54 protein-coding genes (2 of these 54 cut by a window edge) are annotated in these 55,925 nt (G+C 62.4%); 39 read left to right on the forward strand and 15 right to left on the reverse strand.

Translation table 11 applies throughout. From position 1 onward, the window contains the following. Positions 1–739, forward strand: the 3' portion of a protein-coding gene (gene tcdA, locus MnOB_RS27240; RefSeq protein ID WP_077527663.1) for a tRNA cyclic N6-threonylcarbamoyladenosine(37) synthase TcdA. Its footprint begins 65 nt before the window's first position; 739 of the gene's 804 nt are visible here — the last part of the coding sequence; the start codon falls outside the window, past its left edge; it ends in the stop codon at positions 737–739. A gap of 154 nt (positions 740–893) precedes the next feature. Here the strand turns inward: tcdA and MnOB_RS27245 are convergent, their stop codons facing one another. The 7 genes from MnOB_RS27245 to map form a co-directional block, all read right to left on the reverse strand. Beyond that, positions 894–1,310 carry a SufE family protein gene (locus tag MnOB_RS27245; protein ID WP_077527664.1) on the reverse strand — a complete coding sequence of 139 codons (417 nt, stop codon included), beginning with the start codon at positions 1,308–1,310 and terminating at the stop codon, positions 894–896. Further along, positions 1,307–2,512: an aminotransferase class V-fold PLP-dependent enzyme gene (locus tag MnOB_RS27250; protein ID WP_077527763.1), complete on the reverse strand. Its 1,206-nt coding sequence runs from the start codon at positions 2,510–2,512 to the stop codon at positions 1,307–1,309. The genes MnOB_RS27245 and MnOB_RS27250 overlap by 4 nt, the downstream gene beginning before the upstream one ends. A 144-nt stretch (positions 2,513–2,656) precedes the next feature. Beyond that, entirely contained in the window at positions 2,657–3,691 is a 1,035-nt protein-coding gene (gene dapD, locus MnOB_RS27255; protein WP_077527665.1) for a 2,3,4,5-tetrahydropyridine-2,6-dicarboxylate N-succinyltransferase, read from the reverse strand. Positions 3,692–3,769: 78 nt separating this feature from the next. Further along, positions 3,770–4,117 (reverse strand): ArsC family reductase, encoded by a 348-nt coding sequence (locus MnOB_RS27260; protein ID WP_077527666.1) that lies wholly within the window; start codon positions 4,115–4,117, stop codon positions 3,770–3,772. 19 nt (positions 4,118–4,136) lie between these two features. Beyond that, positions 4,137–5,333, reverse strand: coding sequence for a succinyldiaminopimelate transaminase (dapC, locus tag MnOB_RS27265; protein ID WP_077527667.1), 1,197 nt, complete (start codon positions 5,331–5,333; stop codon positions 4,137–4,139). Positions 5,334–5,409: 76 nt separating this feature from the next. Continuing rightward, positions 5,410–8,112, reverse strand: coding sequence for a [protein-PII] uridylyltransferase (locus MnOB_RS27270; protein WP_077527668.1), 2,703 nt, complete (start codon positions 8,110–8,112; stop codon positions 5,410–5,412). Between the two features lie 29 nt (positions 8,113–8,141). Then, a complete protein-coding gene (gene map, locus MnOB_RS27275) occupies positions 8,142–8,924 on the reverse strand; it encodes a type I methionyl aminopeptidase (RefSeq protein WP_077527669.1) in 783 nt (260 codons plus the stop codon). Between the two features lie 264 nt (positions 8,925–9,188). On the opposite strand from map, the gene rpsB reads away from it, so the two are divergent. The 23 genes from rpsB (at position 9,189) to ispD (ending at position 34,971) form a co-directional block, all read left to right on the forward strand. Beyond that, on the forward strand, positions 9,189–9,929 hold the full coding sequence (rpsB, locus tag MnOB_RS27280) for a 30S ribosomal protein S2 (RefSeq protein ID WP_077527670.1): 741 nt from the start codon (positions 9,189–9,191) through the stop codon (positions 9,927–9,929). A 126-nt stretch (positions 9,930–10,055) separates the two neighbouring features. Then, positions 10,056–10,925, forward strand: a complete 870-nt coding sequence (gene tsf / locus MnOB_RS27285; protein WP_077527671.1) for a translation elongation factor Ts — start codon at positions 10,056–10,058, stop codon at positions 10,923–10,925. A gap of 198 nt (positions 10,926–11,123) precedes the next feature. Continuing rightward, complete coding sequence (gene pyrH / locus MnOB_RS27290; RefSeq protein ID WP_077527672.1) at positions 11,124–11,867, forward strand: UMP kinase; 744 nt, start codon at positions 11,124–11,126, stop codon at positions 11,865–11,867. After that, positions 11,864–12,421, forward strand: a complete 558-nt coding sequence (gene frr, locus MnOB_RS27295) for a ribosome recycling factor (protein ID WP_077527673.1) — start codon at positions 11,864–11,866, stop codon at positions 12,419–12,421. Before pyrH ends, frr begins: the two co-directional genes overlap by 4 nt. Positions 12,422–12,427: 6 nt before the next feature. After that, entirely contained in the window at positions 12,428–13,189 is a 762-nt protein-coding gene (gene uppS, locus MnOB_RS27300) for a polyprenyl diphosphate synthase (protein ID WP_077527674.1), read from the forward strand. Then, entirely contained in the window at positions 13,183–13,998 is an 816-nt protein-coding gene (locus MnOB_RS27305; RefSeq protein ID WP_077527675.1) for a phosphatidate cytidylyltransferase, read from the forward strand. The genes uppS and MnOB_RS27305 overlap by 7 nt, the downstream gene beginning before the upstream one ends. Next, positions 13,995–15,185, forward strand: a complete 1,191-nt coding sequence (gene ispC, locus MnOB_RS27310; RefSeq protein WP_077527676.1) for a 1-deoxy-D-xylulose-5-phosphate reductoisomerase — start codon at positions 13,995–13,997, stop codon at positions 15,183–15,185. The genes MnOB_RS27305 and ispC overlap by 4 nt, the downstream gene beginning before the upstream one ends. Before the next feature lie 40 nt (positions 15,186–15,225). Then, positions 15,226–16,578, forward strand: a complete 1,353-nt coding sequence (rseP, locus tag MnOB_RS27315; protein WP_077527677.1) for a sigma E protease regulator RseP — start codon at positions 15,226–15,228, stop codon at positions 16,576–16,578. Positions 16,579–16,653: 75 nt separating this feature from the next. Next, on the forward strand, positions 16,654–19,005 hold the full coding sequence (gene bamA, locus MnOB_RS27320; RefSeq protein WP_077527678.1) for an outer membrane protein assembly factor BamA: 2,352 nt from the start codon (positions 16,654–16,656) through the stop codon (positions 19,003–19,005). A gap of 42 nt (positions 19,006–19,047) precedes the next feature. Beyond that, positions 19,048–19,551: an OmpH/Skp family outer membrane protein gene (locus tag MnOB_RS27325; protein WP_077527679.1), complete on the forward strand. Its 504-nt coding sequence runs from the start codon at positions 19,048–19,050 to the stop codon at positions 19,549–19,551. Continuing rightward, entirely contained in the window at positions 19,551–20,612 is a 1,062-nt protein-coding gene (lpxD, locus tag MnOB_RS27330; protein WP_107504141.1) for a UDP-3-O-(3-hydroxymyristoyl)glucosamine N-acyltransferase, read from the forward strand. Before MnOB_RS27325 ends, lpxD begins: the two co-directional genes overlap by 1 nt. A 48-nt stretch (positions 20,613–20,660) precedes the next feature. Next, positions 20,661–21,101, forward strand: coding sequence for a 3-hydroxyacyl-ACP dehydratase FabZ (gene fabZ / locus MnOB_RS27335; protein WP_077527680.1), 441 nt, complete (start codon positions 20,661–20,663; stop codon positions 21,099–21,101). After that, positions 21,098–21,874, forward strand: a complete 777-nt coding sequence (gene lpxA, locus MnOB_RS27340) for an acyl-ACP--UDP-N-acetylglucosamine O-acyltransferase (protein WP_077527681.1) — start codon at positions 21,098–21,100, stop codon at positions 21,872–21,874. Before fabZ ends, lpxA begins: the two co-directional genes overlap by 4 nt. 4 nt (positions 21,875–21,878) lie before the next feature. Next, positions 21,879–23,012: a lipid-A-disaccharide synthase gene (lpxB, locus tag MnOB_RS27345; protein ID WP_077527682.1), complete on the forward strand. Its 1,134-nt coding sequence runs from the start codon at positions 21,879–21,881 to the stop codon at positions 23,010–23,012. Continuing rightward, positions 23,012–23,614, forward strand: a complete 603-nt coding sequence (gene rnhB / locus MnOB_RS27350) for a ribonuclease HII (RefSeq protein WP_077527683.1) — start codon at positions 23,012–23,014, stop codon at positions 23,612–23,614. Before lpxB ends, rnhB begins: the two co-directional genes overlap by 1 nt. 106 nt (positions 23,615–23,720) lie before the next feature. Then, complete coding sequence (gene dnaE, locus MnOB_RS27355) at positions 23,721–27,245, forward strand: DNA polymerase III subunit alpha (RefSeq protein ID WP_077527684.1); 3,525 nt, start codon at positions 23,721–23,723, stop codon at positions 27,243–27,245. A gap of 127 nt (positions 27,246–27,372) precedes the next feature. Next, the gene (gene accA, locus MnOB_RS27360) at positions 27,373–28,323 is read left to right on the forward strand and encodes an acetyl-CoA carboxylase carboxyl transferase subunit alpha (RefSeq protein ID WP_077527685.1); all 951 of its coding nucleotides are present in this window, start codon (positions 27,373–27,375) and stop codon (positions 28,321–28,323) included. A gap of 69 nt (positions 28,324–28,392) precedes the next feature. Next, positions 28,393–29,709 (forward strand): tRNA lysidine(34) synthetase TilS, encoded by a 1,317-nt coding sequence (gene tilS / locus MnOB_RS27365; protein WP_077527686.1) that lies wholly within the window; start codon positions 28,393–28,395, stop codon positions 29,707–29,709. Positions 29,710–29,881: 172 nt separating this feature from the next. Further along, on the forward strand, positions 29,882–31,513 hold the full coding sequence (locus tag MnOB_RS27370; RefSeq protein ID WP_077527687.1) for a CTP synthase: 1,632 nt from the start codon (positions 29,882–29,884) through the stop codon (positions 31,511–31,513). 3 nt (positions 31,514–31,516) lie between these two features. Beyond that, positions 31,517–32,362 (forward strand): 3-deoxy-8-phosphooctulonate synthase, encoded by an 846-nt coding sequence (gene kdsA / locus MnOB_RS27375; RefSeq protein WP_077527688.1) that lies wholly within the window; start codon positions 31,517–31,519, stop codon positions 32,360–32,362. Positions 32,363–32,506: 144 nt separating this feature from the next. Then, positions 32,507–33,796 carry a phosphopyruvate hydratase gene (gene eno / locus MnOB_RS27380; protein ID WP_077527689.1) on the forward strand — a complete coding sequence of 430 codons (1,290 nt, stop codon included), beginning with the start codon at positions 32,507–32,509 and terminating at the stop codon, positions 33,794–33,796. Positions 33,797–33,979: 183 nt separating this feature from the next. Continuing rightward, positions 33,980–34,264 (forward strand): cell division protein FtsB, encoded by a 285-nt coding sequence (gene ftsB / locus MnOB_RS27385; RefSeq protein WP_077527690.1) that lies wholly within the window; start codon positions 33,980–33,982, stop codon positions 34,262–34,264. Then, the gene (ispD, locus tag MnOB_RS27390; protein WP_077527691.1) at positions 34,261–34,971 is read left to right on the forward strand and encodes a 2-C-methyl-D-erythritol 4-phosphate cytidylyltransferase; all 711 of its coding nucleotides are present in this window, start codon (positions 34,261–34,263) and stop codon (positions 34,969–34,971) included. Before ftsB ends, ispD begins: the two co-directional genes overlap by 4 nt. On the opposite strand, the gene MnOB_RS27395 is transcribed toward ispD, so the two are convergent. Continuing rightward, positions 34,947–35,861, reverse strand: coding sequence for a LysR substrate-binding domain-containing protein (locus MnOB_RS27395; RefSeq protein ID WP_077527692.1), 915 nt, complete (start codon positions 35,859–35,861; stop codon positions 34,947–34,949). The two genes, ispD and MnOB_RS27395, sit on opposite strands and share 25 nt — an antisense overlap. Positions 35,862–35,964: 103 nt before the next feature. Here MnOB_RS27395 and MnOB_RS27400 point away from each other — a divergent pair, with 103 nt between their 5' ends. From MnOB_RS27400 to rpoS, 8 genes are all read left to right on the forward strand, one after another. Then, positions 35,965–37,077 (forward strand): S-(hydroxymethyl)glutathione dehydrogenase/class III alcohol dehydrogenase, encoded by a 1,113-nt coding sequence (locus MnOB_RS27400; protein WP_077527693.1) that lies wholly within the window; start codon positions 35,965–35,967, stop codon positions 37,075–37,077. A 66-nt stretch (positions 37,078–37,143) separates the two neighbouring features. Further along, on the forward strand, positions 37,144–37,989 hold the full coding sequence (fghA, locus tag MnOB_RS27405) for an S-formylglutathione hydrolase (protein WP_077527694.1): 846 nt from the start codon (positions 37,144–37,146) through the stop codon (positions 37,987–37,989). Positions 37,990–38,042: 53 nt separating this feature from the next. Further along, positions 38,043–38,516: a 2-C-methyl-D-erythritol 2,4-cyclodiphosphate synthase gene (gene ispF / locus MnOB_RS27410; protein ID WP_077527695.1), complete on the forward strand. Its 474-nt coding sequence runs from the start codon at positions 38,043–38,045 to the stop codon at positions 38,514–38,516. After that, a complete protein-coding gene (truD, locus tag MnOB_RS27415) occupies positions 38,513–39,571 on the forward strand; it encodes a tRNA pseudouridine(13) synthase TruD (RefSeq protein ID WP_077527696.1) in 1,059 nt (352 codons plus the stop codon). Before ispF ends, truD begins: the two co-directional genes overlap by 4 nt. Further along, complete coding sequence (surE, locus tag MnOB_RS27420) at positions 39,559–40,308, forward strand: 5'/3'-nucleotidase SurE (RefSeq protein ID WP_077527697.1); 750 nt, start codon at positions 39,559–39,561, stop codon at positions 40,306–40,308. Before truD ends, surE begins: the two co-directional genes overlap by 13 nt. Beyond that, positions 40,308–40,985 carry a protein-L-isoaspartate(D-aspartate) O-methyltransferase gene (locus MnOB_RS27425; protein WP_077527698.1) on the forward strand — a complete coding sequence of 226 codons (678 nt, stop codon included), beginning with the start codon at positions 40,308–40,310 and terminating at the stop codon, positions 40,983–40,985. Before surE ends, MnOB_RS27425 begins: the two co-directional genes overlap by 1 nt. A gap of 160 nt (positions 40,986–41,145) precedes the next feature. Continuing rightward, the gene (locus MnOB_RS27430) at positions 41,146–42,018 is read left to right on the forward strand and encodes a peptidoglycan DD-metalloendopeptidase family protein (RefSeq protein WP_077527699.1); all 873 of its coding nucleotides are present in this window, start codon (positions 41,146–41,148) and stop codon (positions 42,016–42,018) included. A gap of 107 nt (positions 42,019–42,125) precedes the next feature. Beyond that, on the forward strand, positions 42,126–43,130 hold the full coding sequence (rpoS, locus tag MnOB_RS27435) for an RNA polymerase sigma factor RpoS (protein WP_077527700.1): 1,005 nt from the start codon (positions 42,126–42,128) through the stop codon (positions 43,128–43,130). Positions 43,131–43,659: 529 nt separating this feature from the next. On the opposite strand, the gene fdxA is transcribed toward rpoS, so the two are convergent. Next, positions 43,660–43,983, reverse strand: a complete 324-nt coding sequence (fdxA, locus tag MnOB_RS27440; protein WP_077527701.1) for a ferredoxin FdxA — start codon at positions 43,981–43,983, stop codon at positions 43,660–43,662. A gap of 140 nt (positions 43,984–44,123) precedes the next feature. Next, positions 44,124–46,697, reverse strand: a complete 2,574-nt coding sequence (mutS, locus tag MnOB_RS27445; RefSeq protein ID WP_199824609.1) for a DNA mismatch repair protein MutS — start codon at positions 46,695–46,697, stop codon at positions 44,124–44,126. Positions 46,698–46,767: 70 nt separating this feature from the next. Between mutS and MnOB_RS27450 the strand changes: the two genes are divergently transcribed. From MnOB_RS27450 to recX, 3 genes are all read left to right on the forward strand, one after another. Further along, positions 46,768–47,280, forward strand: a complete 513-nt coding sequence (locus tag MnOB_RS27450) for a CinA family protein (protein ID WP_077527703.1) — start codon at positions 46,768–46,770, stop codon at positions 47,278–47,280. 87 nt (positions 47,281–47,367) lie between these two features. Then, positions 47,368–48,414 carry a recombinase RecA gene (recA, locus tag MnOB_RS27455; RefSeq protein WP_077527704.1) on the forward strand — a complete coding sequence of 349 codons (1,047 nt, stop codon included), beginning with the start codon at positions 47,368–47,370 and terminating at the stop codon, positions 48,412–48,414. Between the two features lie 7 nt (positions 48,415–48,421). Next, entirely contained in the window at positions 48,422–48,883 is a 462-nt protein-coding gene (gene recX / locus MnOB_RS27460) for a recombination regulator RecX (RefSeq protein ID WP_077527705.1), read from the forward strand. 77 nt (positions 48,884–48,960) lie between these two features. Here recX and MnOB_RS27465 read toward each other — a convergent pair whose 3' ends face one another. After that, positions 48,961–50,040, reverse strand: coding sequence for an LOG family protein (locus tag MnOB_RS27465; RefSeq protein WP_077527706.1), 1,080 nt, complete (start codon positions 50,038–50,040; stop codon positions 48,961–48,963). A 231-nt stretch (positions 50,041–50,271) separates the two neighbouring features. Continuing rightward, positions 50,272–50,685 (reverse strand): quorum-sensing-regulated virulence factor family protein, encoded by a 414-nt coding sequence (locus MnOB_RS27470; protein WP_077527707.1) that lies wholly within the window; start codon positions 50,683–50,685, stop codon positions 50,272–50,274. A 209-nt stretch (positions 50,686–50,894) separates the two neighbouring features. Between MnOB_RS27470 and MnOB_RS27475 the strand changes: the two genes are divergently transcribed. Next, positions 50,895–51,605: a tRNA-uridine aminocarboxypropyltransferase gene (locus tag MnOB_RS27475; RefSeq protein ID WP_077527708.1), complete on the forward strand. Its 711-nt coding sequence runs from the start codon at positions 50,895–50,897 to the stop codon at positions 51,603–51,605. Here the strand turns inward: MnOB_RS27475 and MnOB_RS27480 are convergent, their stop codons facing one another. Beyond that, positions 51,606–52,586 carry a DMT family transporter gene (locus tag MnOB_RS27480; RefSeq protein WP_371580492.1) on the reverse strand — a complete coding sequence of 327 codons (981 nt, stop codon included), beginning with the start codon at positions 52,584–52,586 and terminating at the stop codon, positions 51,606–51,608. A 127-nt stretch (positions 52,587–52,713) separates the two neighbouring features. Between MnOB_RS27480 and erdR the strand changes: the two genes are divergently transcribed. Together erdR and MnOB_RS27490 are read left to right on the forward strand one after the other, a co-directional pair. Next, a complete protein-coding gene (erdR, locus tag MnOB_RS27485) occupies positions 52,714–53,364 on the forward strand; it encodes a response regulator transcription factor ErdR (RefSeq protein WP_077527710.1) in 651 nt (216 codons plus the stop codon). A 71-nt stretch (positions 53,365–53,435) separates the two neighbouring features. Then, positions 53,436–53,801, forward strand: a complete 366-nt coding sequence (locus tag MnOB_RS27490; protein ID WP_077527711.1) for a diacylglycerol kinase — start codon at positions 53,436–53,438, stop codon at positions 53,799–53,801. A gap of 3 nt (positions 53,802–53,804) precedes the next feature. Here the strand turns inward: MnOB_RS27490 and MnOB_RS27495 are convergent, their stop codons facing one another. Then, positions 53,805–54,731: a LysR family transcriptional regulator gene (locus MnOB_RS27495; RefSeq protein WP_077527712.1), complete on the reverse strand. Its 927-nt coding sequence runs from the start codon at positions 54,729–54,731 to the stop codon at positions 53,805–53,807. A 132-nt stretch (positions 54,732–54,863) separates the two neighbouring features. On the opposite strand from MnOB_RS27495, the gene fpr reads away from it, so the two are divergent. Further along, positions 54,864–55,643 (forward strand): ferredoxin-NADP reductase, encoded by a 780-nt coding sequence (gene fpr / locus MnOB_RS27500; protein WP_077527713.1) that lies wholly within the window; start codon positions 54,864–54,866, stop codon positions 55,641–55,643. A 58-nt stretch (positions 55,644–55,701) separates the two neighbouring features. Here the strand turns inward: fpr and MnOB_RS27505 are convergent, their stop codons facing one another. Then, positions 55,702–55,925, reverse strand: partial view of a VOC family protein gene (locus MnOB_RS27505; RefSeq protein WP_077527714.1) — the 3' portion only. The gene runs 190 nt beyond the window's last position; the window shows 224 of its 414 coding nt (coding positions 191–414); its start codon lies off the right edge, out of view — the gene reads right to left on this strand; the stop codon is at positions 55,702–55,704.

The following is a 55,925-nucleotide window of genomic DNA, read 5'->3' on the forward strand; positions in this document are numbered from 1 at the left end:
GCAGGCCGCCCATGTGGCGGTGGTCGGCATTGGCGGCGTGGGTTCCTGGGCAGCCGAGGCCCTGGCGCGTTCCGGGGTGGGGGAGATTTCCCTGTTCGACCTGGACGACGTCTGCATTACCAACACCAATCGCCAGGTGCATGCCATCGAGGGTGCTGTGGGCAAGGCCAAGGTGGATGTGATGGCCGAGCGCATTCGAGCCATCAACCCGGCCTGCGTGGTCCATGCCGTGGCCGACTTCGTTACCCGCGAGACCATGGCCGAGTACGTCACGCCCGAGCTGGATGCGGTCATCGACTGCATCGACAGCGTCGCGGCCAAGGCCGCGCTGATCGCCTGGTGCAAGCGACGCAAGATCCAGATCGTCACCACCGGCGGCGCTGGCGGCCAGGTGGACCCGGCGCAGATCCAGGTCGCCGACCTGAACAAGACCTTCAATGACCCGCTGGCGGCCAAGGTGCGCTCCACGCTGCGCCGCGACTACAACTTCTCCCGGACGCCGGGACGCACTTACAGCGTGCCCTGCGTGTTCTCCACCGAACAGCTGCGCTATCCGAAACCCGATGGCTCGGTGTGCCAGCAGAAAAGCTTCGTTGGCGAAGGCGTGAAGCTGGACTGCGCCGGCGGCTTTGGCGCGGTGATGATGGTCACCGCCACCTTCGGCATGGTGGCGGCGGCGCGGATTGTGGATAAGTTGGTGGCCGGGGCGCGCAGGCCGTCGGAGCGCCAGGCGGGTTAGGGACGGCTGCGCCGTCCTTTCGCGAATGAATTCGCTCCCACAAGGTGGTGGGATAGCTCCCTCTCCCTCTGGGAGAGGGTTGGGGTGAGGGAGTTCGTCGCATTGCGGAGTTCGATGTCGCCGATCTTCTACCGCTTGGCGAATGAATTCGCCCCTACAGTGATTTTGCCTGTGCCATCTCGCGCATTTTCTTGAGGACGGCATTCAGTCCATTGCTGCGCGATGGCGACAGTTGCCGGCCCAATCCCAGCTGATTGAACCAGTCCGCCAGGTCGACGGTGGCCAGTTCATCGCCTCGCAGGCCGTTGACCCTCACCAGCAGCACCGCCAGTAACCCACGAATCAGCCGCGCATCGCTGGCGGCGCGGAAGTGCCAGTCACCGTTCGCGTGCTCGCCCACCAGCCACACCTGGCTTTCACAGCCATGCACGCGGCTGGCGTCGCTGCGCTCGGTGTCCGTCAGGGGTTCCAACCGCTCGCCCCACTGCATCAGCAGGCGCGCGCGCTGTTCCCAGCTGCCGGCTGTGGTGAAGGCGTCCAGGGCTTCCTGGGCTTTGGCGGGCAGGTTCATCGCAGCAACTCCAGGGCCTTGTCCAATGCGGCGAAGAAACGCTCCAGATCGTCGCCATCGTTGTACAGGCCGAGGGACACGCGAATAGCGCCCTGCACGCCAAGGGTCTGCATGAGTGGCATGGCGCAGTGGTGGCCGACGCGCACGGCAATGCCCTGGTCGGTGAGCAGATGGGCCAGATCGGCGTTATGCACGCCGTCGATGGTGAAGCTGGCGAGGGCCAGTTCGGGGGCACCCAGGAGGCGCACGCCGTCTCGCGCGGCAAGGCCGGCCAGCAGCTTGGCGTGCAGGGCCGCTTCATGGCCGGCGATGGCGGCGGCGTCGAGGTTGCCCAGATAGTCCAGCGCCGCGCCGAGGCCGATAACGGAGGCGATGGCTGGGGTACCGGCTTCGAAGCCCAAGGGCGCGCCATGGAAGTCGGCCGTCTGGTAGCCGGCGGTGTGGACCATTTCGCCGCCAAACTGCCAATGCCTCAGACGTGCCAGTGAGTCGCCACGGCCGTATAGCACGCCGACGCCATCGGGCCCATAGAGCTTGTGGCTGGAGAAGGCGTAGAAATCGCATCCCATGGCCTGGACGTCATGGCGACCATGAACCGCGCCCTGCGCGCCATCAACGACAGTCAGCGCGCCTTGCGCCCGGGCCAGGGGTAGCAGTTCGGTCAGCGGTTGCCAGCGACCGAGGACATTGGACAGCTGACTCACCGCCAGCACGCGGGTGCGCGGGCCAATCAACCGCCTTGCCTGCTCCAGATCGATCAGGCCGCGATCATCCAGCGGCAGCACCACCAGCTTGAGCTGCCTGCGCAAGGCGAGTTGCTGCCAGGGAAGCAGGTTGGCGTGGTGTTCCAGGGCGCTGATGACGATCTCATCGTCTGGCTGGAACAGATGCTCCAGGCCATAGGCCAGCAGGTTGATCGCCTCGGTGACGCCGCGGGTGAAGAGGATTTCTGCCGGATTGGCGGCATTCAACCACTGTGCCGCGAGTGTCCGTGTCCCTTCGAAGGCGCGGGTGGCGCGCTCGCCGGGCAGATGCTGGGCGCGATGTACATTGGCCGCGCCGCTGGCGTAGTAGCCGAGCAGGGCGTCCAGTACTGCCTGGGGCTTCTGCGAGGTGGCGGCACTGTCCAGATAGGTCTGCCCCTCGGAATCGAGAGCTGAAAGGGCGGGAAAATCGGAGCGCCAGGGGGAGTTCAGGGACATGGCTTGCAGCACACGGAAATGGAAGCGTTGCGAGTTAAGGCCGGTTCGAACGTGAACAGGCCCGGATGCACGGTCTACTGAGTGTAAACGAGCGTCCGGGCCTGGTCAGAAGCTGTCCCGAAGCCGAGGCTTCGGGACCCTGGCTCAGTTATGAGCGTGCAGGGCTTCGTTCAGCTCGATGGCGGTCTTGTTGGTCTTGCACTCGACGGCGCCGTTCTGCGAGTTGCGACGGAACAGCAGGTCGGCCTGGCCAGCCAGATCGCGGGCCTTGACCACTTTCACCAGCTGGTTCTGGTCGTCCAGCAGGGCCACCTTGGTGCCGGCGGTGATGTACAGGCCGGCTTCGACGATGTTGCGGTCGCCCAGCGGGATGCCGATACCAGCGTTGGCGCCGATCAGGCAGCCTTCGCCCACGGAGATGACGATGTTACCGCCGCCGGACAGGGTGCCCATGGTGGAGCAGCCGCCGCCCAGGTCCGAACCCTTGCCCACGAAGACGCCCGCGGAAACGCGGCCTTCGATCATGCCCGGGCCTTCGGTGCCGCCGTTGAAGTTGATGAAGCCTTCGTGCATCACGGTGGTGCCTTCACCGACGTAGGCACCCAGGCGAACGCGGGCGGTGTCGGCGATACGCACGCCGGCCGGAACCACGTAGTCGGTCATTTTCGGGAACTTGTCCACGGAGAAGACTTCCAGAAGTTCGCCCTTCAGGCGGGCTTCCAGTTGGCGCTCGGCCAGTTCGGCCAGGTCGACGGCGCCTTGGCTGGTCCAGGCCACGTTCGGCAGCAGCGGGAAGATGCCGGTCAGGTTCAGGCCGTGGGGCTTGGCCAGGCGATGGGACAGCAGGTGCAGCTTGAGGTAGGCCTCCGGGGTGGAGGTCAGGGCTGCGTCTTCGGCCAGCAGGGTCGCGACCAGCGGCTTGTGGCTTTCGGCCAGGCGGGTCAGCAGGGCTGCCTGGGCGGCGTCGATGTCCTTCAGCGCGGTGGCCAGCTGGGCGGCCTGGGCATTGCTGATGGTGATGGCCTGGTTGCCGGCGCTGTAACCGAGTACCGGGGCGACGGCAGCGACCAGTTGCTCGGTCGGCTTGAGCAGTGGCAGGGCGTAGAAGACTTCCAGCCAGTTGCCCTGGCGATTCTGGGTACCGACGCCGAAGGCGATGCTGAAGAGTGCGTTGGACATGGGGATTCCTCTTGCTGAATGGGGTTGATCAGATGGGGCGGTTACTGGGAGGCAGTCCCGGCACCGCGCCCTGGCAAGTCACTTGAATGCGGCGGCGTAAAGGTCCGGCTTGAAGCCGACCAGGGTGCGATCACCCAGGTCCAGCACCGGACGTTTGATCATCGACGGCTGGGCCAGCATCAGGGTGATGGCCTTGTCCTGGTTCAGGTCGGCTTTCTGAGCGTCGTCCAGCTTGCGGAAGGTGGTGCCGGCACGGTTCAGGACGGTTTCCCAGCCATGTTCGGCGCACCATTTCTCGAGGTTGGCGCGGTCGATGGCCGAAGCCTTGTAGTCATGGAAGCTGTAGGCCACGCCTTGCTCTTCGAGCCAGGTGCGGGCCTTTTTCATGGTGTCGCAGGCCTTGATGCCGTAGAGGGTGATGCTCATCGTTTCTTTCCTTTGAATCTCACAGGCCCTTGATGAAGTCGCGGATGCGCTCACCAGCCTCGACGCACTCGGCCAGCGGGGCCACCAGGGCCATGCGGACGCGACCGGCACCGGGATTGAAGCCATTCACGGCGCGCGACAGGTAGGAGCCTGGAACCACGGTAACGTGCTCGCGGGCGAAGAGTTCGCGGGTGAAGGTTTCGTCGTCCACCGGCGTCTTCGGCCAGAGGTAGAAGCCGCCATCCGGGCGCTGAACGTCGAGGACCGGCCCCAGGATATCCAGCATGGCGTCGAATTTCTCGCGGTACAGGGCGCGGTTGGCACGTACGTGTACTTCGTCATTCCAGGCTGCAACGCTGGCGAGTTGGGTTTGCACCGGCATCGCGCAGCCGTGGTAGGTGCGGTACAGCAGGAAGGACTTGAGGATATCGGCGTCGCCGGCGACGAAGCCGGAACGCAGGCCGGGCAGGTTGGAGCGCTTGGACAGGCTGTGGAACACGACGCAGCGCTTGAAGTCCGAGCGGCCGAGTTCGGCGCAGGCGGTAAGCAGGCCGGCCGGCGGGTTCTGCTCATCGAAGTAGAGTTCGCTGTAGCACTCGTCGGCAGCGATCACGAAGTCATGTTCGTCGGCCAGCGCGATCAGCTTCTTCAGGGTTTCCACGGGAATCAGCGCGCCGGTGGGGTTGCCCGGGGAGCAGAGGAAGAGGATCTGGCAGCGCTGCCAGACGTCCGCGGGAACAGCATCGAAGTCCGGATTGAAGCCATTCTCCGCCAGGCACGGCAGATAGTGGGGCTCGGCACCGGCCAGCAGGGCCGCACCTTCGTAGATCTGATAGAAGGGGTTCGGGCTAACCACCAGTCCGTTATCGGCACGGTTGACCACCGCCTGGGTAAAGGCGAACAGCGCCTCGCGGGTGCCATTCACCGGCAGTACGTGGCGGGCGGCGTCGAGCCAGCCCTCCGGGATCTTGAAGCGACGCTCGCACCATTGGGCGATGGCTTCGCGCAGCGCCGGAATCCCCAGGGTGGTGGGGTAGACCGCCATCTGATCGAGATTGGCCGACAGGGCTTCGGCGACGAAAGCCGGGGAGCGGTGCTTGGGTTCGCCGATGGACAGGGCGATGGCCTTCTTCTCCGCAGGCGGCTGGGCGCCGGCCAGCAGGGCACGGAGTTTCTCGAAGGGGTAGGGCTGCAGGTGGTTCAGGGCGTCGTTCATGGTTGTAGGGCGTCAACAGGGAGGTCGTGGGTGAAACGGTGCAATCCGGCCTGCGGCCTTATTGCACCCTACGGGTTCAGATACTCAATCGCGTCGGGTCCACGCTTTGTCCGTTGGCTTCGGACAGCTGGGAGACTATCGCTTCCTGTAGCCGCAGGCAGAACTCGGGATCGGAGAGCGGCTGGTTGGCGGCGTCGGTGACGAAGAAAACGTCTTCCACGCGTTCGCCCAGCGTGGCGATCTTGGCGTTCTGCAGCGACAGGTCGAACTCCACGAAGATCCGGCCGATGCGCGCCAGCAGGCCTGGGCGGTCGGGGGCGATCAGTTCGAGGATGGTCACCGGTCGCTGGGCGTCGTTGGAGATGGTCACCTGCGGCGGGAAGGCGAAGTGCTTGAGCTGGCGCGGTACGCGGCGCTGGATGATGGACGGGTACTCGTCCGGGTTCTTCAGGGCGTCGATCAGGCCTTCGCGGATTTCGCGGATACGCACCGGGTTCTCGCCGATCCGCCCGCCATCCGCATCGAGCACGATGTAGGTGTCGAGGGTGAACTGGCTGGTGGACGTGATGATCCGCGCGTCATGAATGTTCAGGTTCAGCTGTGACATGGCGGCAACGGTCACGGCGAAGAAGTCGTGCTGGTCCGGCGCATAGATGAATATTTGCGTGGCGCCTTCGAACTCGCGCTGGGCGGTTTCCTTGATCAGGACCAGCGGATCGTTGCCAGCCGGATGCTGGAGTATTGCCTCGGTGTGCCAGACCACATCGTTGGCGGTATGGCGCAGGAAGTAGTCGTCGCCCAGCTGGCTCCAGAGCTGCTCGGCTTCGTCCTGGTCGATGCCGTTGCGCACCAGGGTGTCGATGGCGGCGGTTTGGGTCTGGCGAATCTGCTCTTCCCGGTCCAGCGGGTTTTCCAGACCACGGCGCAACGCGCGCTTGGTCTCGGTGTAGAGCTGGCGCAGCAGGCTGGCGCGCCAGGAGTTCCACAGGCTCGGGTTGGTGGCGTTGATATCGGCCACGGTGAGCACATAGAGGTAGTCCAGCCGGGTCTGGTCGCCTACCAGACGCGCGAAGTCGTAGATCACCTGCGGATCGGAGAGGTCCTTGCGCTGGGCAGTGGTGGACATCACCAGGTGGTGTTGCACCAGCCAGGCCACCAGGCGCGAATCCCACACTGGCAATTGGTGGCGAGCGCAGAAGATCTCCGCGTCTACGGCACCCAGTTCGGAGTGGTCGCCACCGCGGCCCTTGCCGATGTCGTGATAGAGCCCGGCGAGGTAGATCAGCTCGGGCTTGGGCAGCTTGTCCATGAGCTTGCTGGCCAGCGGGAATTTCTCCGCCAGCTCCGGCCACTTCAGCTTGCGCAGGTGCTTGATCAGGTTGAGGGTGTGGGCGTCCACCGTATAGATGTGGAACAGGTCGTGCTGCATCTGCCCGATGATCTGGCCGAACTCCGGCAAGTACAGGCCCAGGATGCCGTAGCGATTCATCCGCCGCAGGTTGCGGTGGATGCCCTGGGAGGACTTGAACAGCTCGATGAACAAGCTGGTATTGCGGATGTCCTTACGGAATTCGTCGTCGATCAGATGACGGCTTTCGCGCAACAGGCGGATGGTGTCGGCACGAACGCCTTTGATCTCGGGGTGCTGGGCCATCTGCACGAAGATTTCCAGCATGGCGAAGGGCGTGCGCTTGAAGACGTTCGGGTGGGTCACCTCGATATAGCCGTCGCGCAGCTGGAAGCGACTGTTGAGCGGCTGGGCCTGGCCGGTTTCCCCAGCACGCAGGATGACTTCCTCGAAGTGCTGGTTGATCAGGTCGCTGAGTTCGGAAACGCCCATCACCACCCGGTAATACTTCTGCATGAAGCGCTCGATGCTGAGCTTGCCGTCTCCGTCCCCGAAGCCGAGGAGGGCGGCGATCTTGCGCTGGTGGTCGAACAGCAGGCGGTCTTCGGCGCGGCCGGCCAGCATGTGCAGGGCGTAGCGGACCTTCCAGAGGAACTCCTGGCTGGAGGCCAGCATGCTGCACTCGCTTTCAACCAGGAAGCCTTGCTGCACCAGGCCGTGCAGGTTGAGGCTGCCGAACTGGCGGCGGGCAACCCAGAGAATGGTCTGGATGTCGCGCAGGCCGCCCGGGGAGCCCTTCACATTGGGCTCCAGGTTGTATTCGGTGTCGTTGTACTTGGCGTGGCGTGCCTTCTGCTCGGTGCGCTTGGCGAGGAAGAAGTGCTTGCTCGGCCACATCTGCTCGGGGCTGGTGACCTCCAGCATGCGCTGACGTAGGTGCTCGGGGCCGGCGATGGTCCGGCTTTCCATCAGGTTGGTGACCACCGTCAGGTCGGCCTGTGCCTCTTCGGCGCATTCAGCCACCGAGCGTACGCTCTGGCCCACTTCCAGGCCGATGTCCCAGAGCAGGGTGAGGAAGCCTTCAATGGGTTCGCGGAAGACTTCGTGGTCCGCGCTGTCCAGCAGGATCAGCAGGTCGATATCGGAGAAGGGGTGCAGCTCGCCGCGCCCGTAGCCGCCCACCGCCAGCAGGGCGATGTCGGCATCTTCGCTCCAGTCGAAGCGTTCCCACGCCGCCCGCAGGATCTGGTCGACGAACCAGGCGCGGTCTTCTACCAGGCGACGGATGTCGCGACCGTGGGTGAAACGGTTGTCGAGCACGTCGCGGGCCTGGCGAATGGCTTTCTTGAAGGCAGCAATGGGGCTGGACTTCAAGGCCAGTTCCGCCTGGAACTGCCCGCGGTCGAACAACTCGGGATCCACCTGCGGCATGGGGCGGCTTTCCTTATATAGGTTGTTGATCAGGGCGAGGTGCGCGGCAGCGTATCGTCGCTGCGCAGGGTGAGGATCTCGTAGCCGTCGGCGGTCACCAGTACGGTGTGCTCCCACTGGGCGGAGAGCTTGCGGTCCTTGGTGATGGCGGTCCAGCCGTCGCCGAGCAGGCGGGTTTCCGGGCGACCCTGGTTGATCATCGGCTCGATGGTGAAGGTCATGCCTTCCTTGAGCTCCATCCCGGTGCCGGCGCGGCCGTAGTGCAGGACCTGGGGCTCTTCGTGGAACACGGCGCCGATGCCGTGGCCGCAGTATTCACGAACCACGGAATAGCCCAGCTTCTCGGCGTACTTCTGGATCACTTCGCCGATGTCGCCCAGGCGTGCGCCCGGCTTCACCAGTTCGATGCCCTTGTACATGCATTCCTGGGTCACGCGGCAGAGCTTGTCCGCCCATTCCGGCGCCTTGCCGACCATGAACATCTTGCTGGTGTCGCCGTGGTAGCCGTCCTTGATGACGGTGACGTCGATATTGACGATGTCGCCATCCTTCAGCGGCTTCTCGTTGGGAATGCCGTGGCACACCACGTGGTTGATCGAGGTGCAGATCGACTTGGGGAAGCCCTTGTAGTTGAGGGGCGCCGGGATGGCCTGCTGCACGTTGACGATGTAGTCGTGGCAGATGCGGTCCAGTTCGTCGGTGGTCACGCCGGCTTTGACATGCTCGCCGATCATCTCCAGCACTTCGGCGGCCAGGCGGCCGGCCACGCGCATTTTCTCGATTTCTGCGGGCGTCTTGATGGTGACGGTCATATTGGCTCTCGGGCGCAAACGGAAAAGGCTTGATATTAACAGCTTCAAGCCGCAAGCCATAAGCGGCTGGCAGCAAGCGGCCTGTTTTGCGGAGCATTGTTCCAGTAGCTTGGGTCTGCTTTTTGTGCTATAAAACGCGCCGCTTTACGGACGACCTGTTCGCAAGGCATTAACCCACACACGTATCGACACGATTTCCTGGGTGCCCGCAAGGGTTGGAAATTGGGATGCGTGGAGGCCTAACCCGACTATCGAGGAATAGAAATGTCCCAAGTCAATATGCGCGATATGCTGAAGGCCGGTGTGCACTTCGGCCACCAGACCCGTTACTGGAACCCGAAAATGGGCAAGTACATTTTCGGCGCGCGCAACAAGATCCACATCATCAACCTTGAAAAAACCCTGCCGATGTTCAACGAAGCTCTGTCCTTCGTTGAGAAGCTGGCTGCAGGCAAGAACAAGGTTCTGTTCGTCGGCACCAAGCGTTCCGCTGGCAAGATCGTTCGCGAAGAAGCTGCTCGTTGCGGCTCCCCGTACGTCGATCACCGCTGGCTGGGCGGCATGCTGACCAACTACAAGACCATCCGTCAGTCCATCAAGCGTCTGCGTGACCTGGAAACCCAAGCCCAGGACGGCACCTTCGCCAAGCTGACCAAGAAAGAAGCCCTGATGCGCACCCGCGATCTCGAGAAACTCGAGCGCAGCCTGGGTGGTATCAAGGACATGGGCGGCCTGCCGGACGCTCTGTTCGTGGTCGACGTTGATCACGAGCGCATCGCCATCAGCGAAGCCAACAAGCTGGGTATCCCGGTTATCGGCGTAGTCGACACCAACAGCAGCCCCGAAGGCGTTGATTACGTCATTCCGGGTAACGACGACGCCATCCGCGCCGTTCAGCTGTACCTGGCCAGCGTTGCTGATGCTGTAATCCGCGGCCGTCAGAATGCCGTTGGCGGCGCTGACGAGTTCGTCGAAGAAGCTTCTTCCGAGGCCGCAGAAGGCTGATTTGACAGCCCTCTAGCGTTACCCGGTGCGCAAGAAGGGGGCTAGGCCCCCTTTTTGCCACCTCCGAATTGTGAATGCCCGGATTCCGGGCTGAATGGTTGAAAACCTATTCAAGAGGATTGCGACATGGCAGAGATTACTGCAGCCCTGGTTAAAGAACTGCGCGAGCGTACCGGCCTGGGCATGATGGATTGCAAGAAGGCCCTGACCGCCGCTGACGGCGACATCGAGAAGGCCATCGACGACATGCGTGCCGCCGGCGCCATCAAGGCTGCCAAGAAGGCTGGCAACATCGCCGCCGAAGGTGCCATCGCTGTCAAAGTTGCTGACGACAACAAGGTTGCTGTCATCATCGAAGTCAACTCCCAGACCGACTTCCTGGCCCTGCAGGACGACTTCAAGTCCTTCGTTGCCGCTTCCCTGGATCAGGCTTTCAACGAGAAGCTGACCGACGCTGCTCCGCTGGTTGAATCCCGCGAAGAAGCTCGTCTGGCCCTGGTTTCCAAGACCGGTGAGAACGTCAACATCCGTCGTCTGAGCCGCGTTGAAGGTGACGTGGTTGGCGCCTACCTGCACGGCCACCGTATCGGCGTAGTCGTGAACCTGAAAGGCGGCACCCCGGAACTGGCCAAGGACATCGCCATGCACGTGGCTGCCAGCAACCCGCAGTTCCTGAGCTCGGCCCAGGTTTCCGAAGAAGCCGTCGCCAAGGAAAAGGAAATCTTCCTGGCCCTGAACGCCGACAAGATCGCCGGCAAGCCGGAAAACATCGTCGAGAACATGGTCAAGGGTCGTATCGCCAAGTTCCTGGCCGAAGCCAGCCTGGTCGAGCAGCCTTTCGTCAAGGATCCGGAAATCAAGGTCGGTGACCTGGCCAAGAAAGCCGGCGCTGAAATCGTTTCCTTCGTTCGTTACGAAGTAGGCGAAGGCATCGAGAAAGTCGAAGTCGACTTCGCTGCCGAAGTAGCTGCTCAAGTCGCTGCTACCAAGCAATAAGACGGCTCCGGCTGTCGCCCCAAGAGGCTGCCCGCTCACGCGCGCGGCCTCTTCGTCAAACTGGGGAGCCACTTTGGGGCGGCTTCCACGGCAGGCTTGGTTGCAGGGCACCAACTGCCGTTTGCGCAGTCTCAGGACTCGCCAGTACATCGGGCCTCTGGGCCCAGGAATTCAATAGCGCCGCAGGAGAGATACGCAATGGCTCAGCAGGTGAGTGGTCGCCAACCTCGCTACAAACGCATTCTGCTCAAACTCAGCGGTGAGGCCCTGATGGGCTCCGAGGAGTTCGGTATCGATCCGAAGGTCCTCGATCGCATGGCGCTGGAAATCGGCCAGCTGGTCGGTATCGGCGTACAGGTCGGCCTGGTAATCGGCGGCGGCAACCTGTTCCGCGGTGCAGCCCTCAGCGCCGCCGGCATGGACCGGGTGACCGGTGACCACATGGGCATGCTGGCTACCGTGATGAACGCCCTGGCAATGCGCGATGCGCTGGAGCGTTCCAATATCCCCGCCATCGTGATGTCGGCGATTTCCATGGTCGGCGTGACCGATCACTACGATCGCCGCAAGGCCATGCGTCATCTTGCTTCTGGCGAAGTGGTGATCTTCTCTGCCGGCACCGGCAACCCGTTCTTCACCACGGATTCGGCGGCTTGCCTGCGTGCCATCGAAGTGGATGCGGACGTGGTACTCAAAGCCACCAAGGTCGATGGCGTGTACACTGCCGACCCGTTCAAGGACCCCAATGCCGAGAAGTTCGAGCGCCTGACCTACGACGAGGTGCTGGATCGCAAGCTGGGCGTCATGGATCTCACGGCCATCTGTCTGTGCCGTGACCAGAAGATGCCGCTGCGGGTCTTCAATATGAATAAACCGGGTGCCTTGCTGAACATCGTGGTCGGCGGCGCCGAAGGAACCCTGATCGAGGAGGGCGAACAGTGATCAACGAGATCAAGCAAGAAGCGCAGGAGCGCATGAAGAAAACCCTGGAATCGCTGGATCATGCTTTCGCCAAGATCCGCACCGGGCGCGCCCATCCCAGCATCCTGGACAGCGTGATGGTGTCCTACTACGGCACTGATACTCCGCTGCGCCAGGTCGCCAACGTGATTGCCGAGGACTCCCGTACCCTGGCCCTGACCGTGTTCGACAAGAGCATGATCCAGGCTGTGGAAAAGGCCATCATGACCTCCGACCTGGGCCTGAACCCGGCCACCGCTGGCACCACCATTCGCGTGCCGATGCCCGCCCTGACCGAGGAAACCCGCAAGGGTTACACCAAGCAGGCGCGTGCTGAAGCCGAGAACGCTCGTGTTGCCGTGCGCAACATCCGTCGCGATGCCCTGGCGCAGCTGAAGGACCTGGTCAAGGAAAAGGAAATCAGCGAAGACGACGAGCGTCGTGCCGCCGATGACGTCCAGAAGCTGACCGACAAGTTCGTCGGTGAGGCTGACAAGGCTCTGGAAAACAAAGAAAAAGACCTGATGGCCGTCTGAATCGCCATGGACAAGAAGCAGCAAGACGCGAATCCCGCGGTGCCACGGCATGTGGCGATTATCATGGACGGTAATAACCGTTGGGCGAAGAAGCGTCTGCTGCCTGGCGTCGCCGGCCACAAGGCCGGCGTGGACGCGGTCCGGGCTGTGATCGAGGTGTGCGCCGAGGCTGGCGTCGAGGTGCTCACCCTGTTCGCTTTCTCCAGTGAGAACTGGCAGCGCCCGGCCGAGGAGGTCGGCGCCCTGATGGAGCTCTTCCTGGCGGCACTGCGCCGTGAGGCCCGGCGCCTGGACCAGAACGACATCCGTCTGCGCATCATTGGCGATCGCTCGCGTTTCCATCCGGAATTGCAAGCCGCCATGCGCGAAGTCGAACAACTGACCGCTGGTCATAAGAAGTTCACCCTTCAGGTCGCCGCCAACTACGGCGGTCAGTGGGACATCACTCAGGCTGCACAGCGCCTGGCGCGTGAGGTCCAGGCTGGGCACCTGCAGGTGGACGACATTTCCCCGCAGTTGCTGCAAGGGTGCCTGGTCACCGGCGATCTGCCGCTGCCCGACCTGTGCATCCGCACCGGTGGTGAGCACCGCATCAGTAACTTCCTGCTTTGGCAGCTTGCTTATGCAGAGCTGTATTTCTCCGATCTCTTCTGGCCCGACTTCAAGCACGAAGCCATGCGTAAGGCGCTGACCGACTACGCAAAACGCCAGCGCCGCTTCGGCAAGACGAGCGAACAGCTAGAAGCCGAGGCCCGAGCCAAATGCTGAAACAACGCGTCATCACCGCCCTGGTGTTGCTGCCCATTGCCCTCGCGGGTTTCTTCTGGCTGGACGGTGGCGCCTTCGCCCTGTTCATCGGTGCCGTTGTAAGTCTTGGAGCCTGGGAGTGGGCGCGCCTGGCGGGCTTCGCGTCCCAGCCGCTGCGTGTCGCGTACGGCCTTCTCGTGGCGGCGCTGCTCTACGGGCTCTATCTTGCGCCGGCCCTGGCGCCCCTCATCCTCATCCTTGGTGTGCTCTGGTGGGGTGCTGCGACGGTTTTCGTGCTGGGTTACCCCGAAACCAGCCGCTATTGGGGCGGTACGTCCGGCAAATTGCTCATAGGCCTGTTGATCCTGCTACCCGCGTGGCAGGGGCTGGTCCTGTTCAAGCAATGGCCGCTGGCCAACTGGCTGATCCTGGCGGTGATGGTGCTGGTCTGGGCCGCCGATATCGGCGCCTATTTCTCCGGCAAGGCGTTCGGCAAGCGCAAACTGGCGCCGCAGGTGAGTCCCGGCAAGAGCTGGGAGGGCCTGATCGGTGGCTTGCTGGCCAGCCTTTTGATCACGGTGGTTGTCGGTTTCTACCGTGGATGGGTCGGCTCCGAATTGCTCCTGGCCCTGGCTGGTGCCGCCCTGGTGGTGCTGATCTCGGTGGTGGGCGATCTGACCGAAAGCATGTTCAAGCGCCAGTCCGGCATCAAGGACAGCAGCAACCTGCTGCCAGGCCATGGTGGTGTGCTGGACCGTATCGATAGCCTGACTGCGGCCATCCCGCTGTTCGCCGTGCTGCTCTGGGCCGCCGGCTGGGGATCCCTGTGAGTCAGCCGCAACGCATTACCGTCCTGGGTGCCACCGGTTCGATCGGTCTCAGCACCCTCGACGTCATAGGGCGTCATCCTGATCGCTACCAGGCCTTTGCACTCAGTGGCTTCAGTCGTCTGAGCGAGCTGGAGGCGCTGTGTCTGCGCCATCGTCCCGAATTTGCTGTAGTCCCGGATAGCGAATCCGCCCGCCACTTGCAGGGTGGTCTGCTGGCCGCCGGCGTGCAGACCCGCGTCCTGGTGGGCGAGCAGGGGCTTTGCGAAGTCGCCGCGCATCCGCAAGTGGACGCCGTAATGGCCGCTATCGTGGGCGCTGCGGGCCTCAAGCCCACCATGGCAGCTGTCGAGGCTGGCAAGCGTGTGCTGCTGGCCAACAAGGAGGCGCTGGTAATGTCCGGCGCCTTGTTCATGCAGGCCGTACGCAAGAGTGGGTCCGTGCTGCTGCCGATCGATAGCGAGCACAACGCGATCTTCCAGTGCCTGCCTCGGGATTACGCCCAAGGCCTGGCTCCTGTGGGCGTCCGCCGTATTCTGCTGACTGCCTCGGGCGGCCCGTTCCGTGAGATGCCGCTTGCGCAACTGTCGAATGTATCGCCTGAGCAGGCCTGCGCTCACCCCAACTGGTCCATGGGGCGCAAGATATCCGTCGACTCGGCCAGCATGATGAACAAGGGGCTCGAGCTGATCGAGGCCTGCTGGCTGTTCGATGCGCGGCCGGCCCAGGTGGAGGTGGTAATACATCCGCAGAGCGTTATCCACTCCCTGGTGGACTACGTGGATGGCTCGGTACTCGCCCAACTCGGCAATCCGGACATGCGCACCCCCATCGCCCACGCAATGGCCTGGCCGGAGCGCATCGATTCCGGTGTCTCGCCGCTGGACTTGTTCGCCGTGGCCCGTCTGGATTTCCAGGCGCCGGACGAAGAGCGCTTTCCTTGCCTGCGTCTCGCACGACAGGCAGCGGAGGAGGGGGGGAGTGCCCCGGCAATGCTCAATGCTGCCAACGAGGTGGCTGTGGCGGCGTTCCTGGATAGGCGCATCCGCTTCACCGAGATCGCGAGTATCATCGACGAAGTGCTGAACCGCGAAGCGGCGAACGCAGTCGAAACGCTGGATTCCGTACTGTTGGCGGATGCCCGTGCCCGGGCGGCGGCGCAGCAGTGGTTGGTCCGCCAAGGGCGGTAACGGGTGGCCTTCGACGGCCCGCCTGCTCCGGAGGAAACCGATGAGCGCTCTATACATGATTGTTGGCACCCTGATTGCTCTCGGGGTGCTGGTGACCTTCCACGAGTTCGGTCACTTCTGGGTTGCACGGCGGTGCGGGGTCAAGGTCCTGCGCTTCTCCGTGGGTTTCGGCAAGGCCCTGTTCCGCTGGCATGATCGCCACGGCACCGAATTCGTCGTCGCCGCCATTCCCCTGGGTGGTTACGTGAAGATGCTGGACGAGCGCGAGGCAGAAGTGCCCGAAGCGCTGCTCGGCCAATCCTTCAATCGCAAGCCGGTTGGGCAACGCATCGCTATCGTGGCTGCCGGCCCGATCGCCAACTTCCTCCTTGCGCTGTTGTTCTTCTGGGTGCTGGCCATGCTCGGCAGCCAGCAGGTGAAACCGGTGATCGGCAACGTCGCACCGGACAGCATTGCCGCACGTGCCGGCCTGGAAGCGGGCGAAGAAATCGTTTCTGTCGACGGCGAGGCTGTCACCGGCTGGTCGCAGGTCAATCTGCAACTGGTGCGCCGTCTGGGTGAAAGCGGCACGCTGCAGGTAAGTGTGCGCGAGTCCGGTGCCTCGACCGAGCAAAGCCATGAGCTGCAGCTGAACGACTGGCTCAAGGGCGTCGATGAGCCTGACCCGATTGGCGCCCTGGGCATCACACCGTGGCGCCCCGCGATTCCGCCGATCCTCGCTGAACTCGACCCGAAGGGCCCGGCCCAGGCCGCCGGCCTCAAGGTCGGCGATCGTCTGCTGGCGCTGGATGGCCAGGCGCTGGATGACTGGCAGCAACTGGTGGAGCGGGTGCGCAAGCGTCCTGCCGAACGCATCACCCTGCGCGTCGAGAGCGAAGGCCAGGTGCGCGATGTCCAGTTGAATCTGGCTTCTCGTGGCGAAGGCGAAGCCCGCAGCGGTTACCTGGGTGCTGGGGTGAAGGGTGTCGAATGGCCTGCGGAAATGCTTCGCGAAGTCAGTTTCGGACCGCTCGATGCCGTTACCGAAGCAATGGCCAGAACCTGGTCCATGAGCCTGCTAACTCTGGATTCCCTAAAGAAAATGTTGCTTGGCGAGCTCTCGGTAAAAAACTTGAGCGGGCCGATAACCATTGCTAAAGTGGCGGGCGCTTCGGCCCAGTCCGGGGTGGGGGACTTCCTGAACTTCCTCGCCTATCTGAGCATAAGCCTGGGGGTTCTCAATCTGTTGCCAATTCCTGTCCTGGACGGGGGGCACCTGCTGTTCTACCTGATCGAACTGGTGCGACGTCGCCCGGTATCGGAACGGGTGCAGGCTTGGGGGGTACAGATCGGTATCAGTCTGGTCGTGGGGGTGATGTTGCTCGCCCTGGTAAACGATCTGAGCCGTCTGTAAACGAGTCACTGAATTTCGAGTCTGCCGCCTTGTGCGGCAGATTCTTTATTACCGGTTGGAATAAAAAAGGACTTCATGAAACGCCTGCTGCTACCTGCGGTGCTTGCCGCACTCATGATCGCCGAGGTTCACGCCGAGTCCTTCAACATCTCCGACATTCGCGTCAACGGCCTGCAACGGGTTTCCGCTGGCAGCGTATTCGGCGCACTTCCGCTCAACGTCGGCGACACTGCGGATGACCGCCGTCTGGTCGAAGCTACCCGCGCACTGTTCAAGACCGGTTTCTTCCAGGACATCCAACTGGGTCGCGATGGCGACGTCCTGGTCATTACCGTAGTCGAGCGCCCGTCGATTTCCAGCATCGAGATCGAGGGCAACAAGGCCATCAGCACCGAAGACCTGCTCAAGGGCCTGAAGCAGTCGGGCCTTGCCGAAGGTGAAATCTTCCAGCGTGCGACCCTCGAAGGCGTGCGTAACGAACTGCAGCGCCAGTACGTGGCCCAGGGTCGTTACTCCGCCGAGATCGAGGCCGATGTAAACCCGCAGCCGCGCAACCGCGTAGCGCTGAAGATCAAGATCAACGAAGGCTCCGTTGCCGCCATCCAGCACATCAACATCGTCGGCAATACCGTCTTCCCCGATGAAGACCTGATCGACCTGTTCGAGCTGAAGACCACCAACTGGCTGTCCTTCTTCAAGAACGACGACAAGTACGCCCGCGAAAAACTCTCCGGTGACCTGGAGCGTCTGCGTTCCTATTACCTGGACCGCGGCTACATCAACATGGATATCTCCTCCACCCAGGTATCCATCACCCCGGACAAGAAACACGTCTACGTCACCGTCAACGTGGACGAGGGCGAGAAGTACACCGTTCGCGACGTCAAGCTCTCCGGTGACCTGAAGGTTCCCGAGGACGAAGTGAAGAAGCTGCTGCTCGTGCAGAAGGGGCAGGTTTTCTCGCGCAAGGTGATGACCACCACGTCCGAACTGATCACCCGTCGCCTGGGTAACGAAGGCTATACCTTCGCCAACGTCAACGGCGTGCCGGAACCCCATGACGAAGACAACACCGTCTCCATCACCTTCGTGGTGGATCCGGGCAAGCGTGCCTACGTCAACCGCATCAACTTCCGCGGCAACACCAAGACCGAAGACGAAGTACTGCGTCGCGAAATGCGCCAGATGGAAGGTGGCTGGGCTTCGACCTACCTCATCGACCAGTCCAAGACTCGCCTGGAGCGCCTCGGCTTCTTCAAGGAAGTCAACGTCGAGACCCCGCAAGTGCCCGGCACTGACGACCAGGTCGACGTGAACTACACCGTGGAAGAGCAACCGTCCGGCTCCATCACCGCCAGCGTGGGCTTTGCCCAGAGCGCGGGCCTGATCCTCGGCGGCTCCATCAGCCAGAACAACTTCCTGGGTACCGGTAACAAGGTCAGCATTGGCCTGACGCGTTCCCAATACCAGACCCGCTACAACTTCGGCTTCGTTGACCCCTACTGGACGCCGGACGGCGTGAGCCTGGGCTACAACGCCTTCTACCGCAGCACCGACTACGACGACCTCGACGTGGATGTGTCCAGCTATGCGGTGGACAGCTATGGTGCGGGCGTCAGCATCGGCTACCCGATCAGCGAAATCGGTCGCCTCACCTACGGCCTGACCGTGCAGCAGGACAAGATCAACACCGGTATCTACACCGTCGACGAGATCTTCGACTTCATCGAACAGGAAGGCGACAGCTACCTGAACTTCAAGGGCTCCATCGGCTGGTCCGAATCGACCCTGAACAAAGGCGTGCTGGCCACTCGCGGCCATTCCCAGAGCCTGGTACTGGAAAGCACCATTCCGGGTAGCGATCTGTCGTTCTACAAACTCGATTACCGCGGCCAGCTGTTCACTCCGCTGAGCCAGAGCACCGCGCTGCGCTGGCACACCGAACTGGGCTACGGCGACAGCTACGGCTCCACCTCCGAACTGCCGTTCTACGAGCATTACTTCGCGGGCGGCTTCAACTCCGTACGCGGCTTCGAAGACAGCAGCCTGGGCCCACGCAGTACGCCGAGCCAAGGCACCAAGCCGGGCACCGCGTTCGACCCGGACCAGGATCCGCTGCCCTTCGGTGGTAACGTGCTGATCCAGGGTGGCGTCGAGCTGCTGTTCCCGATGCCGTTCGTCAAGGACCAGCGCCAGCTGCGTACTGTGCTGTTCTGGGATGTGGGTAACGTGTTCGATACCAGTTGCTCGTCCACCGCGACCAACTGCAGCAGTATCAACGCCGGTGACCTGGCCAGCTCCGTGGGTGTGGGCCTGACGTGGATTACAGCGCTGGGGCCGTTGAGCTTCAGTCTGGGCATGCCCGTCAAGAAGCCGGACAATGCCGATACCCAGGTATTCCAGTTCTCCCTGGGCCAGACCTTCTAAGTATTATTTCAAGACAACAGTATGTGTTGCAGGAGTTGCATCGTGCGTAAGTTGACTCAATTCGTTCTGGTTGCCGCTGCCATGCTGGCGACTCCGGCCTTCGCGGAAATGAAGATCGCGGTACTCAACTATCAAATGGCCCTGCTCGAATCCGACGCCGCCAAGAAATACGCGGTCGACGCCGAGAAGAAATTCGGTCCGCAGCTGAACAAGCTGAAAACCCTGGAGAGCGACGCCAAGCGCATCCAGGACCGTCTGGTGAAAGACGGCGAGAAGATGCAACAAGCCGAGCGCGAGCGCCTGGAGCTTGAGTTCAAGCAGAAGGCGCGCGATTTCCAGTTCCAGTCCAAGGAACTGAACGAAGCCAAGGCCGTTGCTGACCGTGACATGCTCAAGCAACTCAAGCCGAAGCTGGACAAGGCTGTTGAAGAAGTCCTGAAGCAAGGCAGCTATGACCTGGTGCTGGAGCGTGGTGCTGTGGTTGACGTCAAGCCTCAGTACGACATCACCCGCCAAGTCATCGAGCGCATGAACCAGCAGCGTTGATGATGACGACTCCGGTCTTCACTCTGGGCCAACTGGCTGCGCGTCTCGGAGCCACCGTGCGTGGTTCCGAGGAAAAGGCAATTACCGGCCTGGCTACCTTGCATGAGGCCGGTCCTGGCCACCTCAGCTTCCTGGCCAATCCGCAGTACCGCAAATTCCTTGCTGACAGTAAGGCTGGAGCGGTATTGCTGACCCCGGCTGACGCCGAGGGCTTTGCCGGCGACGCGCTGGTGGTGCCGAATCCCTACCTGGCCTACGCCGAGCTCTCCCACCTGTTCGATCCGAAGCCCAAGGCCCAGCCAGGCGTCCATCCGACCGCAGTGGTCGCATCCGATGCCAAGGTGGATCCGAGCGCGAGCATCGGTGCTTATGCGGTGATCGAATCCGGGGCGCAGATCGGCGCTGGCGTGACCCTCGGCGCCCATTGCGTGGTAGGTGCCCGCACCGTGATCGGTGAAGGTGGTTGGCTGGCGCCCCGCGTTACGCTCTATCACGACGTGAAGATCGGCAAGCGTGTGGTGATCCAGTCCGGTGCCGTGATCGGCGGCGAGGGCTTTGGTTTCGCCAATGAAAAGGGCGTGTGGCAGAAGATCGCGCAGATCGGCGGCGTGACCCTGGGCGACGACGTGGAAGTGGGGGCCAACACCACCATCGACCGTGGTGCCCTCTCCGATACCCTTATCGGCAATGGCGTGAAGCTGGATAACCAGATCATGATCGCGCACAACGTACAGGTGGGTGACAACACCGCCATGGCCGGCTGCGTGGGCATTTCCGGCAGCACCAAGATTGGCCGCAACTGCATGATCGCCGGCGGCGTGGGCATGGTTGGCCATATCGAGGTCTGCGACAACGTGTTCGTCACCGGCATGACCATGGTGACTCGCAATATCACCGAGCCGGGTGCCTATTCTTCCGGTACCGCGATGCAGACCGCCGCGGATTGGAAGAAGAGCGCTGCCCGGATCCGCCAGTTGGACGACATGGCGCGTCGTCTGCAGCAACTGGAAAAACGCCTGGCGGCAGTGACCCCGGGCGGGGATGCTTCATCAGAAGCGTGATTCACGCAGCGCCGTGCATCCCCAATCCTCTGAAAAGGCTCCAGGAACATGATGGACATCAACGAGATTCGCGAATATCTGCCGCACCGCTACCCTTTCCTCCTGGTAGATCGGGTGGTGGAGCTGGATGTTGAAGGCAAGCGCATTCGCGCCTACAAGAATGTCAGCATCAACGAGCCCTTCTTCAACGGCCACTTCCCGCAGCATCCGATCATGCCGGGTGTGCTGATCATCGAGGCCATGGCCCAGGCGGCCGGCATCCTTGGTTTCAAGATGCTCGACGTCAAGCCTGCGGACGGCACGCTCTACTACTTCGTGGGTTCCGACAAGCTGCGCTTCCGCCAGCCCGTGCTGCCGGGTGATCAACTGATCCTCAGCGCGCAGTTCCTCAGCGTCAAACGCGGCATCTGGAAGTTCGACTGCCATGCCAGCGTCGATGGCAAGGAAGTATGCTCGGCCGAGATCATCTGTGCGGAACGCAAACTATGAGTTTGATTGACCCTCGCGCCATTATCGATCCGGCAGCCACGCTGGCGGATGGAGTTCAGGTCGGCCCCTGGTCGATCATTGGACCCGATGTGGAAATCGGCGAGGGGACCGTGGTCGGACCGCATGTGGTCATCAAGGGACCGACCCGTATTGGCAAGCACAATCGCATCTACCAGTTCTCTTCGGTGGGTGAAGATACGCCGGACCTGAAGTACAAGGGTGAACCCACCCGTCTGGTGATCGGTGACCACAATGTGATCCGCGAAGGCGTGACCATCCATCGTGGCACCGTGCAGGACCGCTCCGAGACCACCATCGGCGACCACAACCTGCTGATGGCCTACGTGCATATCGGTCACGACAGCGTGATCGCCAATCATTGCATCCTGGTGAACAACACCGCGCTGGCCGGCCACGTGCATGTGGACGATTGGGCGATCCTCTCCGGCTATACCCTGGTCCACCAGTTCTGCCGTATCGGCGCCCACAGTTTCTCCGGCATGGGCACGGCCATCGGCAAGGACGTTCCGGCATACGTCACGGTCTTCGGCAACCCGGCCGAAGCCCGCAGCATGAACTTCGAAGGCATGCGCCGCCGTGGCTTCAGCGCTGAAGCTATCGCCGCCCTGCGCCGTGCCTACAAGGTGGTTTATCGCCAGGGTTTGACCGTGGAGCAGGCACTCGCCGAGCTGGCCGAGTCCTCTGCACAGTTCCCAGAAGTGGCTGTTTTCCGCGACTCCATTCAGTCCTCGACCCGCGGCATTACTCGCTGACCACATGAATCGTCCATTGCGCATCGCGCTGGTTGCCGGCGAGGCGTCCGGCGATATCCTCGGCTCCACCCTGATGCACGCGCTCAAGGCGCGCCACCCCGATGCCCAGTTCATTGGCGTTGGTGGCCCGCGCATGCAGGCAGAGGGGCTGGAATCCTATTTCCCCATGGAACGCCTGGCGGTCATGGGCCTGGTGGAAGTGCTCGGGCGCCTGCCGGAACTGCTGGCGCGTCGCCGGCGGCTCATCCAGACCCTGATTGACGAGCGCCCCGATGTTTTCATCGGCATCGATGCCCCTGATTTCACCCTTGGCGTCGAGCTCAAGCTTCGTCGTGCCGGTATCAAGACCGTGCACTACGTCAGCCCTTCGGTCTGGGCCTGGCGGCAGAAACGCGTCCTGAAGATCCGCGAAGGCTGCGATCTGATGCTTACGCTCTTCCCCTTCGAAGCACGTTTCTACGAAGAGAAGGGCGTTCCGGTCCGATTCGTGGGCCATCCGCTGGCCGATGCCATCCCCCTGGAGGCCGACCGTGCCGCTGCGCGCATGGCGTTGGACTTGCCTGAGGACTCGCCCGTAGTGGCGCTGCTGCCTGGTAGTCGCGGTGGTGAAGTCGGCAAGCTGGGGGCGTTGTTCCTCGATGCCGCCGAGCGTCTGCGTTCGATTCGTCCCGGAATTTGCTTCGTCCTGCCTTGTGCCAGCCCGGAGCGTCGGGTGCAGATCGAGGCGATGCTGGCCGGTCGCGACCTGCCGTTGAAGTTGCTCGACGGCCGTTCCCATGAGGCGCTCGCCGCTTGCGATGCAGTACTGATCGCTTCCGGCACCGCTACCCTGGAGGCGCTGCTGTACAAGCGTCCGATGGTTGTGGCCTATAAGGTGGCGCCGCTGACCTATCGGATTCTCAAGCGCCTGGTGAAAAGTCCCTACGTGTCCTTGCCCAACCTGCTGGCCCAGCGCCTGCTGGTGCCTGAACTGCTGCAGGACGCCGCCACGCCTGAGGCGCTGGCCCAGGCCATTTCGCCGCTGCTCGACGACGGCGAGGTACAGACACATGGCTTCGACGTCATTCATCGCGCCCTGCGCCAGGACGCCTCGCGTGAGGCGGCCGATGCCATCCTGCAATTGATTGGAGTGTCCTGATGCAGCTCGGTCTGGATTTCAGCCTGGTGGAAGAGTTGGTGGCCGGTGTCGACGAAGTCGGCCGTGGCCCGCTCTGTGGTCCGGTGGTGACCGCCGCAGTGATCCTCGACCCGGCACGGCCGATCCTCGGCCTGAACGATTCGAAGAAGCTCTCCGAAGCCCGTCGTGATGCGCTGTTCGACGAAATACGCGAAAAGGCCCTGGCCTGGTGCATCGCGCGCGCCGAGGTGGAAGAGATCGACCAGCTGAATATCCTTCACGCCACCATGCTGGCCATGCAGCGCGCCGTTGAGGGGCTCAGCGTGACGCCGAAACTTGCCCTGATCGACGGCAACCGTTGTCCCAAGCTGAAGGTCCCCAGCGCGCCGGTGGTCAAGGGTGACAGCCAGGTTCCCGCCATTGCCGCCGCCTCTATCCTGGCCAAGGTCAGCCGTGACCGTGAGATGGCTGAGCTGGATGCGCTCTACCCGGGCTACGGCATCGCGGGGCACAAGGGCTACCCTACTGTCATCCACCTGGAGGCCTTGCGCCGTCTGGGTCCCACCGTGATCCATCGGCGTTCCTTCGGCCCGGTCCGAGCGCTGATCGAGGGCGGTTTCTGAGGCGCTCTGTCGCGCCTATCCGCGGCCTTGCCCCAAGCCTGTAGCTTTGTCCGAGGGCCCGGTACAATCCGGGCCTTGTCGTTTTCGCGTTTTGCATAGGACTTCCATGACCGCTTCCTTCGTCCATCTGCGTCTGCATTCCGAATACTCCCTGGTAGACGGCCTGGTACGGGTCAAGCCGCTGATCAAGGCTGTGACGGGAGCGGGTATGCCGGCGGTGGCGATCACCGATCAGAGCAACATGTGCTCGCTGGTGAAGTTCTACAAGACCGCCATGGGCGGCGGGATCAAGCCCATCTGCGGCGCGGACATCTGGCTGGCCAGCCCCTTCGAGGATGGTCCCTTGAGCCGCATGACCCTGCTGGCGATGAACGCCAAGGGGTATCGCAACCTGACCGAACTGATTTCCCGCGGCTGGTCCGACGGCCAGAGCAATGGCCTGGTGATCATCCAGCGCGACTGGGTAAAAGAGGCTGCTGAAGGCCTGATCGCCCTGTCCGGTGCCAAAGAGGGTGAGATCGGCATGGCCCTCCTCAACAATGACCCGGCGAGCGCCGAGGCCATGCTGGCCGAGTGGCAGGCCGTCTTCCCTGATCGCTTCTACCTGGAGCTGCAGCGTACTTCCCGCGTCAACGACGAGGAACATGTGCATGCCGCCGTTGCTCTCGCCGCCCGTTGCGGTGCGCCGCTGGTGGCCACTAATGACGTGCGCTTCATCAAGGACGGCGATTTCGAGGCCCACGAGACCCGCGTCTGCATCGGCGAGGGCCGCGTCCTCGATGACCCGCGCCGTCCGCGTAACTACTCCGACCAGCAATACCTCAAGTCGCCCGAGGAAATGGCCGAGCTGTTCGCCGACATTCCTGAGGCGCTGGAAAACACCGTCGAGATCGCCAAGCGCTGCAACATCGAAGTGCAGTTGGGCAAGCACTTCCTGCCTGACTTCCCCACGCCCAACGGCATGAGCATCGGCGACTACCTGCGCCATGCCTCCTATGAAGGGCTGGAAGAGCGCCTGCTGGTGCTCTGGCCGAAGGAAACCACGCCTGATTACGAAGAGAAACGCCAGCTCTACATCGATCGCCTGGAGTTCGAACTCGGCACCATCATCCAGATGGGCTTCCCCGGTTACTTCCTGATCGTTGCGGACTTCATCCAGTGGGCCAAGAACAACGGCGTGCCGGTGGGACCGGGACGGGGCTCGGGTGCCGGCAGCCTGGTTGCCTATGTGCTGAAGATCACCGACCTCGACCCATTGGCCTACGACCTGCTGTTCGAGCGCTTCCTCAACCCCGAGCGGGTATCCATGCCCGACTTCGACGTCGACTTCTGCATGGACGGCCGCGACCGGGTGATCGACTACGTGGCCGACAAGTACGGGCGCAATGCGGTCAGCCAGATCATCACCTTCGGCTCCATGGCTGCCAAGGCGGTGGTGCGCGACGTGGCACGGGTGCAGGGCAAGTCCTATGGTTTGGCTGATCGCCTGTCGAAGATGATCCCCTTCGAAGTGGGCATGACCCTGGAGGCGGCGTTCAACCAGGAAGAAGTGCTGCGGGACTTCCTCAAGGTGGACGAAGAAGCCCAGGAAATCTGGGACATGGCCCTCAAGCTGGAAGGCATCACCCGGGGTACCGGCAAGCACGCCGGCGGTGTGGTTATCGCGCCGACCAAGCTCACCGACTTCTCGCCGATCGCCTGTGATGAAGAGGGCGCCGGCCTGGTGACCCAGTTCGACAAGGACGACGTGGAAGCCGCCGGCTTGGTGAAGTTCGACTTCCTCGGCCTGCGTACCCTGACGATCATCAAGTGGGCCATGGAGATGATCAACCGGGAGCAGGAGAAGCTGGGCAAGCCCCTGGTCGATATCGACCGTATCCCGCTGGACGACAAGAAGACCTACGACATGCTGCAGAAGGCGGAGACCACCGCGGTCTTCCAGCTTGAATCGCGCGGCATGAAGGAGCTGATCAAGAAGCTCAAGCCCGACTGCCTCGAAGACATGATCGCCCTGGTGGCGCTGTTCCGTCCGGGCCCGCTGCAGTCCGGCATGGTGGATGACTTCATCAACCGCAAGCACGGCCGTGCCGAGCTCTCCTACCCGCACCCCGACTACCAGTACGCGGGTCTCGAGCCTGTCCTCAAGCCCACCTACGGCATCATCCTGTACCAGGAACAGGTGATGCAGATCGCCCAGGTGATGGCGGGATACACCCTCGGCGGTGCAGACATGCTCCGCCGCGCCATGGGTAAGAAGAAGCCCGAGGAAATGGCCAAGCAGCGTGGCGGTTTCATCGAAGGTTGCTCCAGCAACGGCATCGACTCCAACCTCTCGGGCAACATTTTCGACCTGGTGGAAAAGTTCGCCGGCTACGGCTTCAACAAATCCCACTCCGCCGCCTACGGCTGGGTTTCCTACCAGACCGCCTGGCTCAAGGCACATTTCCCGGCACCCTTCATGGCCGCGGTACTCACTGCGGATATGCACAACACCGACAAGGTGGTGACGCTGATCGAAGAATGCCGGCACATGAAGCTGCGCATCGTCGCCCCCGACGTGAACAACTCCGAGTATCGCTTCGCCGTCGACAATGACGGCCAGATCGTCTACGGCCTGGGCGCCATCAAAGGCGTGGGCGAAGGTCCGGTGGAGGCGATTACGGAATGCCGCGCCGAAGGTGGTCCGTTCAAGGACCTGTTCGACTTCTGCAACCGCGTCGACCTCAAACGCATCAACAAGCGCACCCTGGAAGCCCTGATTCGGGGCGGTGCCCTCGATCGTCTCGGTCCGTTCTTCAGCAACGAGCCCAAGGCCTATCAGGCTGGCATCGACCGCAACCGCGCGGTGCTGCTGACAGCCATGGAGGAAGCCATCCAGGCGGCGGAGCAGACCGCGCGTAGCCATGACAGTGGCCATATGGACCTCTTCGGCGGCGTGTTCGCCGAGCCTGAGGCCGATATGTACGCCAACCACCGCAACGCCAAGGAGCTGTCCCTCAAGGAGCGCCTGAAGGGCGAGAAGGAAACCCTGGGGCTGTACCTCACCGGTCACCCGATCGACGAGTACGAAGGCGAGATCCGCCGTTTCGCCCGCCAGCGTATCGTCGAGCTCAAGCCTGCTCGTGACACCCAGATCATCGCCGGTCTGATCGTCAACCTGCGGGTAATGAAGAACAAGAAGGGCGACAAGATGGGCTTCATCACCCTCGATGATCGCTCAGGCCGCATCGAAGCCTCGCTCTTCGCCGATGCCTTCAACGTTGCCCAGGGTCTACTGCAGACCGACGCCCTGGTGGTGGTGGAAGGGGAGGTCAGCCATGACGACTTCTCCGGCGGCCTGCGCTTGCGCGCCAAGCGTGTGCTGAGCCTGGAAGAGGCGCGTACCGGCCTGGCTGAGAGCCTGCGCATGAAAGTGGATTTCAGCGCCCTGCAAGGTGATCGTTTGCGCTGGCTGGCCGAGCTTTGCGGTCGCCATCGCGGCTCCTGCCCGCTGACCCTGGACTACAGCGGCAACGACGCGAAGGCTGTGCTGCAGTTCGGCGACAACTGGCGAATCGCACCGGCTGACGCTTTGATTCAGGCATTGCGTGACCAGTTCGGGCGCGACAACGTCTTCCTGCACTACCGCTGATGCGAACGTGACTGCACGCTCGCAGCGGCCCGATTTCGATTTGATCTCGACCCGAACGCGCCCGATCCCTTAAGGTAGGGCGCCAAATGGAACCAGCCGCCTGGCCCCAAGCGCACGACGGAAGCCTATGAACCCGAACTTTCTGGATTTCGAACAGCCCATCGCCGATCTGCAAGCCAAGATCGAGGAGCTGCGTCTGGTCGGTAACGACAACGCCCTGAACATCACCGACGAGATCTCCCGCCTGCAGGAGAAGAGCAGCGCGCTCACCGAAAGCATCTTCGGCAATCTCACCAGCTGGCAGATCGCCCAGCTGGCGCGCCATCCGCGTCGGCCCTACACCCTCGACTACATCGAGCACATCTTCACCGAGTTCGACGAGCTGCACGGCGATCGTCATTTCTCCGACGACGCCGCTATCGTTGGCGGGGTTGCCCGTCTGAACGACGAGCCGGTCATGATCATCGGCCACCAGAAGGGCCGTGAGGTGCGTGAGAAGGTCCGCCGCAACTTCGGCATGCCGCGTCCCGAGGGTTACCGCAAGGCCTGCCGCCTGATGGAAATGGCCGAGCGTTTCAAGATGCCGATCCTGACCTTCATCGACACCCCCGGCGCCTACCCGGGTATCGATGCCGAGGAGCGCGGCCAGAGCGAAGCCATCGCCTGGAACCTGCGTGTCATGTCCCGTCTGAAGACCCCGATCATCGCCACTGTGATTGGTGAGGGTGGTTCCGGTGGTGCGCTGGCCATTGGTGTCTGCGACCGCCTGAACATGCTGCAGTACTCCACCTACTCGGTGATTTCGCCCGAAGGCTGTGCATCCATCCTGTGGAAAACGGCCGAGAAGGCTCCGGATGCGGCCGAGGCCATGGGCATCACCGCCGAACGCCTGAAAGGGCTGGGCATTGTCGACAAGGTGATTGCCGAGCCTCTGGGCGGCGCCCACCGTGATCCGGCCGCCACTGCCGAGTCGATCCGCAAGGAACTCTCCGAGCAACTGAAGACCCTGCAGAAGCTCGGCAATGAGGATCTGCTGGCGCGTCGTTACGATCGTCTGATGAGCTACGGCGTAGCCTGATCCCGCTTCAGGCTGCAAAGATCGGGCCCCGGCTTTAAGCTTGGGGCCCGATTTCGTTTTGAGCAGCCCATGTCCCTTGAGTCCCGCCTCCTGACCGCCCTGGCCCCCTGGCGCCATGCGCCGGCCTGGCACGTCGCCTTCTCTGGCGGACTCGACTCCACCGTCCTGCTTCATTTGTTGGCGCGTCTCGCCCTTCGCGAAACCCTGCCACCGCTATCCGCCATCCATGTCCATCACGGCCTGCAGGCCGCAGCCGATGCCTGGCCAGAACATTGCCAACGTGTCTGCGACGCATTGGGCGTGCCGCTCAAGGTGCTGCGGGTGACTGTCGACACCGGGCCAAGCCTGGAGCGTGCCGCACGGGATGCGCGCTATGCCGCATTCGTTGGCCAGCTGCGAGCGGGGGAGGTGCTCCTCAGCGCCCAGCATCGGGACGACCAGGCGGAAACGCTGCTTTTCCGACTGTTGCGTGGTGCCGGTGTACGTGGGCTGGCGGGTATGCCACTGGTCCGGCCCCTCGGGTTGGGCAGCCTGGTCAGGCCGCTGCTGCAGGCGTCGCGTGCCGAGCTGGAAGCCTATGCTCGCGACGAAGGGATCGACTGGGTGGACGACCCCAGCAATTCGGATACTTCCCTCGCGCGCAATTTCCTCCGCCGCGATGTGTTTCCTGTGCTGTTGTCTCGCTGGCCGAGGGCGAGGGAAAGCCTGGCCCGCAGCGCAGAGCACATGGCTGAGGCGGAAGAGCTGCTGGGCGAACTGGCCCAGGCCGACCTGCAGCGCGCCCAGGCTGGCAGCGATTTCCCCTGGCTGCCGCTGCCGTCCCTCGACTTGAGCGTGCTGGCGTCGTTGTCGCCGCCGCGGCAGCGCAACGCCCTGCGTTACTGGCTGGCGAAGTTCACGCCGCTACCGGACAGCAATCATTGGGCTGGATGGGAAGACCTGCGCGATGCGGCCGCCGATACGACGCCGATCTGGCGTCTTACCTCGGGCGAGCTGCACCGAGCCGACGGACGGTTGTGGTGGCTGTCCGGGGAATGGCTCGTGGTGCCGGAGCGCGATCTTCCCTGGCCCGATCCTGCTCTGTCGCTCGAACTGCCGGGCAACGGCGAGCTGAGTCTGTTGGGGTCGCCGCCGGCCGGCAGGCTCGAAGTTCGCTATCGGCGGGGAGGTGAGGTACTGGAGCTGGCGGGGCGAGGACGTCGTGACCTCAAGCGGTTGCTCAACGAGTCTCGACTGCCCGTTTTTGTCCGCGGCCGATTGCCGCTGCTGTTCGTCGATGGTGAGCTGGTGGCCGTCGCCAACCTTACGGAGCTGGACAGTCGGGGGGCGGGTAGTGGGCAGCTGCGCTGGTCGCCACCGACGAGTGACCAAGGTTTGAGCTGGTAGGGTCTTTCCGGTAGACTACGCTCCCGTCTTACATAGCTTTCGCTGATTCCTTCGGAATCGGCGGTAGTTGCTTTTGAAGCAGCGCCCAGTTGCGCTCCATGGTTGAAGGCCATAGCCCTTCATCGCTTTCCCCGGCGGCATTCCGCCTAAACGCAGACTTCTAGGGTTTTTCATGACGCGCTACATCTTCGTCACGGGTGGTGTTGTTTCTTCTTTGGGGAAAGGCATCGCCTCGGCATCCTTGGCCGCCATTCTGGAAGCGCGGGGACTGAAGGTCACCATGCTCAAGCTCGACCCGTACATCAACGTGGACCCGGGTACCATGAGCCCCTTCCAGCACGGTGAAGTCTTCGTGACCGAGGACGGCGCCGAGACCGATCTCGATCTGGGTCACTACGAGCGCTTCGTGAGCACCACGATGACCCAGAACAACAACTTCACCACCGGCCGCGTTTACGCCGATGTGCTGCGCAAGGAGCGCCGTGGTGACTACCTGGGTGCCACCATCCAGGTGATTCCGCACATCACCGACGAGATCAAGCACCGCATCATCAAGGGTGCTGCAGGCGCGGACGTGGCCCTCGTGGAAATCGGCGGCACCGTGGGTGACATCGAGTCCCAGCCCTTCCTCGAAGCCATCCGCCAGCTGCGCGTGGAAGTGGGCGCCAAGCGCGCCATGCTGATGCACCTGACCCTGGTCCCCTACATCGCCACCGCTGGCGAGACCAAGACCAAGCCGACCCAGCACTCCGTAAAGGAGCTGCGCTCCATCGGCCTGCAGCCTGATGTGCTGGTCTGCCGTTCCGACCATGACGTCGACCTGTCCTCCCGTCGCAAGATCGCCCTGTTCACCAACGTGGAAGAGCGCGCGGTGATCTCCCTGCAGGACGTCGATACCATCTACAAGATTCCGTCCGTGCTGCACGCCCAGGGCCTGGACGATTTCGTCGTCGAGCGCTTCGGCCTGCAATGCGGCAGTGCCGACCTCTCCGAGTGGGACCGCGTGGTGGATGCCAAGCTGAACCCCGAGAAGGAAGTCACCATCGCCATGGTCGGCAAGTACATGGAATTGCTGGACGCGTACAAGTCGCTGATCGAAGCGATGAGCCACGCTGGCATCCAGAGCCGCACCAAGGTGAACCTGCGCTACATCGACTCCGAAGACATCGAAACCCAGGGCACCAGCCTGCTGGAAGGCGTCGACGCCATCCTGGTTCCGGGTGGATTCGGCCTGCGCGGTGTGGAAGGCAAGATATCCACCGTGCGTTTCGCCCGCGAGAACAAGATTCCCTACCTCGGCATCTGCCTCGGCATGCAGGTTGCGGTCATCGAATATGCCCGCAACGTACTGGGCTGGACCGACGCCAACTCCACCGAATTCGACAAGTCCAGCGGCCACCCGGTCGTGGGCCTGATCACCGAGTGGGAAGACGCCACCGGCGCCACCGAAATCCGTACCGAAGCCTCGGACCTGGGCGGCACCATGCGCCTCGGCGCCCAGGCTTGCCAGCTGGAGAACGGCTCCCTGGTGCACGATTGCTATGGCAAGGACGAGATCGTCGAGCGCCATCGCCATCGCTACGAAGTGAACAACAACCTGCTGCCGCAATTGCAGGAAGCCGGCTTGAAGGTCACCGGCCGCTCTGGCGACGGTGCCCTGGTCGAAGTGGTCGAGGCTCCGGATCATCCGTGGTTCGTCGCGTGCCAGTTCCACCCGGAGTTCACCTCCACGCCGCGTTATGGCCACCCGCTGTTCAGCGGCTTCGTCAACGCCGCCCTGGCGCAGAAAGCGAAGAAGGCCTGACCCATGGCGCAGAAGATCGTCCGCGTCGGCAATATCGAGATCGCCAACGACAAGCCGTTCGTGCTGTTTGGCGGCATGAACGTGCTGGAGTCCCGCGACCTCGCCCTGAAAGTCTGCGAGGAATACGTCAAGGTGACCGAAAAGCTCGGCATCCCCTACGTGTTCAAGGCCAGCTTCGACAAGGCCAACCGCTCCTCGATCAACTCCTTCCGTGGCCCGGGCCTGGAAGAGGGCATGAAGATCTTCGAGGAAGTGAAGAAGACCTTCGGCGTGCCGGTGATCACCGACGTCCATGAGCCCTACCAGGCGGCTCCGGTGGCCGAGGTCTGCGACATCATCCAGTTGCCGGCCTTCCTGTCGCGCCAGACCGACCTCGTGGTCGCCATGGCCAAGACGGGCGCGGTGATCAACATCAAGAAGGCCCAGTTCCTCGCACCCCAGGAGATGAAACACATCCTCACCAAGTGCGAGGAAGCGGGCAACGATCGCCTGATCCTCTGCGAGCGTGGTTCCTCCTTCGGTTACAACAACCTGGTCGTGGACATGCTCGGCTTCGGCGTCATGAAGCAGTTCGAGTACCCGGTTTTCTTCGACGTCACCCACGCCCTGCAAATGCCGGGCGGCCGTGCCGACTCCGCTGGCGGCCGCCGTGCCCAGGTCACCGACCTGGCCAAGGCCGGCATGAGCCAGGGCCTGGCGGGTCTCTTCCTCGAGGCCCATCCGGACCCGGACAACGCCAAGTGCGATGGCCCCTGCGCCTTGCGCCTGAACAAACTCGAACCCTTCCTGTCCCAGCTCAAGCAGTTGGACGACCTGGTCAAGAGTTTTCCGCCGATCGAGACTGCCTGAACGGGCCGATCTCCGGTAAAGTGCCGCTTGGGTACAATCTGACCGATCGGTCAGGACATTCGCCGGGTCAGCCGACCCCGAGGCCCGGCGAATCGCCTCACTTTCTGCTGAGCGTTTTCGTCAACTTTTGGAGTGCTAACAACAATGGCAAAGATCGTCGACATCAAGGGCCGCGAGGTTCTGGACTCCCGTGGCAACCCCACTGTGGAAGCCGATGTGATCCTCGAGAACGGCATCATCGGCAGCGCTTGCGCGCCGTCCGGTGCTTCCACCGGTTCCCGCGAGGCACTGGAACTGCGTGATGGCGACAAGAGCCGTTACCTGGGCAAGGGCGTACTGAAGGCTGTGGGCAACATCAACGGCCCGATCCGCGATCTGCTGCTGGGCAAGGACGCAGCTGACCAGAAAGCCCTCGACCACGCCATGATCGAACTGGACGGTACCGAGAACAAGGCCAAGCTGGGCGCCAACGCCATCCTCGCCGTGTCCCTGGCCGCTGCCAAGGCCGCAGCCCAGGCCAAGGGCGTACCGCTCTACGCCCACATCGCCGACCTGAACGGCACTCCCGGCCAGTACTCCATGCCGGTACCGATGATGAACATCATCAACGGCGGCGAGCACGCCGATAACAACGTCGACATCCAGGAGTTCATGGTGCAGCCGGTTGGCGCCAAGAACTTCGCCGACGCCCTGCGCATGGGCGCCGAGATCTTCCACCACCTGAAAGCCGTGCTGAAGGCCCGTGGCCTGAACACCGCTGTAGGTGACGAGGGTGGTTTCGCCCCGAACCTGGCCTCCAACGAAGACGCCCTGGCTGCCATCGCCGAAGCCGTTGCCAACGCTGGCTACAAGCTGGGTACCGACGTGACCCTGGCTCTGGACTGCGCTTCCAGCGAGTTCTTCAAGGACGGCAAATACGACCTGGCCGGTGAAGGCAAGGTGTTCGACGCCGCTGGCTTCGCCGACTACCTGGCCGGCCTGTCCCAGCGCTTCCCGATCATCTCCATCGAAGACGGCATGGACGAGTCCGACTGGGCTGGCTGGAAAGACCTGACCGACAAGATCGGCGCCAAGGTGCAGCTGGTAGGTGACGACCTGTTCGTGACCAACACCAAGATCCTCAAGGAAGGCATCGAGAAGAACATCGCCAACTCGATCCTGATCAAGTTCAACCAGATCGGCTCCCTGACCGAAACCCTGGAAGCCATCCAGATGGCCAAGGCAGCCGGTTACACCGCGGTAATCTCCCACCGCTCCGGCGAGACCGAAGACAGCACCATCGCCGACCTGGCCGTAGGCACTGCCGCCGGTCAGATCAAAACCGGCTCCCTGTGCCGTTCCGACCGCGTCTCCAAGTACAACCAGCTGCTGCGTATCGAAGAGCAACTGGGCGAGAAAGCGCCGTACCGCGGCCGTGCGGAATTCCGTGGCTGATCGGTTACGGTGATCCATGTTGAAATCAGGCGCTGAATGCATCTTTACTTCATGTAAACTTCGCAGCCACACCTGATTTCTCCTGGCCGGTCGTCTCCCGCCGCGCGGCAGCGACGTAATCCGTTCAGGAATGGTAAAAGGGCAGCGCAAGCTGCCCTTTTCGCATGGATACTCCCTGGCAAAATGACTCGCCCTAACACTTACTGGTTGTTCGTTGTCCTGATCCTGATGCTGGCTGGCCTGCAGTATCGCCTTTGGGTGGGCGACGGGAGCCTGGCGCAGGTCCAGGATCTCCAGCACCAGATTGCCGAACAGAAAGGCGAGAACGAGCGCCTGCTGGAGCGCAACCGCATCCTCGAAGCGGAAGTGATGGAGCTGAAAAAGGGTATGGAGACCGTCGAAGAGCGTGCCCGTCATGAACTGGGCATGGTCAAGGAAGGCGAAACCCTCTACCAGATTTCCGAATGAACCAGGCTGACATTCCCTTCTTCTGGGCGGTGATTCCTGCCGCCGGTGTCGGTGCCCGTATGCGCGCCGACCGTCCCAAGCAGTACCTCGAACTCGCTGGGCGAACCATCCTCGAGCACAGCCTCGATTGCTTCCTCGATCATCCGCAGCTCAAAGGGTTGGTAGTCAGCTTGTCAGTCGATGATCCATACTGGCCGGCGCTTCCCTGCGCCACGGATGAGCGCATCATCCGCGCCGATGGCGGCAAGGAACGCTCGGACTCGGTGCTCAGTGCCCTGTTGCGACTCGCCGAGCATGGCGCCCGAGCCCATGACTGGGTGCTGGTGCATGATGCGGCACGGCCGAACCTGTCGCGCTACGATCTCGACCGGCTGCTGGCCGAGCTGGCGGACGACCCGGTAGGCGGTCTGCTCGCCGTGCCGGCAAGGGATACCTTGAAGCGTGCCGGTGCCGATGGCCGCGTGGCGGAAACCGTGGATCGTAGCCTGATCTGGCAAGCCTACACGCCACAGATGTTCCACTTCGGCGCCCTGCATCGGGCGCTGGCTGATGCCCTGGTCGCAGGCGTCGCCATCACCGACGAAGCCTCTGCGATGGAGTGGGCCGGTAACGCGCCCCGGCTAATCGAGGGCCGCGCCGACAACCTCAAGATCACCCGTCCCGAAGATCTCGACTGGCTGCGTCAGCGCTGGTCCACGCGAGTCTGATCCAGCGCATATTCCGGCCGTTCGGCCAACCCAGCCTTCAATAGTTCAACCAGCTGCCGTACCTTGGGCGATAGATGCCGCTGCTGTGGATAAAGTGCCCAGACTGCCGTATTAGGCGGGCGGTGCTGTTCCAGCAGAGATACCAATGCCCCGCTGCGCAGGTGCTCCAGCACGTAGTAGTCGGGCAGTTGGCACAGGCCGAATCCCCGCAGCGCGGCGCTCAGCACTGCCTGTCCGCTGTTGCAGCGCCAGTTCCCCTGCACCCGCACCGCATGCTCGCGCCCCTGCTGGAGAAAATCCCAATGATCCGCGCTGCCGATCAGGCAGTTGTGCCGCGCCAGCTCCGAAAGACTGTGGGGGCGGCCGTAACGCTCCAGATAGGACGGCGCTGCACAGAGGTACATGACCCGTGGCGCCAGGCGTGTCGCTACCAGTCGCGAATCCTGCAGACGGCCGAGGCGTATCGCCAGGTCGAGGCCTTCGTGCACCAGGTCCAGGGTGCGATTGCTCAGTTCGATGTCCACACGCAACTGTGGATGGCGCGCCATGAACTCGTTGACCAGCGGCACGATGAAGCGCTCGCCGTAGGCCACAGCACAGGTCATGCGCAGCAGGCCCTTGGGTTCGCTGGTGAGGTCGCTCACTGCGCGAAGCGCCTCTTCGCGAGCATCCATGAGGCGTTGGCAGTGCTGCAGGAACGTCTGTCCGGCCTCGGTCAGGGCGACCTTGCGGGTGCTTCGATAGAACAGGCGCGTCTGCAGGCGTTCTTCGAGCCGGGCGATCTGTCGGCTGACATGGGATGAAGAGATACCCAGGCGTTCCGCCGCAGCCGTGAACTGGCCTGTTTCAGCAACCGCGACAAACTCGTCGAGGCCTTCCCAGCGACTCATTGATTATCCCTCCACAGCAATAACGTTTTGCTTTGTGGCGGATTATTTACCATTGGCGGCTCAACTACACTCTTTGGCCATTTCAATCAGCTGGAGAATGACCATGATCAAGTCCCGTGCCGCTGTGGCCTTCGCGCCCAACCAGCCGCTGCAGATCGTCGAAGTCGACGTGGCACCGCCCAGGGCCGGCGAAGTCCTGGTGCGGATCGTGGCCACCGGCGTATGCCACACCGATGCCTACACCTTGTCCGGTGCTGACTCCGAAGGCGTGTTCCCCTGCATTCTCGGCCACGAAGGGGGCGGCATCGTCGAAGCAGTAGGCGAGGGCGTTACCTCGCTGGCGGTGGGCGATCACGTGATTCCGCTCTACACAGCCGAATGCCGCGAGTGCAAGTTCTGCAAATCCGGCAAGACCAACCTGTGCCAGAAAGTGCGCGCCACCCAGGGCAAGGGCCTGATGCCGGACGGCACGTCCCGGTTCAGCTACAACGGCCAGCCGATCTATCACTACATGGGTTGCTCGACTTTCTCCGAGTACACCGTCCTGCCGGAAATTTCCCTGGCGAAGATTCCCAAGGAAGCGCCGCTGGAGAAGGTCTGCCTGCTGGGTTGCGGTGTGACCACCGGTATCGGTGCCGTGCTCAACACCGCCAAGGTGGAAGAGGGGGCTACCGTGGCGATCTTCGGCTTGGGCGGTATCGGCCTCGCTGCGATCATCGGCGCGAAGATGGCCAAGGCCTCCCGCATCATCGCCATCGACATCAACCCGGAGAAGTTCGACGTGGCCCGTGAGCTGGGTGCCACCGACTTCGTCAATCCGAAGGACCATGCCAAGCCGGTCCAGGACGTCATCGTCGAAATGACCGACGGCGGCGTCGACTACAGCTTCGAGTGCGTCGGCAACGTCAACCTGATGCGCGCGGCGCTGGAATGCTGCCACAAGGGTTGGGGCGAGTCCGTCATCATCGGCGTGGCGCCGGCAGGTGCCGAGATCAGCACCCGTCCGTTCCAGTTGGTGACTGGCCGTGTATGGCGCGGTTCTGCCTTTGGCGGTGTGAAAGGCCGCACCGAGCTGCCTAGCTATGTGGACAAGGCGCAGAAGGGCGAGATCCCGCTGGATACCTTCATCACCCACACCATGGGGCTGGACGACATCAACAAGGCCTTCGACCTGATGCATGAAGGCAAGAGCATCCGCTCGGTCGTCCACTACTAATCCGGCGGGGAGCCCGAGGCAGCAAGATATTCGCTTCGGGCGTCCGGCTTCGACGGAGATCGCTCCATGACTCTTGAGATCGTTTCCAGCAACAAGAGCTTTGGCGGATGGCACAAGCGCTACCGTCATCGCTCCACCAGCCTCAATTGCGAGATGGTGTTCGCCGTCTACTTGCCGCCCCAGGCGGAGCAGGGTGGAAAGTTACCGGTGCTCTACTGGCTGTCGGGTCTGACCTGCACCGATGAGAACTTCATGCAGAAGGCCGGCGCGCAGCGCCTGGCGTCGGAGCTGGGGCTGATCATCGTCGCGCCGGACACCAGTCCGCGCGGCGCGGATGTGCCCGGTGACCCGGACAACGCCTGGGATTTCGGGCTAGGCGCGGGCTTCTACCTGAATGCCAGCCAGGAGCCCTATGCACGCCACTACCGCATGCATGACTACGTGGTGCACGAGCTGCCCGCGCTGATTGAGGCCAACTTCCCGGTGTCCGGGAAACGCGGCATCAGCGGCCACTCCATGGGTGGCCACGGTGCCTTGGTTTGCGCACTGCGCAACCCGGGGCGTTATCAGTCGCTGTCTGCATTCGCCCCTATCAGCAATCCCATGGCGTGCCCTTGGGGCGAAAAGGCGTTCAGTCGCTATCTGGGCGACGACCGCGCCCGCTGGCGCGATTGGGACGCCAGCGTGTTGCTGGCCGAGGCGACCGAACGCTTGCCGATCCTGGTGGATCAGGGCGACCGCGATGACTTCCTCGCCAACCAGCTCAAACCCGAGGCCCTGCAGGCGGCTGCCAAGGCGGCCGGGCATCCGTTGACCCTTCGGTTGCAGCCGGGGTACGACCACAGCTACTACTTCATCGCCAGCTTCATTGGCGACCACCTGAAGCATCACGCTGCGGCCCTCAAGGGCTAAGCGTCGGCAAAATGGGTAGAATCACGCCCTGACTTTTCAGGGCGTTCTTCTCTATGCGAATTGGCCACGGCTACGACGTACACCGCTTCGGTGAAGGCGACTTCATCACCCTTGGCGGCGTGCGTATTTCCCACAAGTTCGGGCTGATCGCCCATTCCGACGGCGACGTTCTGCTGCATGCGTTGTCCGATGCCCTGCTTGGCGCAGCCGCGCTCGGCGACATCGGCAAGCATTTCCCCGACACCGATCCACGGTTCAAGGGCGCCGACAGCCGTGCGCTGCTGCGCCATGTGCTGTCCCTGGTGAAAGCCAAGGGCTGGAAGGTCGGCAATGTCGACGGAACCATAGTGGCCCAGGCACCGAAGATGGCTCCGCATATCGAGGCCATGCGCGCCAACATCGCGGCTGATCTGGAAGTCGACCTGGACCAGGTCAACGTCAAGGCCACCACCACCGAGAAGCTCGGCTTCACGGGGCGCGAGGAGGGCATCGCCGTACACGCGGTAGCCCTGCTGCTGCCGGTATGAACGAACTCGAACTGCTGGGCCCGCGAGCCCATGGCGAATCCCTCGGGCAGGCTCAACTGAAAGCTGTGGCCGAGGATTTCCAGGTTGATGAAGTGCTGGACATTCCACTGGAGGGCGAGGGCGAGCACCTGTGGCTCTGGGTGGAGAAGCGCGAGTTGAACACCGAGGAAGCCGCGCGGCGTATCGCCCGTGCCGCCGGCGTGCCCTTGAAGGTGGTCAGCTATGCCGGTCTGAAGGACCGTCAGGCGTTGACGCGCCAATGGTTCAGCCTGCACCTCCCAGGCAAGGCCGATCCGGATCTGTCTGCGGCCGAGAATGCCAACCTGCGGATACTCAAGAGCGTCCGCCACAAGCGCAAGCTGCAACGCGGAGCCCATTCGGCCAACGGCTTCACCCTTCGCCTGACTCGCCTGGTTGCCGATCGAGAGGCACTGGACGCGAGGCTGAAGCAACTGGCCGAGGCCGGTGTGCCCAACTATTTTGGCCTGCAGCGCTTCGGTCACGGCGGAGGCAACGTGGTGGACGCCCGCGCCTTCGCCGAGCGCAAGGAACTGCCGGTGCAGCGCAATCTCCGTTCGCGTTTGCTCTCTGCGGGCCGCAGCTTCCTCTTCAACCGGGTGTTGGCCGAGCGCATCGCTGACGGCACCTGGAACCAGGCCCAGGTCGGTGATCTGCTGGCTTTCACTACCAGTCGCAGCTTCTTCCCGGCAGGCGAGTCCGACTGTAGCGACCCCCGTCTTGCCGAGCTGGATTTGCATCCGACGGGGCCGTTGTGGGGGGAGGGCGCATCACCTGCCCAAGGGCAGCCCCAAAAGCTGGAAGCGGCGGTTGCCGCGGCGGAGCCGGCACTTTGCCACTGGCTGGCCGAAGCGGGAATGGCGCACGAACGGCGCATCCTCCGCCTCCCCATCGGCGGCCTGACGTGGCATTATCCCGAGCCTGACGTTCTGCAACTGGAATTCGTCCTGCCGGCTGGATGCTTCGCCACCGCAGTGGTGCGTGAGCTCGTCGATCTGCTGCCGGCAGGGCAGACGGAAAACCCATGCGCATTCTGATTTCCAACGACGACGGGGTGAACGCACCCGGTCTGGCCGCTTTGCATGGTGCGCTCAAGGATTACGCCGAATGCGTGGTCATCGCACCGGACCAGGACAGGAGCGGCGCCAGCAGTTCCCTGACACTGGATCGCCCGCTTCACCCCAGTACGCTGGATAACGGTTTCATTTGCCTCAATGGCACGCCGACCGACTGCGTCCACCTCGGGCTCAACGGCATGCTGGAGCAATTGCCGGACATGGTGGTTTCGGGGATCAACCTCGGCGCCAACCTGGGTGACGATGTGCTCTATTCCGGGACCGTAGCCGCGGCTCTGGAGGGGCGCTTCCTCGCCTTGCCCGCCTTCGCCTTCTCGCTGGTGTCGCGCCAGGTCGACAACTTGCCGGCCGCCGCGCATATCGCGCGCCGGCTGGTGGCTGCGCATGATCAGCTCGACCTGCCGCCTCGCACCGTACTCAATGTGAACATTCCCAACCTGCCCCTCGAGCGCATCAAGGGTATCCAGCTGACCCGCCTGGGCCATCGTGCACGGGCTGGTGCGCCGGTGAAGGTAGTCAACCCCAGGGGAAAGGAGGGATATTGGATATCAGCCGCGGGCGACGCTGAAGACGGCGGGCCTGGTACGGATTTCCATGCGGTGATGCAGGGTTACGTGTCCATCACGCCCCTGCAGCTCGATCGGACTTTCAACGAGGCCTTCGAAGGTCTCGATAGCTGGTTGGAGGGCCTGCTCTGATGTCTCGGGAACAGGATGACCTGATGCGCCGTGGGATTGGCATGACTTCCCAGCGCACTCGCGAGCGCCTTATCCAGCGCCTGTACGAGGAAGGGCTGTCCAATGCCCGTGTGCTCGAGACCATTCGCCGGACACCGCGCCACCTCTTCGTCGACGAGGCCTTGTCCCATCGTGCCTACGAGGACACCGCGCTGCCGATCGGCCACAACCAGACCATCTCGCAGCCTTACATGGTCGCTCGGATGACCGAGCTCCTGCTGGCCGCGGGGCCGTTGGACAAGGTGTTGGAGATCGGCACCGGCTCGGGCTATCAGACGGCGATCCTCGCGCAGCTGGTCGAGCGAGTGTTTTCCGTCGAACGTATCCAGGTCTTGCAGGACAAGGCCAAGGAACGCCTGGCAGTGCTCAACCTGCGCAACGTCGTATTCCGCTGGGGGGATGGCTGGGAAGGCTGGCCTGCGCTGGCGCCCTACAACGGCATCATCGTGACGGCGGCGGCGGCAGATGTTCCCCAGGCGCTGCTGGATCAGCTGGCTCCGGGCGGGCGTCTGGTGATTCCGGTGGGAGCGGGAGACGTCCAGCAACTGATGCTGATCATTCGCGAAGAGCAGGGCTTCACGCGCCACGTGCTCGACGCCGTACGCTTCGTGCCGCTACTCAGTGGTCCGCTCGCCTGAGCGCGCTATCAGGGAACCTGCGTCGAGGGCAACTTTCTGATGCACCGCCAAGCGGTCTTCCTGCGGCACTTTGTGCGGCAGGCGACTGGCTCGTTCGGATATTTCCGGCACAATAATCAAGACCTTCGAATGTTGGGAAAAGGGGACAAGAGTGAGCCTGATGGCCATTCGGCAGTGGATTCGCATGGGGAATGGGCTCGCATGGGTGCCCGCATTGGCCGTCGGCATCCTGCTTGCCGGCTGCTCCAGTACCCAGAAAGATGGTGTCAGCGTCGTCGACCGCAATCATTCGGGGGCGACTGGCGCCCAGCGGCAACCCGTCACCAGCGGTCAATACCGCGTCCAACGCGGCGATACCCTCTATTCGATTGCCTTTCGTTTTGGCTGGGACTGGAAAGCCCTGGCTGCGCGTAACAGCATTCCTGCGCCCTACGTGATTCGCCCCGGCCAGATCATTCGTTTCGACGGCAAGGCGGGCCAGGCTCGCCCGACTGCAGTCGCTACGGCGCCTGCAGTGACCAATCCAAGGACGGGTAGCAGCACCGTTCCCACGCGCCCGCCGGTGCAACCCCAGCAACCGGCTGTCCGCCCGCAACCGCAAACGCCGCAACCCGTCGCGACTGCGCCTGTATCTACACCAAACGCGTCTACTACGCGCTCTGCAGCTGGTTGGGTATGGCCCGCGAGCGGCCCGCTGATCGGCCGTTTTTCGTCAAACGGAAGTTTGAATAAAGGGATTGATATCGCTGGGGAATTAGGCCAGCCTGTCTTGGCTGCGTCAGATGGATCAGTTGTTTATGCCGGAAGTGGACTACGGGGCTACGGCGAATTGGTCATCATCAAACACAGCGATACCTACGTAAGCGCCTACGGTCATAACCGCAGGCTACTGGTACGGGAGGGACAGCAGGTCAAGGTCGGGCAGACAATTGCCGAGATGGGCTCAACGGGAACTGACCGGGTGAAGCTTCATTTTGAAATTCGCCGTCAGGGTAAACCCGTAGATCCGCTGCAATACCTGCCACGTCGTTGACCCGCTATCGGCCCGTTCCACCTACGTGGTAAGGACGGGCTCGGGCGGCGCCAGGGATATAAGGCTTCGCCAGGGCTTGTTGTCGAACTCAGCAAGGGACAACAACAATGGCACTCAATAAAGAAGCGCCGGAGTTTGACGTCGATGACGAACTGCTCCTCCTGGAGCCGGGCGTCATATTGGACGATGCGTTGAGCGAGGAGAACGACGCGCCTCTGCCTACCGCGAAATCCCGGCATTCAAGCTCGCCAAAGCAACACAAGTACATCGATTACACCCGCGCGCTCGATGCGACTCAGCTATACCTCAACGAAATCGGCTTTTCCCCCCTGCTAACCCCGGAAGAAGAAGTGCACTTCGCGCGCCTCGCGCAGCGTGGTGATCCTGCCGGGCGCAAGCGCATGATCGAAAGCAACCTCCGCCTTGTGGTGAAGATCGCGCGACGTTACGTCAACCGCGGTTTGTCGCTGCTCGACCTGATCGAAGAGGGCAACCTCGGCTTGATCCGGGCGGTAGAGAAGTTCGATCCGGAGCGGGGCTTCCGCTTCTCTACCTATGCGACCTGGTGGATCCGTCAGACCATTGAACGGGCCATCATGAACCAGACGCGGACCATCCGCCTGCCGATCCATGTGGTGAAGGAGCTCAATGTCTATCTGCGAGCTGCTCGTGAGTTGACCCACAAGCTGGATCACGAGCCTTCGCCTGAAGAAATCGCCAATCTGCTGGAAAAGCCGGTCGACGAGGTCAAGCGCATGCTCGGTCTCAACGAGCGGGTGACTTCGGTGGATGTTTCGCTCGGCCCGGATTCCGACAAGACCCTGTTGGACACCCTGACCGACGACCGTCCCACTGACCCTTGCGAGTTGCTGCAGGACGATGATCTCTCGCAGAGCATCGACCAGTGGCTGTCCGAACTGACCGACAAGCAACGAGAAGTGGTTGTTCGCCGCTTCGGATTGCGTGGCCATGAAAGCTGCACGCTTGAGGAAGTGGGCCAGGAGATCGGCCTGACCCGCGAGCGGGTGCGGCAGATCCAGGTCGAAGCGCTGAAACGGCTTCGGGAAATCCTGGAGAAGAATGGCTTGTCCAGCGATGCCCTGTTCCAGTAAAGCTGGAACAGAACGAAAGAGCCCGGCATAGGCCGGGCTTTTTTATGACCGATGAAAAGCGTGGGCCGGGGGAGGCAGCAACTGTGATCTTGGTGTCTTCCATTGAGTAACGCCCTGCGACGTCCACTTTTGTGCATCGCTGTGTAAGTCATTGCTTACAGGCTATGTACGTTATCAGAGGAACTTGCTGGTCGTAATTGGTGGAAATCAGCGAAAGATATTTTTTAACGTATTGATTTATAAGGATTTTATTTTTATTTCTGGGATTCTTTTACCCACCGGTGCGGCAAACTGCCAACTTGCTGGAGGCGTCTGGATCGCTAATATCTCCCTTGCGTACAGGATGTACGCGGGTTGATAAGGACTTCGACCAGGACATCGCGGGATGCGATTCATCAGGATGATGAGCAAGGAATACAGGGAATAGGGACAAAAGAGTGGGCGGGTATCCCCCGCCCCTTTTTTTCGCCCGCAGGAAAGCAAAAGGCCCGCAGATGCGGGCCTTTTTGCGTTTGGATGCGTAGACGAATCAGCGCTCCAGCTGCTCCAGCTTGCCTTTGACGCCATCCCATTCTTCGGCGTCGGCCAGGGCGTCTTTCTTCTCGGTGATGTTCGGCCACACTTCGGCCAGATCACGGTTCAGCTCGATGAACTCCTGCATATCCTCAGGCACTTCATCCTCGGAGAAGATGGCTTGCGCGGGGCATTCAGGCTCGCACAGTGCACAGTCGATGCACTCGTCCGGGTGAATGACCAGGAAGTTCGGGCCTTCGTAGAAGCAGTCCACCGGACAGACTTCCACACAGTCGGTGTATTTGCATTTGATGCAGTTGTCGGTGACGACGAAGGTCATTTCTATTCTTCTCCTCAAGCGGCGGCTCGGAAGCCTTCTATATCTGGCTTCTCGGCTCGGGAACTCACGGTACCGGGTAGGCTGAATCCCGGGTGCACTCCAGAGCGCGCGGGATTCTAGCAGCTTGTTTGGTTAAGGGGTTAGAGGCGTGACTTCAGTGTATATAACAGCTCCAGCGCTTGCCGGGGCGTCAGATCATCCGGCTTGATCTTCGCCAATTCGTCCAGCACAGGGTGGGGCAGGCTGGCGAACAGGTCGCTCTGCATGGGGGCGCTCGGCTGACCAGGGTCCTGTCGTGGGGCGTCATGGGGCAGGCTGGTGGTTTCCAGCCGCGCCAGATGCTCGCGGGCACGCTGGATGACGCCGCCCGGAACACCCGCCAATTGCGCTACCGCCAGGCCATAGCTCTGGCTAGCCGGCCCCGGCAGTACATGGTGCAGGAACACGATGCGCTCTTTGTGTTCGGTGGCATTCAGATGGACGTTCGCTACCACCGGCTCAGCTTCCGGCAGGACGGTCAGCTCGAAGTAATGGGTAGCGAACAGGGTGAAGGCGCGCAATCGAGCCAGGTGTTCGGCTGCCGCCCAGGCCAGCGAGAGGCCGTCGAAGGTGCTGGTACCGCGGCCCACTTCGTCCATCAGCACCAGGCTGCTGGCACTGGCGTTGTGCAGGATGTTGGCCGTTTCGCTCATCTCCACCATGAAAGTGGAACGGCCGCCGGCCAGGTCGTCGCTGGAACCGATGCGGGTGAAGATGCGGTCCACCAGTGACAGCTCGCAGCTGGCCGCAGGCACAAAGCAGCCAATGTGGGCGAGCAGGACGATCAACGCTGTCTGGCGCATGTAGGTCGACTTACCGCCCATGTTCGGGCCGGTGATGATCAGCATGCGGGTGGCGTCATCCAGGGCCAGGTCGTTGGCCACGAAGGGCGTGTCCAGTACCTGTTCCACCACCGGGTGACGACCCTGGTTGATGCGCATGCAGGGTTCGTCGACGAAGCGCGGTCGGTTCAGGTCGAGGTTCAGCGCCCGCTCGGAGAAGTTGCTCAGCACGTCCAGTTCAGCCAGGGCGGCGGCGGTATCCTGCAGCGGTGCCAATTGCTCGATCAGCAGTTCCAGCAGCTCGTCATAGAGCATCTTTTCACGCGCAAGGGCGCGGCTCTTGGCCGACAGCGCCTTGTCTTCGAAGGCTTTCAGCTCTGGCGTGATGAAGCGCTCGGCGCCTTTCAGCGTCTGGCGACGGATGTAGTCCGCGGGTGCCTGTTCGGCCTGCACGCGCGGCAGTTCGATGAAATAGCCGTGAATGCGGTTGTAGCCGACCTTGAGGTTGGGCAGGCCGGTACGGGCTTTTTCCCGCGCTTCCAGATCCATCAGGTACTGGCCGGCGTTCTCGCTAAGCGCCTGGAGCTCATCCAGTTCGGCGTCGTATCCGGTCTTGATCACGCCGCCGTCACGGATCACCGCCGGCGGGTTTTCAATAATGGCGCGAGCCAGCAGGTCGGCCAGTTCCGGATAGGTGCGGATGCTACCGGCCAGGTCCTGCAGGTGAGGGGCTTCCAGTTCGGTCATGGCGCCTTGCAGTTGCGGCAGGGCAGCGAGGGCGTCACGCAGGCGGGCCAGGTCACGGGGGCGAGCATTGCGCAGGCCAATACGGGCGAGGATGCGTTCGACGTCGCCGATTTCTTTCAGCTGCGGTTGCAGGCTTTCGAAACGGTAACGGTCCAGCAGGCAGTCGATGGAGTCCTGACGCGCTACCAACACGGCACGGTCGCGCAACGGGCGGTTCAGCCAGCGGCTCAGGAGCCGGCTGCCCATGGCCGTCTGGCAACGGTCGATCACAGATTGCAGCGTGTTGTCGCGACCGCCGGAGAGGTTGACGTCCAGTTCCAGGTTGCGGCGGCTGGCAGCATCGAGGATGACCGTATCATCGATGCGCTCGTGGCGCAGGCTGCGCAGATGGGGCAGGGCAGTACGCTGGGTCTCCTTGGCGTAGCCCAGAAGACAGCCGGCGGAGCCTATGGCGAGGGTCAGGGTTTCGCAGCCGAACCCCTTGAGGTCCTGTACACCGAACTGCTGGCAGAGGCTTTTCCTGGCCGAGTCGCGGTCGAAATCCCAGGGCGCACGGCGGCGGACACCGCGGCGCTTTTCGGCCGGCAGGCCCTGAGGCCAATCATCCGGTATCAACAACTCGGCAGGGTTCAGGCGCTCCAGTTCGGCCAGCAGGTTTTCCCAGCCCTTGATTTCCTGCACGGTGAAGCGGCCGCTGGTGATGTCCAGCACGGCGAGTCCGAACAGACGCTCATCGCCCAGCACGGCAGCGAGCAGGTTGTCGCGGCGTTCATCTAGCAGCGCTTCGTCGCTGATGGTGCCGGGGGTGATGATGCGAACCACCTGGCGTTCCACCGGCCCTTTGCTGGTGGCGGGATCGCCAATCTGCTCGCAAATGACCACGGACTCGCCAAGCTTTACCAGTTTGGCCAGGTAGCCTTCCACCGAATGGAAAGGGATACCGGCCATGGGAATCGACTTGCCTGCCGATTGGCCGCGCGCGGTCAGGGTGATGTCGAGGAGCTTGGCGGCTTTCTTGGCGTCCTCATAGAAGATCTCGTAGAAGTCGCCCATGCGATAGAACATCAGCTGGTCCGGGTGCTGATTCTTCAGCCTCCAGTACTGCTGCATCATGGGTGTGTGTTTGCTGAGATCGCTCTGACTCATTGGCTGGCCTTGCGTGCAAAAGGCGCTAGTGTACGGTATCCCGTTGGCCCGCTTTAACCCCGGAGTGCACATGTCTGTTACCGATGAAGAGCTGACTTCCCTGGCCGCCAGGCTGGGTGAGGAACTGAAGGCGCGTGGCGAATCGGTAAGCACCGCGGAATCCTGTACCGGTGGTGGGATCGCAGAAGCCATTACTCGCATTCCCGGTAGCTCGGCCTGGTTCGAGGCGGGCTATGTCACTTACTCCAATGCGCAGAAGACCGAGCAATTGGCAGTGTCGGCGGCGTTGTTTCCGCAGGTGGGGGCCGTGAGCCAGGAGGTGGTCGAGTCAATGGTGCATGGCGCCCAGCAACGCAGCGGCGCACGTTTTGCCGTGGCGGTCAGCGGCGTGGCTGGACCGGATGGGGGCTCGCCGGAAAAACCGGTCGGTACGGTGTGGCTGGCGTGGGGCAATGGAAATGACGTCGAGGCTGTACGCCGCCATTTTCCGGGCGATCGCCTGGCCGTACGCCGACAAACCGTCGCGGAAGCGCTCAGGGGGCTGATCCGACTAGCTGCAGGAGAAAAAGCCGTTCAGGGGTAGGCGAGCGACTTGCCCTATGGAATAATACTGTCTACTTATACAGTTGTTGGTGGCCGCCAGGCCCTCTTGATTTTAGTGAGGACTTCAATGGACGAGAACAAGAAGCGCGCCTTGGCTGCTGCCCTGGGCCAGATCGAGAAACAGTTCGGCAAGGGTGCGGTCATGCGCATGGGCGACCATGATCGCCAGGCCATTCCGGCTATTTCCACCGGTTCCCTCGGCCTGGACATCGCGCTTGGTATTGGCGGCCTGCCGAAGGGCCGTATCGTAGAAATCTACGGTCCAGAATCCTCCGGTAAAACCACCCTGACCCTCTCCGTCATCGCTGAAGCCCAGAAAATGGGCGCTACCTGCGCCTTCGTCGACGCCGAACACGCCCTGGATCCGGACTACGCCGGCAAGCTCGGTGTGAATGTCGACGACCTGCTGGTTTCCCAGCCGGATACCGGTGAACAGGCCCTGGAAATCACCGACATGCTGGTGCGCTCCAACGCCGTTGACGTGATCATCGTCGACTCCGTGGCTGCCCTGGTACCCAAGGCCGAAATCGAAGGCGAGATGGGTGATTCCCACGTCGGTCTGCAAGCACGCCTGATGTCCCAGGCCCTGCGCAAGATCACCGGCAACATCAAGAACGCCAACTGCCTGGTCATCTTCATCAACCAGATCCGTATGAAGATCGGCGTGATGTTCGGCAACCCGGAAACCACCACCGGTGGTAACGCCCTGAAGTTCTACGCTTCCGTGCGTCTCGACATCCGCCGTACCGGCGCGGTGAAAGAGGGCGAGGAAGTCGTGGGCAGCGAAACCCGCGTCAAGGTTGTGAAGAACAAGGTGGCCCCGCCTTTCCGCCAAGCCGAATTCCAGATCATGTACGGCAAGGGTATCTACCGTACTGGCGAGATCATCGACCTGGGCGTGCAGCAAGGCCTGGTGGAGAAATCCGGCGCCTGGTACAGCTACCAGGGCAACAAGATCGGCCAAGGCAAAGCGAACGCCGCCAAGTACCTGGAAGACAACCCGGAAGTTGGCAGCGCCATTGAGAAGATCATCCGCGAGCGTCTGCTGGTCGACTCCTCTGCCAACAACAAGTCGGCAGCTACTGCTGACGACCTGGCCGACGTAGACCTCTGATCCTCCCATGCCCGTTGTGCTCGACAGCCCCGCCGCAGTGCGGCGGGCCGCCATGGACTTGCTGGCGCAGCGCGAACACGGGCGAGTCGAGCTGACGCGTAAGCTGCGTCAGCGCGGCGCTACTCCCGAGTTGATCGACAGCGCCCTCGACCGTTTGACGGAAGAGGGCCTGCTCTCCGAATCCCGCTATCTCGAAAGTTTCATCGCCAGCCGCGCCCGCGGTGGCTATGGGCCGCAACGCATTCGTGAAGAACTGGCCCAGCGCGGTCTTCCACGCAGTGATATCGACCAGGCCTTGCGCGAGGCTGACGTCGATTGGAGCGAGCAGCTTCGCGAGGTCTGGCGTCGCAAGTTCAATCGGCAGCCGCAGGACGCTCGTGAGCGTGCCCAGCAAGGCCGTTTTCTCGCCTACCGTGGCTATTCCATGGAGATGATCAGCCGTCTCCTGCGTGGTAGTACCGACGACTGATTTTCCTGAACGCAGCCTTGAGCCATGCGCGAATGCGCATGGCTGGTTGCTGGGCGGGATTGATTACGCTCGGAGGATCAGACGTTGCTGGCCCAGTGTTGCGGCAGGTTGATGAAGTCGATCAGCTCGCGCAGGCGGCCATGGTCACGGCCATTGAAGCGAAATGCCAGGCGCATGAGATCATTGAACTCCGGCTCATCCTTCTCCGACTCCAGATAGGCCTGCTGACTGAAGTCGCCTTCCAGACACAGGTCGGCAAACTGCTCCTGAATCTGGTCGAGTGCCCTTCCGCTGAGCGGATGATTCATGCGAATCACAAAGCTGTTCTTCAGCCAGCGACTGGAATGATAGTTGCGGTAGAACTGTGCGATTTCTGCTGCGGCTTCGTCCGCATTGCGCACCAGGCGCATCAAATTCATGTCGCTGGGCAAGATGTAGCGGTTGCGTTCCAGTTGCTCGTGGAGGAATCCGATGGCGTCCTCCCAATAGCTACCATCCGGTTCGTCCAGCAATACCACCGGGACGACTGGGCTCTTGCCGGTCTGGATCAGGGTCAGCACTTCCAGCGCTTCATCCAGCGTGCCGAAGCCACCCGGACACAGCACCAGCGCATCGGCTTCCTTGACGAAGAACAGCTTGCGTACGAAGAAGAAGTGGAACGACAACAAGTGCTCGGTGCCGTCGACCGTTGTGTTGGCGTGCTGTTCGAAGGGGAGGGTGATATTCAGCCCGAGGCTGTTTTCCAGTCCCGCACCTTCATGGGCTGCGGCCATGATGCCGCCGCCGGCGCCGGTGATGACCATCAGGTCGCGCTTGGCCAGTTCAGCACCCAACTGGCGGGCCAGGTTGTAGACCGGATGGCCCTCAGGGGTCCGCGCGGAACCGAACACGGTGACTTTACGACGCCGTTTGAACTGCTCCAGTACGCTGAAAGCGTGCTCCATCTCGCGCAGGGTCTGCAGCATGATCTTGGCGTCCCAACGATTACGGTCAGCCTGTGCCATGCGCACGACGGTAATCAGCATTTCGCGGTAGAGCGCGAGGTTGGGACTGCCGCTGGGAACGGTAAGGTTGATCAGCTCATCAACCTTCTGGGTCAGATCGATTCCACTGGTCTGGAAGTGCCGGGAGAGATAATCGTCCGGATCATAAGGCATAGCATTCTCCTTGCTCATCAACATCTCTGAGCAGCTCTGCTGGTTATGTCCGGAATCCGGGCGACCCAGTCGAGCCGCTCAACTACAGCTTGCGGCAGGGAACGGATCTTTTCCAGCTAACCGTCGCCTGAATGTACAGCGGCAAAAAGTCCGGAGGATTGCGCAGCGGATCGGCTGTCAGGGACGAGGAAGGAGGAGGCGCTCCCGAAGTTGGGAGCGCCGCGCAAGCGATCAGTTGGTCCTGGCCTTGAGACCGCAGTCCTTGGCGGTGAAACGCTCGGAAGTAACCGGGCGGTTGGTCTTGTATTCACTGAACTCGTAACGCAGGCCGGCGCCGCGTGCCAGCAATTGACGGTAGCCGGTATTGCGGCAAACGCTGGCGCCCAGTTGTGCGCGTACGGCATCAGGGTTTGCGCGCATCTGCGCGGCATGGCCCTCGCGTACGCTGAGGTGGTTCACCAGTTCGTTGCCATCCACCGTGTAGCCCTGGTCGAGAATGTCCTCGTTGATTGCGCGGGGCGTGCCGGCGCTGCTCTCCTTGGCCACTTGCTCGAGCATCTTGCTGAGCTCGAAGTCCTTCAGGGAGGCGGCCTGGGCGAACAAGGGCAGGGACGCGCAGAGGGCGAGGGCGGTGAGGCGCAGCATGGAAATCTCCTAACGAAAAGTAGCTGTTTGACCAGCGCGGCAATTGTGCGTTCGCAGGCAAGGCTTGTCGCGTGGAAAATCTGCCGCATCCGGCCGACGGCGCGTCACGGCGCCTCTGGTAGAATCGTTCGATCCTTTCCGACCATTCTGACGCGCAGGCCGCCATCCGGTATGCGGGTCGAGCAGCTGCTGTATTGGAATCCGCTTCGATGAGTCACGCCGTTTCCCGCCTGCGCGCCGATTGCCTTGCGCGCAGCACCCGTCCCTTTGTGGCCCGTGGGTCGCGTTCGCCACGCTGCCCGGGGTGCAGGGTCGCCTTCGAATATTGCTTCTGCGCCTGGCGTCCCACGGTCCAGGTGCGTTCCGGTGTGTGCCTGATGATGTACTACTCCGAGCCGATGAAGCCGAGCAACACCGGCTGGCTGATCGCTGACCTCGTGCCTGACACCTGGGCGTTCGGCTGGTCGCGTATCGAGGTGGACGAGGCGTTGCTCGCCTTGCTGGAAGACCCGAAGTGGCAACCTTATCTGGTGTTCCCCGGTGAGTACGCGGCGCCTGAGCGCGTGGTGGACAGCGTCGAAGTGGCGGAGGGCAAGCGGCCACTGTTCATTCTGCTCGATGCCACCTGGACCGAAGCGCGCAAGATGTTCCGCAAGAGCCCCTATCTGGACCGCTTTCCGGTGCTCAGCCTGACGCCGGAGCAGATTTCCCGCTATCAGTTGCGCCGCAGGAAGAACGAAGAGCACCTGTGCACCGCCGAAGTCGGCGCGCTGTGCCTGGAGCTGGCGGGTGATGAGCAGGCCGGGGGCGCGCTGAACGCCTATCTGGATGTGTTCACCGAACGTTACCTGGGCGCCAAGCACAAGCTGCCTCTGGACGAGGCAAGCCCGGCGCACCTGGCGCTCAGCGCCTTCCTCTGATCAGGCTTCGGCCTTGGCCGGGGTCGCCTCGGTTTCGCGTTTCTGTGGCCAGAGCTGGGCCACCAGCATGCCGGTGAACATCAGGGCACAGCCGAAGTAGCCGCGCGCGTGCAGGGACTCATCCAGCAGCAGGGCCCCTGCGATGGCGGCGAATACCGCCTCCAGGGACAGGATGATGGCGGCGTGGGAAGCGATGGCATGGCGCTGCGCAACCACCTGCAGGGTGTAGCCGATGGCAACGGCGATGACGCCGCCATAGAGAATGGCCGGTCCGGCCTGGAGGATGGCGTCGAACCGGATCTCTTCGAACACGACCGCCAGCACCAGGCTGACCACCGCGCACACGGCGAACTGCAGGATGGACAGGCGGATCGGGTCGTAGCGGCTGGCGAAGAAGCCCACCAGCAGCACATGCACACCCCAGACGCAGGCCCCCGCCAGTTGCAGCCAGTCACCGGATGCCACGTGGAACCCTTCACCGACGCTGAGCAGGAACATGCCGACGACCGCCAGGCTGGCCCCCAGCCAGGTTCCCATGCCGGTCCGATGGCCGAGGAAGAGTCCCAGCAGCGGCACGATGATGACGTAGAGGCCGGTGATGAATCCGGAGTTGGTGACGCTGGTGAAGAGCAGGCCCACCTGCTGCAGGTTGATTCCCAGCGACAGCGCCAGGCCCATCAGCAGGCCGCCGAGCAGCATGCCGCGATTGAGCGGTTGCTTGACGGCTGGCTTGGGCAGTATCAGCAGCAAGGGCAAGAGAATCAGTGCGCCAAGGGCGAAGCGCAGGCCGGTATAGAGGAAGGGGCCGATCGCATCCATACCCAGGCGCTGGGCGACGAAAGCTGCGCCCCAGATGGCGGCAGTGATCAGCATCAGGATATCGGCGCGCAATGCTTGGCTTCGCATGGTGTTTCTCGACGGGAAAAGCCGGGAACTTTGCCGCAAAGCGTTCGACTTGACCACCCCGTCCCGGCTCGGCATTCTGAGCGCCGCTTTACGGCCTGCCCGTATCAAGCTTCGGGTCCTGGTCAGCGTATCCCGTTGTGCCGAAATGCCTCTCCACACCCCAGAGAGGCGTGTCTGGGCCCATTACAAAAAGGACATGCCCATGGCCTCATACGAAATTCTCATCGCCGATGACCACCCGCTGTTCCGCAGCGCCCTGCAGCAAGCCCTGACCCTGGGCCTCGGGCCTGATGCGCGACTGGTGGAAGCGGCGAGTATTGCCGAACTCGAGAGCCGGCTGGCTGAGCGTGCTGACTGGGATCTGGTCCTGCTCGACCTGAACATGCCTGGCGCCTATGGCTTCTCCGGGCTGGTGCTGCTGCGTGGCCAGTACCCGCAGATTCCCGTCGTGATGATCTCTGCCCAGGAAGAAGCGGCGGTCGTCGCACGTTCCCGCGAGTTCGGTGCGAGTGGCTTCATTCCCAAGTCCAGCCCGCTGGAAGTGATCCAGAGCGCGGTGCGTGCGGTACTCGATGGCGACACCTGGTGGCCGCCGCAGCTGCAGGAAGCCCCGGCCCTGTCCGACGAAGCCAAGGCTGCAAGCGAAGGCCTCGCCAGCCTGACACCCCAGCAGTTCCGCGTACTGACCATGGTCTGCGAAGGGCTGCTGAACAAGCAGATCGCTTTCGAGCTGCATGTCTCCGAAGCCACGGTGAAGGCTCACGTAACGGCCATCTTCCGCAAGCTCAACGTTCGCACCCGCACTCAGGCCGCACTGCTGCTGCAACAGATGGAATCGATTCCTTCGGCCTGAGCCCGGGCATTTCACGCAAATTTGAAGCGCGTTGCGTTAGGCTGCGCGCTCCTTTCAAAAGCCCTTCTCCTATGTCGCCATTCAAAGGCCAGACCGGCCTCAAACGCATCCTCAATGCCGCAGGCTATTCGTTCGACGGCCTGCGCGCCGCCTTCACCGGCGAAGCCGCTTTCCGCCAACTGGTGCTGCTCAATGTGGTGCTGATTCCGCTTTCGTTCTTCCTTGATGTCAGTCGTGGCGAACGCGCGCTGATGATCGGTGCCTGTCTGCTGGCGCTGATCGTCGAATTGCTGAACTCGGCCGTGGAAGCGGCCATCGATCGCATCTCGCTTGAACGCCATCCGCTGTCGAAGAATGCCAAGGACATGGGCAGTGCGGCGCAGTTCACGGCGCTGACCCTGATCACGGCCGTCTGGGCAACCATTCTCCTCGGGTAATCCTCAGGCTATCGGTGGCAGCACGATCTCGTCGCTGCGGTTAACGCCTGCGGTCAGCTCCCGGCACTGTTCGAGAAACTCGCGCATGGCTGCCGTCTGGAATTTCTGCCGGTGCCAGATGAAGTAGAACTGCCGGCGCAAATCGATGTCCGGGGTTTCCAGCGGCACCAGGCTGCCGCGGCGAAAGGCATCGCGCAGGGCCAGGCGCGAGATGCAACTGATGCCCAGGCCCGACTCCACCGCACGCTTGATTGCCTCGGTGTGTTCGAGTTCCAGCCGGATGTTCAGCGGAGTAGGGTGATGACGCATGGCCTGGTCGAAGGTCAGCCGTGTGCCGGAACCGCGCTCGCGAAGGATCCAGGCCTCGCGGCTCAGCTCCTCCATGCTCGCCTGGCCCTTGGCTGCCAGCGGGTGCCGAGGTGCGCAGAACACCACCAGTTCATCTTCCACCCAGGGCACGACTTCGATATCCGGGTGCTGGCAGTCGCCTTCGATTAGACCCAGATCAAGTTCGTACAGAGCGATCTGCTGGACGATATTCGCCGTGTTCTGCACATGCAGACTTACTTGGCATTCCGGGTGGCGTTGCATGAAGGCGCCGATCAAGAGCGTGGCTAGATAGTTGCCCACAGTGAGTGTGGCGCCGACATCAAGGGACCCGAAGCCCGTCTTGCCATTGAGCAGATCCTCGATCTCGCGCGCCTGGTCCAGCAGAGCCACGGCCTGGGGCAGCAACTGGCGACCGAGGGCGCTGAGACTGAGGCGCTTGCCTGCCCGGTCGAACAGCTGGCAGCCGGATTGGCGTTCCAGTTCGGTCAGTGAAGTACTGGTCGCCGATTGCGACAGCGACAACTGCTCCGCAGCACGGGAAACGCTTTCCTGCTGTGCGACGGCGACATAAACCTGCATTTGTCTGAGAGTAAATCGCATATCTATATAACCGATAACCTATATCTTGATAATTCAGTTAACAGATATTGTGGCGGTCATTACAATGTCGCGCAATTGCGCCCCCTGACCTGTGCGGCGCTGGCGAATTCCCAAACTTTCGGAGCCCCGTAAATGAGCAACATGAACTCCGAGCGCATCCTCAGCGTTCATCACTGGAACGACACGCTGTTCAGCTTCAAGTGCACCCGCGATCCGGGCCTGCGCTTCGAGAATGGCCAGTTCGTCATGATCGGCCTGCAACAGCCCAGCGGCCGTCCGCTGATGCGCGCCTACTCCATCGCCAGCCCGAACTGGGAAGAGCACCTCGAGTTCTTCAGCATCAAGGTGCCGGATGGTCCGCTGACCTCCCAGCTGCAGCACCTCAAGGAAGGCGACGAGATCATCATCAGCAAGAAGCCCACCGGCACCCTGGTCCTCGATGACCTGAATCCCGGCAAGCACCTGTACCTGCTGAGCACTGGCACGGGCCTCGCGCCCTTCATGAGCGTGATCCAGGACCCGGAAACCTACGAGCGTTTCGAGAAGGTCATCCTGGTCCACGGCGTACGCTACGTGAACGAAGTCGCCTACCGCGAGTTCATCACCGACCACCTGCCGAAGAACGAATTCTTCGGTGAGGCCGTCAAAGACAAGCTGATCTACTACCCCACCGTGACCCGCGAACCGTTCGAGAACCAGGGCCGCCTGACCGATTTGATGCGCAGCGGCAAGCTGTTCGAGGACATCGGCCTGCCGCCGATCAACCCTCAGGATGACCGCGCGATGATCTGCGGTAGCCCGAGCATGCTCGACGAGACCAGCGAAGTGCTCGACAGCTTCGGCCTGAAGATCTCCGCGCGTATGCGCGAGCCGGGCGACTACCTGATCGAGCGCGCCTTCGTAGAGAAGTAAGCCTCGAACGCTCCAACACAAAGCCCGCCAATTGGCGGGCTTTGTCGTTTCCAGGGAGTCAGACCGGAGAGCTGAAGCGTTGCCCGGAGATCGCCGGGTGGTAGATCGGCTGGATCTTGTTCCCGGCCGGGTCCAGCACGTGGAAGCTGTGGGCGCCGTCGCCATGGGCGAAGGGACGGTCGAGCATGGTCACGCCCTGGGCCTTGAGGTAGTGGTACCAGGCCTCCAGCTCGTCGAGGCTGTCTACAACGAAGCCATAGTGATCCACTGCCTGCGCGCCGC

The sequence above is a fragment of the Metapseudomonas resinovorans genome, assembly GCF_002003485.1.
GTDB lineage: Bacteria > Pseudomonadota > Gammaproteobacteria > Pseudomonadales > Pseudomonadaceae > Metapseudomonas > Metapseudomonas resinovorans_D.

Coding starts and splice junctions, on each gene's coding strand:
- lpxD (WP_107504141.1), top strand. CDS start 19,551: ATGATGACGACTCCGGTCTTCACTCTGGGCCAACTGGCTGCGCGTCTC.
- MnOB_RS27250 (WP_077527763.1), bottom strand. CDS start 2,512: ATGTCCCTGAACTCCCCCTGGCGCTCCGATTTTCCCGCCCTTTCAGCT.
- fghA (WP_077527694.1), top strand. CDS start 37,144: ATGACTCTTGAGATCGTTTCCAGCAACAAGAGCTTTGGCGGATGGCAC.
- kdsA (WP_077527688.1), top strand. CDS start 31,517: ATGGCGCAGAAGATCGTCCGCGTCGGCAATATCGAGATCGCCAACGAC.
- recA (WP_077527704.1), top strand. CDS start 47,368: ATGGACGAGAACAAGAAGCGCGCCTTGGCTGCTGCCCTGGGCCAGATC.
- eno (WP_077527689.1), top strand. CDS start 32,507: ATGGCAAAGATCGTCGACATCAAGGGCCGCGAGGTTCTGGACTCCCGT.
- truD (WP_077527696.1), top strand. CDS start 38,513: ATGAACGAACTCGAACTGCTGGGCCCGCGAGCCCATGGCGAATCCCTC.
- MnOB_RS27470 (WP_077527707.1), bottom strand. CDS start 50,685: ATGCTGCGCCTCACCGCCCTCGCCCTCTGCGCGTCCCTGCCCTTGTTC.
- mutS (WP_199824609.1), bottom strand. CDS start 46,697: ATGAGTCAGAGCGATCTCAGCAAACACACACCCATGATGCAGCAGTAC.
- ispF (WP_077527695.1), top strand. CDS start 38,043: ATGCGAATTGGCCACGGCTACGACGTACACCGCTTCGGTGAAGGCGAC.
- MnOB_RS27305 (WP_077527675.1), top strand. CDS start 13,183: ATGCTGAAACAACGCGTCATCACCGCCCTGGTGTTGCTGCCCATTGCC.
- rpoS (WP_077527700.1), top strand. CDS start 42,126: ATGGCACTCAATAAAGAAGCGCCGGAGTTTGACGTCGATGACGAACTG.
- rpsB (WP_077527670.1), top strand. CDS start 9,189: ATGTCCCAAGTCAATATGCGCGATATGCTGAAGGCCGGTGTGCACTTC.
- MnOB_RS27395 (WP_077527692.1), bottom strand. CDS start 35,861: ATGAGTCGCTGGGAAGGCCTCGACGAGTTTGTCGCGGTTGCTGAAACA.
- MnOB_RS27400 (WP_077527693.1), top strand. CDS start 35,965: ATGATCAAGTCCCGTGCCGCTGTGGCCTTCGCGCCCAACCAGCCGCTG.
- recX (WP_077527705.1), top strand. CDS start 48,422: ATGCCCGTTGTGCTCGACAGCCCCGCCGCAGTGCGGCGGGCCGCCATG.
- MnOB_RS27370 (WP_077527687.1), top strand. CDS start 29,882: ATGACGCGCTACATCTTCGTCACGGGTGGTGTTGTTTCTTCTTTGGGG.
- MnOB_RS27425 (WP_077527698.1), top strand. CDS start 40,308: ATGTCTCGGGAACAGGATGACCTGATGCGCCGTGGGATTGGCATGACT.
- fabZ (WP_077527680.1), top strand. CDS start 20,661: ATGATGGACATCAACGAGATTCGCGAATATCTGCCGCACCGCTACCCT.
- MnOB_RS27495 (WP_077527712.1), bottom strand. CDS start 54,731: ATGCGATTTACTCTCAGACAAATGCAGGTTTATGTCGCCGTCGCACAG.
- dapC (WP_077527667.1), bottom strand. CDS start 5,333: ATGAACGACGCCCTGAACCACCTGCAGCCCTACCCCTTCGAGAAACTC.
- MnOB_RS27475 (WP_077527708.1), top strand. CDS start 50,895: ATGAGTCACGCCGTTTCCCGCCTGCGCGCCGATTGCCTTGCGCGCAGC.
- MnOB_RS27450 (WP_077527703.1), top strand. CDS start 46,768: ATGTCTGTTACCGATGAAGAGCTGACTTCCCTGGCCGCCAGGCTGGGT.
- rnhB (WP_077527683.1), top strand. CDS start 23,012: ATGCAGCTCGGTCTGGATTTCAGCCTGGTGGAAGAGTTGGTGGCCGGT.
- dnaE (WP_077527684.1), top strand. CDS start 23,721: ATGACCGCTTCCTTCGTCCATCTGCGTCTGCATTCCGAATACTCCCTG.
- fpr (WP_077527713.1), top strand. CDS start 54,864: ATGAGCAACATGAACTCCGAGCGCATCCTCAGCGTTCATCACTGGAAC.
- MnOB_RS27430 (WP_077527699.1), top strand. CDS start 41,146: ATGGCCATTCGGCAGTGGATTCGCATGGGGAATGGGCTCGCATGGGTG.
- MnOB_RS27480 (WP_371580492.1), bottom strand. CDS start 52,586: ATGCCGAGCCGGGACGGGGTGGTCAAGTCGAACGCTTTGCGGCAAAGT.
- pyrH (WP_077527672.1), top strand. CDS start 11,124: ATGGCTCAGCAGGTGAGTGGTCGCCAACCTCGCTACAAACGCATTCTG.
- rseP (WP_077527677.1), top strand. CDS start 15,226: ATGAGCGCTCTATACATGATTGTTGGCACCCTGATTGCTCTCGGGGTG.
- ftsB (WP_077527690.1), top strand. CDS start 33,980: ATGACTCGCCCTAACACTTACTGGTTGTTCGTTGTCCTGATCCTGATG.
- tilS (WP_077527686.1), top strand. CDS start 28,393: ATGTCCCTTGAGTCCCGCCTCCTGACCGCCCTGGCCCCCTGGCGCCAT.
- map (WP_077527669.1), bottom strand. CDS start 8,924: ATGACCGTCACCATCAAGACGCCCGCAGAAATCGAGAAAATGCGCGTG.
- MnOB_RS27270 (WP_077527668.1), bottom strand. CDS start 8,112: ATGCCGCAGGTGGATCCCGAGTTGTTCGACCGCGGGCAGTTCCAGGCG.
- lpxB (WP_077527682.1), top strand. CDS start 21,879: ATGAATCGTCCATTGCGCATCGCGCTGGTTGCCGGCGAGGCGTCCGGC.
- MnOB_RS27245 (WP_077527664.1), bottom strand. CDS start 1,310: ATGAACCTGCCCGCCAAAGCCCAGGAAGCCCTGGACGCCTTCACCACA.
- MnOB_RS27465 (WP_077527706.1), bottom strand. CDS start 50,040: ATGCCTTATGATCCGGACGATTATCTCTCCCGGCACTTCCAGACCAGT.
- dapD (WP_077527665.1), bottom strand. CDS start 3,691: ATGTCCAACGCACTCTTCAGCATCGCCTTCGGCGTCGGTACCCAGAAT.
- accA (WP_077527685.1), top strand. CDS start 27,373: ATGAACCCGAACTTTCTGGATTTCGAACAGCCCATCGCCGATCTGCAA.
- MnOB_RS27490 (WP_077527711.1), top strand. CDS start 53,436: ATGTCGCCATTCAAAGGCCAGACCGGCCTCAAACGCATCCTCAATGCC.
- uppS (WP_077527674.1), top strand. CDS start 12,428: ATGGACAAGAAGCAGCAAGACGCGAATCCCGCGGTGCCACGGCATGTG.
- lpxA (WP_077527681.1), top strand. CDS start 21,098: ATGAGTTTGATTGACCCTCGCGCCATTATCGATCCGGCAGCCACGCTG.
- bamA (WP_077527678.1), top strand. CDS start 16,654: ATGAAACGCCTGCTGCTACCTGCGGTGCTTGCCGCACTCATGATCGCC.
- fdxA (WP_077527701.1), bottom strand. CDS start 43,983: ATGACCTTCGTCGTCACCGACAACTGCATCAAATGCAAATACACCGAC.
- erdR (WP_077527710.1), top strand. CDS start 52,714: ATGGCCTCATACGAAATTCTCATCGCCGATGACCACCCGCTGTTCCGC.
- surE (WP_077527697.1), top strand. CDS start 39,559: ATGCGCATTCTGATTTCCAACGACGACGGGGTGAACGCACCCGGTCTG.
- tsf (WP_077527671.1), top strand. CDS start 10,056: ATGGCAGAGATTACTGCAGCCCTGGTTAAAGAACTGCGCGAGCGTACC.
- ispD (WP_077527691.1), top strand. CDS start 34,261: ATGAACCAGGCTGACATTCCCTTCTTCTGGGCGGTGATTCCTGCCGCC.
- MnOB_RS27260 (WP_077527666.1), bottom strand. CDS start 4,117: ATGAGCATCACCCTCTACGGCATCAAGGCCTGCGACACCATGAAAAAG.